We start from the raw sequence: 56,242 nt of genomic DNA, 5'->3' as shown, positions 1-56,242 counted from the left end.
CCGTCGCCCGGGCCGTCGTCCAGCGCGTCCGCCAGCACCTCCGCCAGATGCCGTCCGCGCACGCCCGCCAGCTGCTCCAGCTGCGTGCGGCAGGAGAAGCCGTCCGCGAGGACGACCGTCCCCTCGGCCGCGCCCCGGACCGCGGGCAGCAACTGGTCCTCCGCGCACGCCTTCGACACCTCGAAGTGCCCTTTCTCGAAGCCGAAGTTGCCCGCGAGGCCGCAGCAGCCGCCCGCCAGCTCGCCGGTGAGGCCGGCCGCCTCGCGCAGCCGGCGGTCGGCGGCGTCGCCGAGCACCGCATGCTGGTGGCAGTGGGTCTGGCCGGTGACCGGCCGGTCCAGGGACGGCGGCACCCAGTCCGGCGCGAACCGCTCCAGCGCCTCCGCGAAGGTCAGGACCGAGGCGGCGAGCCGGGCCGCGCGCGGGTCGTCGGCCAGCAGCTCGGGCAGATCGGTACACAGGGCGGCGGCGCAGCTCGGCTCCAGGACGACCAGCGGCATGTGCTCCTCCCCCAGCTCGGGTCGGAGCAGCGGGTCCAGCATGTCGAGCGTGCGGCGCAACACCGCGCGGGCCTGGTCGAGCTGGCCGGTCGACAGATAGGTCAGGCCGCAGCAGACCCGGCCTCGCGGGCCCGGCCGGCGGCCCCGGCTGTACCAGGTGCTGCCGTCCGCCTCCCGCGTCCTGCGCACGATCGGCCGCATCCGCGGGAGCGGCACCGGCCGCAGCCCGGCCGCCTTCAGGACCCGGAGCGCGGCCTTCCCGACCTCCGGCGAGAGATGCTCCGTGAAGGTGTCGGGCCACAGGAAGACGGGCTTGCCGTGCGTCTCCTCCTCGTACTCCGGCCCCACCTCACGGATCATCCGCCGCTCGTGCGCCCGCGCCCGGCGCCCGTACCAACCGGTGAGGGTCTCGGACGCCACCCGCGGGATGCGCCGCTCGGGCGCGATCCCGCCGACGCGCTTGGCCAGTGACGCCAACGGCCCGATGGAGGCTAGGGCGTTGACGACCGGGGCGGTGCGCGTGCGGGCCACCCAGCGCAGCCACACCGGCAGCCGGCCCATGCTGTAGTGCGCGGCCGGGCGGCGCCGGCCCGCGTAGTGGTGATGCAGGAACTCCGCCTTGTACGTGGCCATGTCGACCCCGACCGGGCAGTCGGAGCGGCATCCCTTGCAGGACAGGCACAGATCCAGCGCGTCCCGCACCTCGGTGGAGCGCCAGCCTTCGGTCACCAGCTCGCCGGCGAGCATCTCGTGCAGCAGACGGGCCCGCCCGCGCGTGGAGTGCTCCTCCTCGCCCGTCGCCCGGAAGGAGGGGCACATCACGGAGGAGCCGGGCGCCTCTGTCGTACGGCACTTCGCGACGCCGACGCAGCGCCGCACGGCCGCCGAGAAGTCGCCGCCGTCCGCGGGGTAGCCGAAGGCCACGTCGACCGGCTCGCGGGGCAGCACGGAGAAGCGGAGGTTGCCGTCCAAGGGCGAAGGGCGCACCAGCATCCCGGGGTTGAGGAGGTCGTCCGGGTCCCAGACGGCCTTGGCGCGCTCGAAGACGGCGACCAGCTCGGGGCCGTACATCCTGGGCAGCAGCTCGGCGCGCGCCTGCCCGTCCCCGTGCTCCCCGGACAGCGAACCGCCGTGTGCGACGACCAGCTCGGCCAGCTCCTCGGAGAAGCGGCGGAAGCGGCCGACGCCCGCCTCGGTCAGCAGGTCGAAGTCGATGCGGACATGGATGCAGCCGTCCCCGAAGTGGCCGTACGGAGTGCCGCGCAGCCCGTGGGAGGTCAGCAGCCCGCGGAAGTCCCGCAGATAGGCGCCGAGCCGTGCGGGCGGCACCGCGCAGTCCTCCCAGCCCGGCCATGCCTCGCTTCCGTCCGGCATCCGCGTCGCCGTACCGCTCGCGTCCTCCCTGATCCGCCACAGCGCCCGCTGCCCGGCGGGGTCCGTGACGACCAGCGCGTCCAGCACGTCGGCGGCCCGGACGACCGCCTCCGCACGCGCGCGTGCCTCCGCCGGCGACTCCCCTCCCGTCTCCACGAACAGCCAGGCCCCGCCCCGCGGCAGCGCGGCCGCGGACGGCACCAGGTCGGCCGCCATCCCCTCCACCGTGAGCGGCCCGTGCTCCAGCAGTCCCGCCGCGGCCTCGGCGGCGGCGCTCTCGTCGGCGTACGCCAGCACGGCCAGCGCACGCGCGCGCGGCGCCTCCACGAGCCGTACGACCGCTTCGGTGAGCACGCCCAGCGTGCCCTCGCTGCCGCAGAAGGAACGGGCGACGTCGGCGCCCTTCTCGGGCAGCAGCGCGTCCAGCGCGTACCCGGAGATACGGCGGGGGAGTTCCGGGAAGCCCGTCCGCAGCCGCGCCAACTCGCCGTCCACCAGCGCCCGCAGGCCCTCCGGCGCGCCGGCCCACTCCTGCCCGAGCCGCAGCCGCCGCCCGCGCGCGGTGACCACGTCCAGCTCCCGCACGCTGTCCGCGGTGGTCCCCCAGGCCACCGAGTGCGAGCCGCACGAGTTGTTGCCGATCATGCCGCCGAGCGTGCACCGGCTGTGGGTGGAGGGGTCGGGCCCGAACCGCAGGCCGTGGGGCGCGGCGGCCGCCTGGAGGCGGTCCAGGACGAGCCCCGGCTGCACGACGGCCGTCCGTGCCTGCGGGTCGACCGACAGGAGACGGTTCATATGACGGGTGAAGTCCAGCACCACGCCGGTGCCGGTGGCCTGCCCGGCGATCGAGGTGCCGCCGCCACGCGCCACGACCGGCACCCCGTGCTCCCGGCACACCGCCAGCACGGCCGCCACGTCGTCCGCGTCACGCGGCGCCACCACCCCCAGTGGAACCCGCCGGTAGTTGGACGCGTCCATGGTGACCAGCGCCCGGGAGGTGACGTCGAAGCCGACGTCGCCCCGGACGGCCCTGCGCAGTTCAGCCTGGAGATCCGTCATGCTCCCAGCATGCATCCGGCGACCGACAGTCACGATGCCTCTGTCCACAGGCGCTTCGCCGCGTCCTGCCGGAACCTGTGAAACGGATCCAGAACCTTTCCAATTCGATCACGAACTCCCATATAGTGAGCGTCAGTTGGGTAACGGGTGTCGCTTCGCGCGCAGGAACGACAGCTCGTCCCGAGGACCGACAGCTCTTCCCAGGACCGACCGCACTCCCGCCAGGAACGACAGCGGAACCCGATCGAGCAGGACGACCGAGGCCTACCGAGGACCCGATTCATGACCGCCCCCCACGTGCCCGGCGAACGCCCCACCTTCCGCACCGTCGCACCCGCCCCGCTGCTCACGGCCCTGCTGGCCGCCCTCGCGGTCGCCGGTGCGGTAGCCCGCGTCCCCGAGCGGGACCGCGCCCCGCTCGCCCTCGGCGCCGGCACGGGCGCGCTGCTCCTGTGCGCCGCCGTCGCGCTGGCCGCGTACGCGCTCCAGGCGGCCCGGATCAGCCGGCGCCGGCTGGAGGCGGTCACCCAGGACACGGGCCGGCTGCTGCAGGACCGGGTGCGCCAGAGCGCGCAGTTCGACCAGGAGCGGGTGCGCCTGACCGAGGAGCTGACCCACGAGCGGGCCCGCCACGCGGCGGAGCTCACCCAGGAACGGGTGCGGCTGACCGCGGAGTTCGAGCAGGACCGCGCCCGCCTCACCGCCGAGAACGCCCGGCTGACCGAGCAGGCCCGCCGGGCGGGGCACGAGCGCGCCGCCGCGGTCTCCGCCACCGCCAACGCGGCGGGCCGCATGCAGGCGCTGGCCACCGGCATGCTCGCCGACCTGCGCGCCATGGAGGAGCGGCACGAGGACGAGGACGTCCTCGCCGACCTGCTCCACCTCGACCACCGCACCGCGCAGGCGGGCCGCCTCGCCGACTCCGTCGCGGTCCTCGCGGGCGCCCGCTCCGGCCGCCGCTGGGCCCGCCCCATCGCCATGGAGTCGATCCTGCGCGGCGCGATGGGCCGCATCGGCGGCTACCAGCGCGTGCGCGTGCACTCCGCCAGCGAGGCCGCCGTCGCCGGGCACGCCGCCGAGGGCGTGATGCACGCGCTCGCCGAACTCCTCGACAACGCCGCGAACTTCTCGCCGCCCACCGCCGAGGTGCACGTCTACGTCGAGGAGGTCCCGGCCGGCGTCATCGTGTCCGTGGAGGACAGCGGTCTGGTCATGGGCGACGTGCAGCTGCGCCGCGCCGAGCGGGCGGTCTCGGGCGAGGAGGCGGAGCTGGGCGGTCTCACCGGTACCCGGCTCGGCCTCGCGGTCGTCGGCCGGCTGGCCCGCAAGTACGGCCTCAAGGTCTCCTTCCGGCCGTCCGCGCGCGGCGGCACCGGCGTCCTCCTGCTGGTCCCGCAGGACATCCTCGTACCGGAGCAGTACGCCCCGCGCCCCCAGGACGCGCTCCCCCTCCCGGAACCACGGGCCGTCCGCCCGCAGCCGGCGCCCGCATCCGGGTCCGGGCCCGCGCCCGCCCCTGCCGCTACGGCTGCGCCCGCTCCCGAGCGTCCGGAGCCGGTGGACGAGCACCCGCGGCGGTCGTACGAGACCCAGCACGCCACCCCGCACCAGGGCACCGGCGCCGGCCCCGACGACGTCCGCCCCCGCCACCACGGGGCCGCCGCACCCGATGCCGGCGCGATCGCGTCGGGCCTGCCCAAGCGCCGCCGGGGCCGTGCGCTCGCCGAGGCCGAGCAGGAGCGGGAGCGCGCACGCGCGCGTGCGGCCGACTCCGCCGCGGCCGGGCCCGCTCCCGCGCCCGTCCCGCTGGACGACCCCCTCGCCCGCGCCGCCCGTTTCAGCAGCTTCCGCCGGGCCGTGCGCGGCTCCTTGTCGGACCAGGGCGCACCGGCACCGGACGAGGGCACCTCCGCACCCACCACCCCCGCCGCCGCACCGTCGGCCACCTCCCACCCGCACCCGGACCCGGAAGGCAACTCCACGTCATGACCGGCACGACCACTGCCGACGCGAAGCTCACCTGGCTCATCGAGGGCCTCCTGGAGCGCACGCCGGGCGCGCGGCACGCGCTCGTGCTGTCCCGGGACGGCCTCAAGCTGTGCCGGACACCGGAGCTCACCGTCGACCAGGCCGACCAGCTCGCCGCGATCGCCGCCGGAATCCAGTCGCTGTCGCACGGCGCCTCGGTGGAGTTCGGGGACGGCACCGGAGGCGTGCGCTCGGCGATGACCGAGTTCTACGGAGGGGTGCTGTTCATCGTGGAGGCGGGCGAGGGCGCGCACCTGGCCGTGGTGACCACGCAGGACGCCGACGCCGGGCTGGTCGGTCACAACATGAGCGAGCTGGTGGAACAGCTCGGCGCCCACCTGACCGCGCAGCCCCGGACCTCATGAGCCGCCCCGGCAGGGACGACTCACCCGACCGCCTCTACACCCTCACCGGAGGCCGCGCCCGCTCCGCGCCGGACAGCCCCTTCGACCTGGTGACCCTCGTGGTCGCCGAGTGCGATCCGGCGCCCGGCATGCAGTCGGAGCACGCGGCGATCCTGCGGCTCACCCGACTCCCCACCGCCGTGGTCGAGTTGGCGGCCGAGCTGAAGCTCCCCGTGAGCATCACCAAGATCCTGCTCGCCGACCTCCTCGCGGCCGGCCGCGTCAGTGCCCGCCATCCGCGCAAGGCCGCCGTCCCCGATCCCGACGTCCTGGAACAGGTGCTCGTTGGACTCCGCAACCTCTGACGCGCGCATCCCGCTGCACGTCACGGCCGACAACGGCCTGAAGATCGTGGTCGTCGGCGGCTTCGGTGCCGGCAAGACGACCCTCATCCGCTCGGTCAGCGAGATACGCCCCCTCAACACCGAGGAGACGATGACCCGGGCGGGCGAGCACCTCGACGACATCAGCGAGGTGCGCGACAAGAAGGCCACCACGGTCGCCTTCGACTTCGGCCGCATCACGCTCGACGCCCGCAACGTGCTGTACCTGTTCGGCGCGCCGGGCCAGGAGCGCTTCTGGTTCCTCTGGGACCGGCTGTTCTCCGGCACGCTCGGCGCGGTCGTCCTGGTCGACACCCGCCGTATCGACGACTCCTGGTACGCGATCGACCGGCTGGAGCACCACGGCACGCCGTTCATCGTGGCCTGCAACGACTTCGGCGGCCCGGCCTACGCCCCGCAGCAGATCCGCGAGGCGCTCGACCTCGACCCGCACGTGCCGCTGCTCGACTGCGACGCCCGCTCCCGCGCCTCCGGCAAGCAGGTCCTGATCACGCTGGTGGAACACGTCAGCAACCGGTACGCGGCCCCACCCGACCGATCCTCACAGGAGTTGGCACTGTGACCGCCCCCACCGCCCCCGTACCGCTCGGCGGACCCAGGTTCCAGACCGAACCCGCGCAGCTGTACCGGGAGATGCGGCGTGAGCACGGCGCCGTCACACCGGTCGTGCTCGACGGCGGCGTACCGGCCTGGCTGGTGCTCGGCTACCGCGAACTGCACCAGGTCACCGGCGATCCCGTGCTGTTCAGCCGGGACTCCGACCTGTGGAACCAGTGGGACCGCATCCCCGACGACTGGCCCCTGCTGCCGATGATCGGCCGCAGGCAGCCGTCGATCCTCTACACGGTCGGGGAACGCCACCGCGAGCGCGCCGCGATGATCAGCGGCGCCCTTGAGGCGGTCAGCCCCTTCGAACTGCGCGGCTACGCCGAGCGGTTCGCCGACGAGCTGATCGACTCGTTCGCCGCCCGCGGCGAGGCGGACGTCGTCGCCGACTACGCGATGCTGCTGCCCGTGCGCGTCCTGGCCCGCCTCTTCGGCTTCCCGGACGACGAGGGACCGGGCCTGGTGACCGCGCTCAACGACATGATCGACGGGCGCGAGCGGGCGATCGCCGGACAGACCCATCTGGCCACCTCCATGGCCCAGTTGCTGGCGGAGCGGCGTGCCGCGCCGGCCGACGACGTGGTGTCGCGGATGCTCGCCGACCCCAGCGGCTTCGGCGAGGAGGAGATCGCCCAGGACCTGATGGTGATGATGGCGGCGGGCCACCAGCCCACCGCCGACTGGATCGGCAACTCGCTGCGCCTGATGCTCACCGACGACCGGTTCGCCGCCTCCCTGTTCGGCGGCCGCAACAGCGTCGCCGACGCCATGAACGAGGTCCTGTGGGAGGACACGCCCACACAGAACGTGGCGGGCCGCTGGGCCGCCCGCGACACCCAGCTCGGCGGCCGCCGCATCCGCGCCGGCGACCTGCTGCTGCTCGGCCTCCAGGGCGCCAACTCCGACCCCCAGGTGCGCACCGACGGCTCCGCGCTCACCGGCGGCAACAGCGCGCACTTCTCCTTCGGGCACGGCGAGCACCGGTGCCCGTTCCCCGCGCAGGAGGTCGCCGAGGTCATCGCGCGCACCGCCATCGAGGTCGTACTGGACCGCCTGCCCGACATCGACCTCGCCGTACCGGCCGGGTCCCTGACGCGTCGGCCCTCGCCCTGGCTGCGAGGGCTGACCGAACTGCCCGTGCGGTTCGCCCCGACCCCGGCCCTGGGAGGCACCCCCGTATGACGACGACCGGCATCGAAGAGACCGGCGCACAAGACACCCGCATCGCGCTCGACCCCTTCGTCTCCGACCTGGACGGCGAGAGCGCGAGGCTGCGCGCCGCGGGCCCGCTGGCCGCCGTGGAGCTGCCCGGCGGGGTCCCCGTGTGGGCCGTCACCCACCATGCCGAGGCGCGCCGGCTCCTCACCGATCCGCGCCTGGTGAAGGACATCGAGGTCTGGGGCGCCTGGCGGCGCGGCGAGATACCCCCCGACTGGCCGCTGATCGGGCTGGCCAACCCGGGCCGCTCCATGCTCACCGTGGACGGCGCCGACCACCGCCGGCTGCGCGCGCTGGTCGCGCAGGCGCTCACCCCGCGCCGGGTGGAGGAAATGCGGGAGCGGATCACCGGGTTCACCGAGAGCCTGCTGGACCGGCTGCCCGCGGACGCGGGCGCGGTCGTGGACCTGAAGGCGGCCTTCGCCTACCCGCTGCCCATGTACGTCGTCGCCGACCTGATGGGCATCGACGAGGCGCGGCTGCCCCGGCTGAAGGAGCTGTTCGAGAAGTTCTTCTCCACGCAGACCCCGCCCGCCGAGGTCCTCGCCACGCTCACCGAACTCGCCGGCATCATGGCCGAAACGGTCGCCGCCAAGCGGGCCGAGCCCGGCGACGACCTCACCTCCGCTCTGATCCTCGCCTCCGAGGACGGCGACCACCTCACCGACGAGGAGATCGTCTCCACGCTCCAGCTGATGGTGGCGGCGGGCCACGAGACGACGATCTCCCTCATCGTCAACGCCGTGCTCAACCTCTCACTCCATCCGGACCAGCGAACGCTCGTGCTGTCCGGCGAGGCGGACTGGCCGGCGGTGATCGAGGAGACGCTGCGGCACTCCACCCCCACCTCGCACGTCCTGATCCGCTTCGCCACCGAGGACGTCCCGGTCGGCGACAAGGTGCTGCCCGCGGGCGACGCGCTGATCGTGTCGTACGCCGCGATCGGCCGCGACGAGCAGGCCCACGGCCCGACGGCCGGCGACTTCGACATCACCCGCACCTCGGCCAACCGCCACATCAGCTTCGGCCACGGCCCGCACGTCTGCCCCGGCGCGGCCCTGTCCCGCCTGGAGGCCGGCGTCGCCCTCCCGGCCCTCTACGCCCGCTTCCCCGGCCTGGACCTCGCGGTCCCGGCGGCCGACCTCCGCCACAAGCCGGTGGTGACCCAGAACGACCTGTTCGAACTGCCGGTACGGCTGTCACCTCCGGTCTGATCGCACAGGTCCACGAGCCGGAGGACTCGTCTCATCGGACGGACACGTTTCCGGCGGGTTTCACCGAGGGGATACCCTCCGGCTCGTGGCTGAGATTCAGATTCCCGCTGACATCAAGCCCGCGGACGGACGTTTCGGCGCGGGTCCCTCCAAGGTGCGGACGGAGGCGCTGGACGCCCTCGCCGCGACCGGTACCTCTCTGCTCGGCACGTCCCACCGCCAGGCCCCGGTGAAGAACCTGGTCGGCAAGGTGCGCGAAGGCATCTCCGACCTGTTCCGGCTGCCCGAGGGCTACGAGGTGGTCCTCGGCAACGGCGGCTCCACGGCGTTCTGGGACATCGCCACCCACGGTCTGATCGAGAACAAGTCGCAGCACCTCAACTTCGGTGAGTTCAGCTCCAAGTTCGCCAAGGCCGCCAAGCTGGCGCCGTGGCTGGCCGAGCCCACCGTGATCGCCTCCGACCCCGGCACCCACCCGGAGCCGCAGGCCGAGGCGGGCGTCGACGTCTACGCCTTCACGCACAACGAGACCTCGACCGGTGTCGCCATGCCGATCAAGCGCGTGGCCGGTGCCGACGAGGGCGCCCTGGTCCTGGTCGACGCCACGTCCGGCGCCGGCGGCCTGCCGGTGGACGTGTCGGAGACGGACGTCTACTACTTCGCCCCGCAGAAGTCCTTCGCCTCCGACGGCGGCCTGTGGATCGGCGTCTTCTCCCCGGCCGCGATCGAGCGCGCCGAGCGGGTGCACGCCTCCGGCCGCCACGTCCCGGAGTTCTTCTCGCTCCCGACGGCGATCGACAACTCCCGCAAGAACCAGACGTACAACACCCCGGCCCTCGCCACCCTCTTCCTGCTGAACCAGCAGCTGGAGTGGATCAACGGCCAGGGCGGCCTGGACTGGTCGGTGCGCCGCACGGCCACCTCCTCGCGCACGCTGTACGGCTGGGCCGAGGACGTGAAGTTCGCGACGCCGTTCGTCACCGACCCGGCCAAGCGCTCCCAGGTCATCGGCACCATCGACTTCACCGACGAGGTCGACGCGGCCGCCGTCGCCAAGGTGCTGCGCGCCAACGGCATCGTCGACACCGAGCCCTACCGCAAGCTCGGCCGCAACCAGCTCCGCGTCGCGATGTTCCCGGCGATCGACCCGGCGGACGTCGAGGCCCTGACGAAGTGCGTCGACTACGTGATCGAGAAGCTGTAGCCGTCCGCGTACGACGGTGGAGGGCGCCCGGTGACACTCACCCGGCGCCCTTCTCTCATCCCGCCGTGCAGCTCACGCTCGGCACCGCGCCCCCGCCCGGCGCCGCCCCGAAGCCGAAGTTCGTCGAACCGCCCGCCGCCACAGCGCCGTTGTGGGCGGCGTTCGTCGCGGTCACCGTCGAACCGGTCTGGGTGTACGAGGCGTTCCACATGGAGGCGACCTTCTGGGGGCCGGAGAAGGTCCAGGTGACCTTCCAGGACGTGAGCGGGGTCGTACCGGTGTTGGTGACCTTCACGTCCGCGTTGAAGCCGCTGCCCCAGTCGCTGCTGACGGTGTAGGCGGCGCTGCACGCGGCCGTGCTCCCGCCGCCATCACCGCCGCCGGTGCCCGTACCGGGGAACAGCGGCGCCTTCACGCTCGTCAGGTAGCCGTCCTTCACGGTGTCCACGGTCTGCCAGTCGTCCTTCAGGATGCCGCCCGTGTCACCGGAGTTGGGGTTCCACGACCAGAACGTCCACTGGAAGGAGTCGGCGCCGTACGTCGAGGTCGGCCGCAGGTAACCGACCAGCGCGGACAACCACTTCTGGTCCGTCGCCGATGCCAGCGTGGTGCCGAACTCGCCCACCCAGACGGGTGCGATGTTCTGCTGGAAGATGTAGCCCCAGTACTTGTCCCAGACACCCGGCATGTTGGCCGGGAAGGACGGATCGCCGAACCACGGCTGCTGCGCCACGCTGGTCGCGTAGTCGTGCGCGGAGTACACGACCCGGTTCGCCACGTCGAGCTGCACCGGGTACTGGCCCACGCCCATGAGGTTGCCGCCCCACCAGCCGGAGACGCCGTTGTACGTCTGTACGCCCTCGACGAAGATCAGCAGGCCGGAGTTGACGGACAGCACCGCGTTCCCGGCCCGCTGGGCGGCCAGCCGCCAGTCGGTGGCCGCGTCGCCGCAGCCCCAACAGGCGGGATCGTGGGGTTCGTTGTGCAGGTCGATGCCGATGACGGTGTCCTGGCCGCGGTAACGCGCCGCCAGCGCCTTGAGATCGGCGATCCACGTCGACTCGGGAACGGCGGCGGTGTACCAGAGCGCCGACTGCCCGCCGGAGTCCGGCCGGTGCCGGTCGAGGATGACCTTCAGGCCGTCCTGGCCGGCGTACGCGACGATCTTGTCCATGACCTGGAGGGAGTCGAGGCCCTGCAGGTCCGCGTTCTTGCCGCCGCTGAAGTCGATGCTGTTGGGGACGGTGCCGGGGGTGAAGATGTCGTCGCTGTAGGGGAGCCGGATGGTGTTGTAGCCCAGCGACCTCATCTGGTCGATCATGGACCTGTAGTCGCGGGACCACAGGCCGTGGACCACGTGGTTGCCGGTCTCGAAGCCGAACCAGTTGATCCCGGCGATCCGGACCGGCTGCCCGGTCGCGTCGAGGATCTGCCGGCCGCTGGTGTGCCAGTACCCGGCACCGGGCGCCTCGGCCGCGTCCGCCGTGGTGACACCGGCCCCGGCCAGGGGGAGCACGAGCGCCACGGCAACAGCGCACAGCGCTCTTCGCAGGCTGCGGAACATGTCGCTGCTTCCTCTCGGGAGGCGCGGGCCCGGAACGAGTGGGAGCGCTCCCACAACCCGGCCCCTCCATGGAAGCCGCGACAACATGGACACGTCAAGGAGTGCGACGCCGCCGGTTCGGCCTCCCGAACCGGCCTGCCGCCGGGCTCAGTTGCGCCGCAGCAGGCGGCGGAAGCCGAAGATGACGGCCGCCGCGGCGGCGACAGCCAGCGCGCCGACCTTGAGGTTGCCGGCCGTGGTACCGCCGCCGCTGTCCGAGCTCGCCGAACCGCCGCCCGAGGAGGGCGACTTGGCGTCGCCGCCCTTGGCGCCCGGCGCGTCCTCCACCTGCACCGGGCTGTCGGAGCCCTCGCTGCCGAACAGCAGCCGCCCGCCGTCGGTCGAGTAGGTCACGGACTCGCCCTGCTGCTGGAGCGGCACGTTCAGCCGGCCCTCGCGCTTGATCTTCCCGCCGTTCCAGGTGTAGGTGATGCCGCCGAAGTAGCCCCGCACGACGAGCCGGCGGTCGTCGGGCGAGATCGCCGCGTCGGTGGCCCACAGGTCGACGGCGGCCACCGGCCGGAAGATGTTCGCGCCGGAGGAGGAGAGCTCGGCGGGACCCTCGTAGAGGTGCCCGCCGTCCTCGTTCTTGTCGATGATGTACGTCCGGCCGGTCTTCGGGTCGACCACCAGCGACTCGGCGTTGCGCGGCCCGTCCGCGTACTTCACGACGTACTGCGTGGCACGGATCGTCTGGTCGACCAGCTTCTTCGGCTCGGGCAGCCGGTAGATCCACACGTACGGCCACTTGCCGCCGAGGTTGTCGCCGATGTCGCCGACGTAGATCTCGTTGCCGGGGCCGATGGAGATGGCCTCGACGTCACGGGGGCGGCCGACGCCGCTGAGCGTGACGCGGGCGACCGTCTTCCCGGTCGAGCTGTCCACCGCGTAGAGGTACGGGCCGTCGTCGCTGTCGTTGTGCGTCCAGTAGATCCCGGGGTGCAGCCGGGAGGCGGCGAGACCGCTGGACTCGGTGATGCGCGGGTCCTTGATGGTGAACCCCCCGCCGCCGTCGTCGGCCGCGGCGGGCAGGGCGCAGACGCCCACGAGCAGGGCTCCGGCGAGGAGGGCGAAGGGTCGGCGCATGCCCCAAGCCTGCCATCCCACCGAACGGTTGAGCGCCCGCACCGGGTTCCCGACGCGCTCCACCGTGGCGGGCCTCACACCGCGACCGTCCCATTGATCCCCCGCGCATCGTCCATCATGAGCGGATGCTTAGGTTCATGCCGGTCGGCGACTCGATGACGATCGGGAGCGCGGGCGAACACACCTGGCGGTACCGGATGTGGCGGCACCTGCGGGACACGTACGGCGGCCCGTTCGCCCTCGTCGGCCCGCGCGAGACGCTCCACGACCGGGCGACGGACGCGCCGACGTCGTACGAGTACGCCGATCCCGCCTTCCCCTGCGGCCATCTGGCCGGCTGGGGCGAGGGCTGGCAGCACATGGTCCCGCTGATCGGCGAGGCGGTGCGCTCCTGCCGCGCGGACGTGCTGCTGGTCTCGCTGGGCCTGATCGACCTCGGCTTCTACACGAACGCGGACCAGACCGCCGACAACGTACGGCGGTTCGTGGCCGAGGCGAGGGCGGCCAGGCCGCGCGTGCGGATCGTCGTGCTGCCGGTGATCCCGAACGTCCGCGCCACCGCCGACGAGCCCTTCGCGGCCCAGGTGGCCCGGTTCAACGAGCTGCTGGCGAAGGCGCTCGCCGACCTGGACGAGCCCCGCTCCCCGCTCCTGCTGGCCTCGCCGCCGCCCTCGTACGACATCAACCTCGACACCTACGACGGCACGCACCCGAACGCCAGCGGCGAGCACAAGATCGCGGCGGCCTTCGCGGACGCGATGCACCAGGCGTGGGGGGTGGGCGAGCCCTACGAGGGCTGAGCCGCCTCCCCCTTGCCTAGAGCGCACTCCACGCCGTTGGCTAGGTGGTCATGAAGTACACGCAACTCGGACGCACGGGACTCAAGGTCAGCCGGCTGGTCCTCGGCACGATGAACTTCGGACCGCAGACGGACGAGGCCGACAGCCACGCGATCATGGACGCGGCGCTGGCGGCCGGCATCAACTTCGTCGACACCGCCAACGTGTACGGCTGGGGCGAGAACAAGGGCCGCACCGAGGAGATCATCGGCAACTGGTTCGCCCAGGGCGGCGACCGGCGCGACAAGGTCGTCCTCGCCACCAAGGTCTACGGCAACATGGGCGCCGACGGCGCGGCGTGGCCCAACCACGACAAGCTCTCCGCGGTGAACATCCGGCGCGCGGTCGACGCCAGCCTGAAGCGGCTGCAGACCGACCACATCGACGTCTACCAGTTCCACCACGTCGACCGGAACACTCCCTTCGAGGAGATCTGGCAGGCGATCGACGTCCTGGTGCAGCAGGGCAAGATCCTCTACGTCGGGTCCTCCAACTTCCCCGGCTACAAGATCGCCCAGGCCAACGAGATCGCCGCGCGGCGCGGCGGCACCATCGGCCTCGTCAGCGAGCAGTGCCTCTACAACCTCGCCGAGCGGCGCGCGGAGATGGAGGTCATCCCGGCCGCGCAGGAGTACGGGCTGGGGGTCATCCCCTGGTCGCCGCTGCACGGCGGGCTGCTCGGCGGCGTGATCAAGAAGGAGGTCGAGGGCGGGCGCCGGGCGAGCGGCCGGGCCGCGGACGCCCTCGCCAACACCACCATCCGCGCGCAGATCCAGGCGTACGAGGACCTGCTCGACAAGCACGGGGTGGAGCCCGGTGAGGCCGCACTCGCCTGGCTGCTGACCCGTCCCGGCGTGACCGGACCGATCGTCGGCCCGCGCACCGCCGGGCAGCTCGACTCCGCCGTGCGCGCGGCGGAGCTGGAGCTGAGCGAGGAACTGCTGTCCGGCCTGAACGAGATCTTCCCGGGCCCCGGCCCGTCCCCGGAGGCCTTCGCCTGGTAGCGGACCGGCGGCGGTCGGCTACCTCCCGATCGCCGCCGCGAACGCCACCACGACGAACAACAGCACCAGCGCACCGGCCATGATCCGGTTCCGAGTCTTCGGGTCCACGCCATCGAGCGTAACGGCCTCCCCGAACCGCCCGACGGCCGACCGCCCCCTATCGCGCGCGCTCCCGGTCGGGCACCGTGCGCCGAAGGGTCCGCTAGCGCGCGTGGCCCAGCGCCCACCGCGCCACGGGCTCGTACCGTGGCTGCTCCCCCGGTACTCCCGATGTCGGGAGGTTGCTGCGGACCAGGGCCAGGCTCTGCACCGTCCAGGTGGGGCTCGTGAAGGCGTCGAGGGGGGTGAGGTACGGGCGGACGTCCACCGCGTCGCGGCTGCGGGCCAGGGTCAGGTGTGCCTTGTAGCGGCGGTGGTCCCCCATCGGCACGCCCGCCTTGCGGGCGGCCGCCTCCGCGCGGTCCGCGAGCAGGCGCAGGGCCGCCAGGTCGCCCTGCGCGCCGGCCCACAGCGCCCGCCCGTGCCCGAACTGGCCGCCGCCGCGGACCGCGAGGGCGAAGGGCTCGGTCCGGTGCGCGGCGCGCTCCAGGCGGGCCGACAGCTCCGGTACGAGCTCGTCCTCGACCTCGCCGTAGAACGCGAGCGTGAAGTGCCAGCCGGGCCGCCCGGTCCAGCGCAGCCGCTCCGCACCCGGCAGGGCGCGCAACCCGTCCACCTCCGCGGCCAGTTCACGCACCACGTCCTCGGGCGGCAGCACGGCGGCGAAGAGTCTCATGCGCACCACCCTGCCACCATGAGGGCATGGAGATCACCATCAGAGAAGGCGGACCCGACGACGTCCCCGCGATACTCGCCATGCTCGACAGCTGCGTGGAGTGGCTGACCGCGCAGGGGCGGACCGAGCAGTGGGGGACCAAGCCGCTGTCGCGGCACGAGCGGACCGTCGCGTCGGTCGTCGGGTACATGGACGAGGGCGTCACCTACATCGCCGAGGCCGACGGCACACCGGCCGCCACCCTCACGCTCACCGACGCCCCCGGCGCCTACCTCTCCCACCTCGACCCGCCCGGCGAGCCCGAGCGCTACATCCACTGGTTCGCCTCGGACCGCCGCTACCAGGGCCACGGCCTCGGCAGCGCCCTCCTCGCGCACGCGGCCGAGGAGACCAGGCGCGCCGGCGTCGCCCTGCTCCGCGTGGACTGCTACGCCGGGCAGGACGGCAGGCTCGTCCGCTACTACGAGGACAACGGCTTCACCCGCACCGACACCTACGTCAGCGGCACCAGCTGGCCGGGGCAGGTGCTGGCCCGGAGGCTGTGACCCCCGGGCCGCCGCACCGTCAGGCCGCCGGCGCCAGCTGCTCCCGCACCTCGCGCGGCACGAACCGCACGTGCGGATGCCCGCGGTTCCAGCCGACCGAGAGGCGCAGGTTGCCGACGCGGGCCAGGACCAGGCCGATCGCGATCGCCGCGGCTGCGGCGATCGCGCCGCCGACGGCGAGGCCCGCGCGCACGCCGTACGCGTCCGTGATCCACCCGGCGATCGGGGCGCCGATCGGCGTACCGCCCATGAACACCATCATGTAGAGGGACATCACACGGCCCCGCATGGCCGGGTCGGTGCTCACCTGGACACTGGTGTTGGCGGTGACGTTCACCGTCATGCCGAACATCCCGATCGGGGCCATGATCAGGGCGAACAGCCACAGCGACGGCGCCGCGGCGGCCACCAGCTCCAGCCCGCCGAAGACCACCGCGGCCGCGATCATCACCCGCATCCGGGCCGTGCCGCGCCGGGCCGCGAGCAGCGCGCCCACCAGCGAGCCGACCGCCATCAGCGTGTTGAAGAGGCTGTAGGCACCGGCGCCGGCGTGGAAGACGTCGTCGGCGAAGGCGGACAGGTACACCGGGAAGTTGAACCCGAAGGTGCCGATGAAGCCGACCAGGACGATCGTCCAGATCAGCTCGGGGCGCCCGGCGACATAGCGCAGGCCCTCCCGCAGCTGGCCCTTGCCGCGCGGGCTGCGCTCGACCACGTGCAGCTCACGCGAGCGCATCGCCAGCAGTCCGCCGATGGTGGCGACGAAGGACAGGCCGTTGAACAGGAACGCCCAGCCGGTGCCGACCCCGGTGATCATCAGGCCGGCGACGGCGGGCCCGATCAGCCGCGCAGACTGGAAGTTGGCGGAGTTCAGGCTGACCGCGTTCTGCAGCTGGTCCGGGCCGACCATCTCGGAGACGAAGGACTGCCGGGCCGGGTTGTCGACGACCGTGGCGAGCCCCACCGCGAAGGCGGCGACGTAGACGTGCCAGACCTGGACGTCCCCGGAGAGCGTCAGCACGGAGAGCGCGACGGCGGTGACACCCATCGCGGCCTGCGTGAACAGCAGCGTGCGCCGCTTGGGCAGCCGGTCGACGAGGACGCCGCCGTAGAGACCGAAGAGCAGCATCGGCAGGAACTGCAGCGCCGTCGTGACGCCGACGGCCGTGGCGGAGCCGGTGAGGCTGAGCACCAGCCAGTCCTGGGCGATGCGCTGCATCCAGGTGCCGATGTTGGAGACGACCTGGCCGACGAAGAACAGCCGGTAGTTGCGGACCTTCAGCGAGGCGAACATCGAGGACTTGGCGGCGGGTGGGGGGCTCGGCGGGGGGTTGTGGGTGGTCGGTGCGGGGGCGGAGTCTGCTCCGGATCCCGTACTCAAAAGGGTCGCCTCCTCGTTGCGGCTTACAGATGAGCGAGCTTCTCCAGCACGGGGGCGGCGGCGCGCAGTTTCGCCCACTCGTCCTCGTCCAGTCCCTCGACCAGGTTGGCCAGGAAGGCGTTCCGCTTGGCGCGGCTCTCCTCGAGCATCGCCTCGGCCTGCTCGGTCTGGGTGACGACCTTCTGGCGCCGGTCCTCTGGGTGCGGCTCCAGCCGGACCAGCCCCTTGGCCTCCAGCAGCGCGACGATGCGGGTCATCGACGGCGGCTGCACGTGCTCCTTGCGGGCGAGCTCGCCCGGGGTGGCCGTACCGCAGCGTGCCAGGGTGCCCAGCACCGACATCTCGGTGGGGCTCAGCGACTCGTCGACCCGCTGGTGCTTGAGCCGGCGGGACAGCCGCATCACAGCTGAGCGCAGGGAGTTCACGGCGGCAGCGTCGTCGCCATGGGTGAGGTCCGACATATCTTTAGAGTAACTCATTACCCTCGCTAAACAAGCTGGCGGGCGTACGGAATTCCCGTGACTCCGGCCACGGAGAGGCCGCCGAACAAGGGGGCGCGGGCTTCGCCGGGTAAACACAGCATCACCCGAACGAGTGAGTCAGTCGCAGAAAGTGAACATCTCAGCGAGCCCGCCCGCAACCCTCGTGTTCATGGGGACCAGCGTGCTCAGCCTGCGGATCGACGGGGAGCTGCTCGACCGGCTCCGCGACCACGCCGCCAAACGAGGAATGAGCGTCCAGGACTATGTGGTCCGGACGCTCATTCGGGACGACTTCGACGAGCGGTTCCACACCGCCGTCGAGGAGACGGAGAAGTTCTACGGGGTCACGTGAGCGGGCGGCTCACGTCAGGCCGAGGGCCGGCATCAGGTAGTAGAAGGCGAAGACCGCCGAGACGACGTACATCGCCACCGGGATGTCCTTGGCCCGGCCGGCCGCGAGGCGCAGCACCACGAAGGTGATGAAGCCCATGCCGATGCCGTTGGTGATCGAGTAGGTGAACGGCATCATCACCATCGTCACGAAGGCCGGGACGGCGATGGTGTAGTCGGCCCAGTCGATCTCCTTGACCGAGCCGGCCAGGATCAGGAAGCCCACCGCGAGCAGGGCGGGGGTGGCCGCCTGGGACGGGACCATGGTGGCCACCGGCGTGAGGAACAGCGCCACGGCGAACAGGGCGCCGGTGACGACGTTCGCGAAGCCGGTGCGCGCACCCTCGCCGACACCGGCCGTGGACTCCACGAAGCAGGTGGTGGCCGAGGAGGAGCTGGCGCCGCCCGCCGCGACCGCGATGCCGTCGACGAAGAGGACCTTGTTGATGCCGGGCATCTGGCCCTGGGCGTCGGTCAGCTTGGCCTCGTCGCTGACGCCCATGATCGTGCCCATCGCGTCGAAGAAGCACGACAGCAGCACCGTGAAGACGAACAGGATGCCGGTCAGCACGCCGACGTGGGAGAAGCCGCCGAACAGGCTGACCTTGCCGATCAGGCCGAAGTCCGGGGTGGCGACCGGGTTGCCGGGCCACTTCGGCGTCGTCAGGCCCCAGCTGGGGATCTTCGCGACGGCGTTGATGACCACGGCGACGACCGTCATCGCGACGATCGAGATCAGGATCGCGCCCGGGACCTTGCGGACGATCAGCGCGAGGGTGAGCAGGGCGCCCAGGATGAACACCAGCACCGGCCAGCCGTTGAGGTGGCCGTCGGCGCCGAGCTGGAGCGGCACGGTGGTCTGCGCGGCGTCCGGGATGCGGGAGACGAAGCCGGAGTCGACCAGGCCGATCAGCATGATGAACAGGCCGATACCGATGGCGATCGCCTTGCGCAGGCTGTAGGGGACGGCGCTCATCACGCGCTCGCGCAGCCCGGTGGCGACCAGCAGCATCACCACGAAGCCGGCCAGGACCACCATGCCCATGGCGTCCGGCCAGGACATCCGGGGCGCGAGCTGGAGCGCGACGACCGAGTTCACGCCGAGGCCGGCGGCGAGCGCGATCGGGACGTTGCCGATGACGCCCATGAGGAGCGTGGTGAAGGCGGCGGTCAGCGCGGTCGCCGTGACCAGCTGGCCGTTGTCCAGGTGATGCCCGTACACGTCCTTCGCGCTGCCCAGGATGATCGGGTTCAGCACGACGATGTAGGCCATGGCGAAGAAGGTGGCGAAACCGCCGCGGATCTCACGCGGGATCGTGCTGCCCCGCTCGGAGATCTTGAAGTAGCGGTCGAGTGCGCCGTGGGCGGGCGCCTGCCCCGACTGATCGGGGGCGGGGACCTTGGCGGGAGCCGAGGTGGGCATTGGACGTTCCTACGAGCAGAAGTGGACAGACGCAAACGGTTTCAGTATGAACATATGAAACCCGTCCACGCTATCTCCGCGCGTAGACCTGATCGCCTCGTAAGCTGTCCCCATGGCGAAGTGGACACCGAAGCACGAGGCGCCGGAGCCCCTGGAGGGCCCCGTCGTCGCCACCATCACGGGCGGCACGATCCTCTGGTTCGTCCTCTTCCTGGCGCAGCTCCCCTTCTACGGCTGGTTCGAGGACCACGGGCACACCTGGTGGCTGTGGACCTGCCTGACCGGCGGCGTGCTCGGCCTGTACGGCATCTGGTTCGTCAGGAAGCGGGACGCGGCGATCAAGCGCGCGGCGGCCGAGGCGTCCCCCGCCGAGTGAGCCCTCCGCGGGCGGCTCGTCCCCGCGGGCGGCGTGTACTACCACCGCACGAGGCGGCTCCTCCCCTGGTCGGATCTTCCGGGCACTCGACGGGTGAAGCCGCATACCGGCACGTACCGTCGGAGGCATGCAGCACATCGACGCCGGCGCCGAGCTCGACCCTGTGCACCCCGTACCCGTCCCGGTCGGCACCCACGGCCTGACCGCGGCCGAGGTCGCGGAGCGGGTCGCCCGCGGCCAGGTCAACGACGTCCCGGTGCGCAGCAGCCGCTCGATGGGCGAGATCGTCCGGGCGAACGTCTTCACCCGGTTCAACGCCATCATCGGCGTGCTCTGGGTGATCATGTTCTTCGTCGCGCCCATCCAGGACAGCCTGTTCGGCTTCGTCATCCTCGCCAACACCGGCATCGGCATCGTGCAGGAGTGGCGGGCGAAGAAGACCCTGGACTCCCTCGCCGTGATCGGGGAGGCGCGGCCGACGGTCCGGCGCGACGGCACCGCGGCCGCGGTGAGCACCTCCGAGATCGTGCTGGACGACATCCTGGAGATCGGTCCCGGGGACAAGGCCGTGGTCGACGGGGTGTGCGCCGAGGCCGACGGACTCGAGATCGACGAGTCGCTGCTCACCGGTGAGGCCGACCCCGTGGTCAAGCACCCCGGCGACCCGATCATGTCGGGCAGCTTCGTCGTCGCCGGCGGCGGCGCGTTCAAGGCCACCAAGGTCGGCCGCGAGGCCTACGCCGCCCAACTGGCCGAGGAGGCCTCCCGGTTCACCCTCGTCCACTCCGAACTGCGCACCGGCATCTCCACGATCCTCAAGTACGTGACCTGGATGATGATCCCGACCGCGATCGGCCTGGTCATCAGCCAATTCGTGGTGAAACAGCACGGGTTCAAGGACTCGGTCGCGCGCACGGTGGGCGGGATCGTGCCGATGGTCCCCGAGGGCCTGGTCCTGCTGACCTCGGTGGCCTTCGCGATCGGCGTGATCCGGCTTGGCCGAAAACAGTGCCTGGTCCAGGAGCTGCCCGCCATCGAGGGGCTGGCCCGCGTCGACACCGTCTGCCTCGACAAGACCGGCACCCTCACCGAGGGCGGCATGGACGTCACCGAACTCCGGCCGCTCCAGGGCGCCGAGGAGGCGTACGTACGCAAGGTGCTCGGCGCGCTCGGCGAGTCCGACCCGCGTCCCAACGCCTCGCTCCAGGCGATCATCGACGCCTACCCGGACGTCGAGGACTGGCGGTGCACGGAGTCCCTGCCCTTCTCCTCCGCCCGCAAGTACAGCGGCGCCACCTTCAGCGAGGGCGACGGCGAGTCCAGTACATGGCTGCTGGGGGCGCCCGACGTACTGCTCGCCGACGACGACCCGGCCCTCGCGGAGACCGGCCGGCTCAACGAGCAGGGGCTGCGGGTACTGCTGCTGGCCCGGGCCGGCCGGGAGCTCGACGACCCCGAGCCCGCGCGGGGAGCCCGGCCCACCGCGCTGGTCGTCCTCGAGCAGCGGCTGCGGCCCGACGCCGCCGACACCCTGCGCTACTTCGCCGAGCAGAACGTCCAGGCCAAGGTCATCTCCGGCGACAACGCCGTGTCCGTGGGCGCGGTGGCCGCGAAGCTGGGCCTCGACGGGCAGACGGTCGACGCCCGCCGCCTCCCCTCGGAGCCCGCGGAGATGGCGCGGGCGCTGGACGAGGGCACGGTGTTCGGGCGGGTCACGCCGCAGCAGAAGCGGGAGATGGTGGCGGCGCTGCAGTCCCGCGGGCACACGGTCGCGATGACCGGCGACGGCGTGAACGACGTACTGGCCCTGAAGGACGCCGACATCGGGGTGTCCATGGGCTCGGGCTCGGAGGCCACACGCGCGGTCGCGCAGATCGTGCTGCTCGACAACAGCTTCGCGACGCTGCCGTCGGTGGTGGCGGAGGGCCGGCGGGTCATCGGCAACATCACGCGGGTGGCGACGCTCTTCCTCGTGAAGACCGTCTACTCGGTGCTGCTCGCGCTGCTGGTGGTGTGCTGGCAGGTCGAGTACCCCTTCCTGCCCCGCCACCTGACCCTGCTGTCCACCCTGACGATCGGCGTCCCGGCCTTCTTCCTCGCCCTGGCCCCCAACAAGGAACGCGCCCGGCCGCACTTCGTGCGCCGGGTCATGCGGTACGCGATCCCGGGCGGCGTGGTGGCCGGCGTGGCGACCTTCGTCACCTACCTGATGGCCCGCCACTACTACACGGGCCCGGGCCAGCTGGACGCCGAGACCAGTGCGGCCACGCTGACCCTGTTCCTGATCTCGATGTGGGTCCTGGCGATCATCGCCCGCCCCTACACCTGGTGGCGTGTCGCCCTCGTCGCCGCGATGGGCGTGGCCTTCCTCTTCGTCCTCGTCGTCCCGTGGCTCCAGCACTTCTTCGCACTGAAGCTGGTGGGCGTCACGATGCCGTGGCTCGCGGTCGCGGTGGCAGCGGTGGCGGCGGCCGCCCTGGAACTCCTGTGGAGATGGGTCGACCGCCGCTTCCCCGCCTAGGGCGTGTGTGTCTACTGCACGTCGACGTAGTCACCCGCGGCGCTGACCGCCGGAGTCGTCGTCGTGCCGGCGAAGCTGTAGCGGTAGTAGCCGTCGACCGTCGCCGTGGTCGTCGTCTTGAGCGTGCCGGTGGTGCTGGTCTTGATGGTCTTCAGCGTGGTGTAGGTGCTGGAGCTCTTCTTGCGGAACTGCAGCTTGACCGACTGGGTGCTGTAGCCGTGGTACAGGCTGTCGTCCCAGTTGGCGCGCGACAGCTTGCCCGTGACGGTGACGGTCTTGCCCTTCTTGACCGGCTCCGGCGCGGCGTTGACCGTCAGCTTGGAGTAGCGCTGCAGGTTGAACGCGGCGACCTTGTCGGTCACGGCGACACCGACGTTGTCCAGGTTCGGGTTCGACTGGTCCTCGCCGTTGAAGGCGACCGCGAAGCCGGCCGCCTTCCAGGCACCGGCGTCCTCGTTCAGCAGCTCCACCGGGTCGATCTGGACGGTGGCGGTGCAGGAGGCGACGGTCGCGGAGGAGTCCGTGCAGGTCGCGGCATTGCTGTCGAACCACCACAGCTCGTCGTCGAACGAGGTGCCGCGGTAGAGCTCGATGCCGGAGACGAAGTCGGAGGCGTGGATGTTCACGTCGGTGCCGTGCGTCAGCGTGAACGACACCGGCACCTTCACCACGTTGGTGGTGCCGACGGCGATGTTCTTGCCGTTGTTGACCTTCACGTTCGAGAAGGAGGCGTTCAGGTCGTACGGAGTGCCGGTGGCCTCGGTGCTGAACGCGGTCCGCCCGGAGCCGGAGTGGAGGGCGTCCACGGCGGCTGCGACGTCGGCGGGGGCCTTCGGGGTGTCGGCGGCCTGCGCGGCCGGCACGGCGAGGGCGGAGAGGGCCAGGGCGCCGGAGACGGCGGCCACAGTGGCTCGTATACGCATGCGATCCCCAGGTGGAGAAAGTGATCAGTGAGCCTGGTTGGCTCACTGATCAGATACACGACGCATGCGATTGGTTGTACGACTGGTGAAATATTTGTGTCACCAGATCCAACGGGCTCGGTCGAACCGGATCAGTCGAACCAGCGGTCCCGGGCCAGCTCCTCCGTGCGGGAGGGGTCCTCCAGGAGGGCCGCCACCTCGAAGCGGCGCGGCCACTGGCCGGCCGACCAGGCCAGACCCGCGGCAACGCCTTCCAGGGTGGCCGCGTGCAGGGTGCCGTCCGAGGTCAGGCGCCAGTCCAACTCCACGCCGTCGACGACGAGTTCCTCGTGCTCGAGATAGGTCGCGGGGGTCCGCGCGCCGAGGAGCACGCGGACCGGGTCCGGTACGTCGTGCTCGGCGCCCTCGGAGGTCACCTCACCGGTGACGGACTCGCTCAGGCGCCGCACCTGGAAGAGCTCGGCCAGTTCGGCGGCGCGGGCCGGGCGCACCGGCAGCAGCGGGACGCCCTCGGTGAAGGGCAGCAGGTCGGGCGAGTCCACGACGACGGCCTCGGCGGCGTCCACCACCTCCACCCGGCCGTCGACCACGGCCCGCAGGTCGTCCGGCAGGGTCACCTGCTCGGGGTCCAGGTCGGCCAACGCGCCGTACAGGGCGTGCAGTTGGGCCCCGGTGACCTCCCGGTCGGGGTCGGCCAGCCGGTCCAGGAGCTCGGCGGCGCCGCCCGGCTCCTCCAGCAGCGAGGCCACGGACGTCCGCACGCCGAGCGCCCGCAGCACCTGCTCGTCCTCGAACCCGGTCGCGTCGGCCTCGTCGTAGAGGCCGCGCAGCAGCGGGTCGCCGCCGGAGGCCAGCAGTCCGGCGGGGCGGCGGCCGTCGATCACGGGGTGCCCGCGCAGCCACCAGGCGGTGTACGGGCGGACGACCTCGTGCGTGCCGTCGGGCAGCAGGACGCGCACCGGCTGGATGAGCGCGTCGCGCAGCGGCGGCTGCGCGAGCAGGGCGAGCGCCTGCGGCCACTTGTCGTCGTCCACGAGATCCAGGTCCCGTACGGCGATCAGCTCGGTGGCGACGGGCGGCACCGGCGTGTCCGGGAACCGGTCCAGGACGTCCTCGCTCCACACGTCCACGGCGTCCAGCAGCCCGGCGTCGTCGGGCTCGGCGAAGTCCCCTTCGCGGGGCTCCAGTTCGTCCGGGTCCAGGACGACGTCGGTGGCCCGTACGAGCGCGAAGTCCGCGAGCACGCCGCAGGCGGCCAGCGGCTGCCGCCCCCACCGCTCGGCCAGTTCGGCGTCGACGGTGGCGAGTTCGCCCTCCCGCATGACCTGGTGGAAGGGGCTGCCGGGGAAGACGAGTTCACCGGCGGGCGCCGGCTCCCCGTCCTCGTCGAGCAGGGCGAGCGCGCCCAGCCAGGGCTCGTCGCCGGGGTCCAGCGCGGCGTCGCGCACGAGCGCGAGGACGGTGTCGGCCAGCTCCTCGGCGTCGGGCGCGTCCTGCTCCCAGTCCAGAGCGCCGTCGTCGTCGAGGGAGGCGGCGACCGCCGCACGCACCTGGGGCGTGGTGAGGACGGCGCGGGGCGTGGCGGGCAGCGCGCCGAGCTTCTCCAGCAGGGGGTGCGCCGCGTCCGGGTGGGCGACCTTCAGCCCGAGCCGGGCGAGCACCTCCGGGTCGATGTGCGCGCCGTCGTCCGGCGTCGGCAGCAGCACCTGCCGGGGTCCGATCGTGGTTCGCCCGTCGGCCAGCGGCACGGGCAGCCCCGAGAGCCGGTCCGGGTCGACCCCGGCGAGGCTGTCGTAGAGCCGCCGCCACCAGCCGGGGTCCTTCTCCAGTCCGGCCAGCCGGTCCACGGCGTCGGTCAGCGGGACGCGGGCGACGCCCAGGGTGCGCAGCTCCACCCGCCGTTCCAGCCCGGCGGGCAGCAGGGTCGGCAGCACCTCGGCGAGCACCCGCACGGTGTCCGCGCCCGCGCCCTCCACGATCTCGGCGTCGCGCGGCCGGAGGGTCTCGGGGACGCCCGGGTCCTCGTCGCGGCCGGGGGCCGGCTCGGCGGCGGGCGGCAGGAACGCGGTGCGCGGCAGCCGTTCGAGGATGGCCTGCCGCAGCGCCCCGTCCAGCTCGCCCTTGCCCAGCGGGCCGGGGACGAGGCCGATGATGCCCTCGGCCACCGGGCTCCACCCGGCGAGCAGATCGGCGTACGCGTCCGCCGCGCGCTGCACGAGGAAGTCGGTGAGGGGGCCGGGCGCCGCGTGCCGGCGCGTGGTGTCGAGCGGGAAGGAGGCGATGAGCAGGGCGGGGGCGCCCAGCGGCTCGTCGCTCGGCGTCGGAGCGTGCACGACGGGGCTGGTGCGCGGGCGCTCGGGGCTGCCGTCGGGGCCGGCGGGCACGGCCCAGGTGACGGACCAGTGGGGGCGCAGCCGCTCCTCCACGGGCCGGTCGGCGAGCAGGTCGGGGGTGAGCGGCCCGTGCGCGGCGGACGTACGCCAGCGCGTGGTGCCGTGCCGGGTGTCCTCGACGACGGTGAAGGGCCCGTCGGTGGTGCGGCGCAGCGTGCGCGGGGCGTCGTCGTCGACCTCGATCACGACGTCCGCCAGGCCGGGAAGGGCCAGCAGGAGGGCGTCGTCCACGCCGTCGAGGAGGCGTTCGGCGAGGTCGGCGGCGGCCGTGTCGCGCAGCGGGAGGATGACGGCGGTGTCGTACGGGGCGGGCGGGGTGCCCTCGGCGGCGAACGGCAGTCTCAGGAGCGGGACGTGCCCGTCCCGGCGCCGGATCTCGTCCGCCAGCTCCGCGTTGTGACGGGCGGTCTCGCCGGCCAGCTCCCGCGCCTCGGCGAGGGACCAGCGCACGCCGCCGTGGCGGCCGACCACCGCGGGCTCGTCGGTGACGGCGAGCACGGCGGCGAAGCCGACGCCGAAGCGGCCGATCGCGCTCTCCCGGGCGTCGCGCTTCGCGGAGGCGCGCAGGGTGGCCAGCGACTCGACGCCGGCCGCGTCCAGCGGGGCGCCGGTGTTGGCGGCGACCAGGACGCCGTCGCGCAGGGTGAGGCGGAGGCGGCCGGGGACGCCGGCCCGGGCCGCGGCGTCCGCGGCGTTCTGGGCGAGCTCCACGACGAGCCGGTCGCGGTAGCCGCCGAGGACGAGGTCCTCCTCGGCGTTGGCGTCCTCCCGGAACCGGGCGGGGCTGGTGGCCCAGGCGTCGAGCACACCCCGCCTCAGGCGGGCGGTCCCGAAAGCGTCCGCACCCTCGGCTGCGGGCCGCACGAACTTGCTCACGTTTGCTTCTCCTCATCGGCCCTCGACGTGAGCACGAAGGTACCGCGAGCGGGCGGGGGGCTCCGCCCCTGGAGTCGTCCGGCGCCGTACGGCCCCTACGGCGTCCTAGGAGTGACCCAGCTCCGCCGCGGACTCGTCGGAGACGACCGGGACGGAACCCGAGTCCGCCGCGGGCCGCAGCGGGAACGGATCCACCCGCGTCTCGTCGATCACGGGCGCGGCCGGCTGCGGCGGCTTCGGCATGACCGCCGCCTCGGAGTGCCCGCCGCAGCCGTAGGCGAGGGAGACGATCCGCCCGTCGGCGGGCGAGAACTCGTTGGCGCAGACGCCGAAGGCCTGGCCCAGCGAGCCGCCGATCGGCTGGAGGAAGCCGCAGCTGACGCACGACGCGGGCGCGGCCTGCGCCATCGGCGTCTTGGCGCCGTAGGCCTCCTCCCAGCGGTCGGCGGCGACGTGCAGGCCGTAGCGGGACAGGACCCGGGAGCGGCGCATGCCGAGTTCCTCGGCGACGGCCGCGATGGAGCCGCGGGACGGGACGATCGGCAGGCTCGAGGGCACGCCCGAGGTGACTTCCGCGTCCTCCGCCTCCGCCAGCTCCGCCATCTCCTCGGAGACGGGCGAGTCGGGCGCCGGCTCGTCGTCGCCGGAGTACCCCGGCTCCAGCCGGAGGTCCTCGGCGTCGGTCGGCAGCAGATCGCCCGGCCCCATGTCGCCGGGTCGCAGCCGCTCGCTCCACGGCACCCACTCCGGCGCGAGCAGGGCGTCCGGGCCGGGCAGCAGGACGACCTCGTCCAGCGTGACGAACTTGGCCCGGGAGGCGCGCGCGACCGTCACGGCCCAGCGCCAGCCCCGGTAGCCGAGCTCCTTGCACTCGAAGAAGTGCGTGACGACGCGGTCGCCCTCCGACTCCAGGCCCGCGTGCTCGCCCACCACCCCGGGTGCGGCAGCCTCCTCGGCTGCGGCGCGGGCGAGGTCGACAGCCTCGGCGCACAGGCGGTCGGGGGTGCGGCTTCGCGTGGTCGCTGCGCTCACAGGTATCGCTTCTCTCCTACGCCGTCACTCGGGTGCGCCGGCCTGAAGGCGGTGGGTGCGGACGGAGCGGACCGAGGGACCGCGTCGACGTCCACGCCCGATCGCACTCGGGCGCACCTCATGCATCCATTCTGCTGGATGTCCGTAAGGCGCGCGGCCGAGAACGTTCGCCACGACGCGCTACGCACGCTACCTTCTCGCGACCGCTCGGCCTACACCGACGGGACGTTTCCCGTGCCGGAAACCGCCCGCGGAGCGATCAACTCGCCAAGTACGCGCCCATACGCGCGGTAACCGCACTACACACAGGTTTCTCGGGGCACTATGACGGAGTGGCAGCCGCAAGGACTCCTCCTGGGGCCACCGGAGTCGGTGGGATCAAGGGCAGCGGTCGTGGTGGCGGTTCGGGCCGGTTCGGCGGGTCCGTCCGCGCGGTCGGCCGTGCCCTGCACTTCCCGGTGACCGGAACCGCCCGCGGCATCAGAAAGGCCACCCACGCCCACGGCGCCGGGGAATCCGGCCTCGGCAAGCTGATCGAACTGCACGCGGTGAACGGCGCCGGCGACCTCATGGTCACCATCGCCCTCGCCTCGACCGTCTTCTTCTCCGTGCCGACCGACGAGGCCCGCGGACGCGTCGCGCTGTATCTCGCGATCACCATGGCGCCGTTCACGGTCCTGGCCCCGGTGATCGGACCGCTCCTGGACCGTCTGCCGCACGGCCGCCGGGCCGCGATGGCGGGCTCGATGCTGGCCCGCGCGCTGCTCGCGCTGATCATCTCCGGCGCCGTCGCCAGCGGCAGCCTGGAGCTGTATCCGGCCGCGCTCGGCGTGCTCGTGGCGTCCAAGGCGTACGGCGTGGTGCGCAGCGCCGTGGTGCCCCGGCTGCTGCCACCGAGGTTCTCGCTGGTGAAGGCCAACTCCCGGGTCACGCTCGGCGGGCTCCTCGCCACCGGTGTCGCGGCCCCGATCGGGGCCGGCCTGCACGCGATAGGACCGCGCTGGCCGCTCTACGGCGCCTTCGTGATCTACATCTGGGGCATGTTCCTGTCCTTCTCGCTGGCGCCGAAGGTCGACTCGGCCAAGGGCGAGGACGTCGCGCTGCTCGCCTCCGACGAGGAGCATCTGCACGGACCGCACCGCAAGCCGCTCAAGCGGCCGGGACTGCGAACCGTGGGCAGCGCGGTCACCCACGCGCTCGGCGCCAACGCCACCCTGCGCTGGCTGTCCGGATTCCTCACCTTCTTCCTCGCCTTCCTGCTGCGCGAGCATCCGCTGACCGGCTCCAGCGCGGCCGTGTCGCTGGGCATGGTGGCCGTCGCGGCGGGCGCGGGCAACGCGCTCGGCACGGCCGTCGGATCGTGGCTGAAGCAGCGGGCGCCGGAGATCATCATCGTGACCGTGGTGGCGATCGTGCTGGGTGCGGCGATCGTCGCGGCGATCTTCTTCGGCGCGTTCCTGGTGGCCTGTCTGGCCGCGGTCGCCGGGTTCTCGCAGGCGCTGGCGAAGCTGTCCCTGGACGCGCTGATCCAGCGGGACGTGCCGGAGCTGGTACGCACGTCGGCGTTCGCGCGCTCGGAGACCATGCTCCAGATGGCGTGGGTGCTGGGCGGCGCCATCGGCATCGTGATGCCGCTCAACGGCACGGCGGGCCTGTGCCTGGCCGCCGCGGTGATCGCCCTGGGCCTGTTCACCACGGTCCGCGGTCTGCTCAGCTCTGCCCGGCACGGCGGCGCGGCCAAGCCACGCGTGGCGTAACACCGGGGCACGCCGCACCCCGCGTAAAGGAGTGGCCGAAGGCGCCAGATAGCCTTCCGCCATGACCTCTGTGCAATCCGCTGTGCGACGCCGCCGCGCCGTCGCCGCCGCAGGCGCCGTATCCGCCGGACTGCTCGTGCTGTCGGCGTGCGACAAGCCGACGCCGCTCTCGACGATCACCGTCGGCCGCTCCTCCGTCAGCTCGGAGGCCTCCTGCGGCGGCGAGGGCAAGACCCTGCAGACCGCCGACCTGACCAAGTGCCTGCAGGACAAGGACATCAAGTCCATCACCGTCGACCCCGACGAGACCGTCCGCTTCGGCGTCGACCCGAAGATCGCGGACAAGCGCTGGACGATCCTGATGAACGGTCAGCCGCTGACCGAGGACAGCGACAAGACCTACCGCACCATCCCGGGCAGCGTCTTCTTCAACGCGCAGTACGGCGCCCAGGGCAACTCCACCGTGGTCTCCATCAAGGCGGGCGACGGCAAGAAGAGCGGCACCGCGGTCACCGGCCTGTGGAACTTCAAGTTCAAGAAGGACGACTGACCACGTCCGCCATGGCCTGCCTCCGTGTCCTCGTGGCCACCGCCGTCCCCGTCGAACGGGATGCGGTGGCCCGGGCCTTCGCGGGGGAGGGCCGCACCGTGATCGCGGCCGGGGTGGGCCCGGCCCTCGCCGCCGCGTCCACGGCCACCGCCCTCACCACCGCCGCCCTGGAGGGCGCCCCCTACGGCCTGGTGGTCTCCGCCGGGATCGCCGGCGGCTTCCCGCCCGAGGCGCCGATCGGCTCCCTCGTCGTCGCCGACGAGATCACCGCGGCCGATCTGGGCGCCGAGACGGCGGACGGATTCGTGCCGGTCACCGAGCTCGGCTTCGGGACCGTCACCCACCGTCCGCCCGATGCACTCGTACGAGACCTCGCGGCCGCGACCGGCGGGCGCACCGGGGCCGTACTGACCGTCTCCACCGTGACGGGGACCGCCGAGCGCGCCGCCGTCCTGCGGGCCCGCCACCCGCGCGCGCTCGCCGAGGCCATGGAGGGCTTCGGGGTGGCCGAGGCGGCCGCCGCGCACGGGGTGCCCGTGCTGGAGATCCGTGCGGTGTCCAATCCCGTCGGCCCGCGCGACCGCGCCGCCTGGCGCATCGGTGACGCCCTCACCGCGCTGAGCGAGGCGTTCGGGAAGCTGGCGCCCGTCCTGGAGAGTTGGAACCCGTATGACCAGTGAGCAGCCCCTGCAGATCGCCTACTCGCCCTGCCCGAACGACACCTTCGTCTTCGACGCCCTCGCCCACGGCCGGGTGCCGGGGGCGCCCGCGCTGGACGTGACGTTCGCGGACATCGACATCACCAACGGCATGGCCGAGCGCGGCGAGCTCGACGTACTGAAGGTGTCGTACGCCGTCCTGCCGTACGTCCTCGGCGAGTACGCGCTGCTGCCCTGCGGGGGTGCGCTGGGCCGGGGCTGCGGGCCGCTGGTCCTCACCCGGGAGGCGGGGACGGACCTGGCCGGCCGCACCGTCGCGGTGCCGAGCGAGAGGTCGACCGCCTATCTGCTCTTCCGTCTCTGGGCGGCGGACACGGTCGCGGGCGGGGTCGGCGAGATCGTCGTCATGCCGTTCCACGAGATCATGCCGGCCGTGCGGGACGGGAAGGTCGACGCGGGCCTGGTCATCCACGAGGCGCGCTTCACGTACCAGAACTACGGGCTGCACAAGCTCGCGGACATGGGCGAGCACTGGGAGGACACGACCGGGCTGCCGATCCCGCTGGGCGCGATCATCGCGAAGCGGTCGCTGGGTGAGCGGACGCTGACGCGCCTGGCGGACGCGATCCGCACCTCCGTGCGCGCCGCGTGGGACGACCCCGAGGCCTCCCGCCCCTACGTCATGGAGCACGCCCAGGAGATGGACCCGTCCGTCGCCGACCAGCACATCGGCCTGTACGTCAACGAGTTCACCGCGGACCTCGGCGACAACGGCTACGCAGCCATCCGCGGCCTCCTGACGCGCGCGGCGGCGGAGGAACTGGTACCCCCCCTCGCCCCGGAAGCCCTGTCGTTCCCCTGACGGCAGGCGACGTCACGCCCCGGACACGGCAGAAAGTGGTGCCGCGGCGATCCGCGGCCTCCTCAACCGCGCGCCGGCCCGAGGGGCTTGTGCCGCCCCTCGGGCCGGATGCGCTGGAATTCCCGTAAACGGGCGTTTATACGTCGAGTTGGTCGGCGACTGCGCGCAGCAGACCCGCGATCTTCTTGCCCGAGGTCTTGTCGGGGTAGCGACCCTTCTCCAGCATCGGCGTGATGTTCTCGAGGAGGGTCGTCAAATCCTGCACGATGGACGCGAGTTCGTCGGGCTTCTTACGGGTCGCGGCCGCGACCGAGGGGGTCGGATCCAGAACGGTGACCGAAAGCGCCTGGTCACCGCGCTGCCCGGCGACTACACCGAACTCCACACGCTGACCCGGCTTGAGCGCATCCATTCCGGCGGGCAGGACCGAGGAATGGACGAAGACGTCACCGCCGTCGTCACGGGAGAGAAAGCCGAAGCCCTTCTCGCTGTTGAACCACTTGACCTTGCCGGTAGGCACGTCTGTCCTCGTCCTCGTACTCGTCGGAAAACTGCTTCGGAAACTGCTCTTGATAGCAGTGGGGCGGGCCGTCGCGGACCCGCCGGTACCAAGGCTAATGCTCTTCAGGCCGGTGACAAGACGTCGCCGGGTTGTTCCTTCGGGCAGGGAACTACCCTGGTCCGGTGCGTGACAAAACCCAAACGAATTCCGCCGAGCCCGGTGACCGACTGATCCGTGCCGGTGTCATCGTGTTCTTCCTAGGTGCGGTGGCCACACTCGTCACAGTGGCTCCGCTGTTCCTCCATGCGAAGCCATTTCCGAGCTACATGTTCGGCCTGTGCATGCTCATGGGCGTCGGCTTCCTCATCGCGGGCGCCGGGCTGCTCAGGTCGATCGCGGCCGGCCGCCGTCAGGCGCGCGCCGGGCGGTAGCCCGCGAGCCACGCCGGGAACTGCGTGAGGTCGTCGAGCACGACGTCCGCACCCGCCGCCCTCAACTCCTCGGCGCTGCAAGGCCCCGTCGCCACGGCGAGGGACAGCGCCTCGGCCTTGCGCGCCCCGCGCACGTCGCCGAGGTGGTCGCCGACGTACACGCTCGCGCCGTGCTCGCGCAGCGCCTGCGCCTTCTGCTCGGCCCACAGGTTGCCGACCACCTCGTCGGGGTGGATGCCCAGATGCTCCAGGTGCAGCTTGGCGTTCGGCTCGAACTTGGCGGTGACGACGATCGCGCGTCCGCCGGCCGCCTTCACGGCGTCCACGGCCTCCCGGGCACCGGCCATCGCGGGCGTCGCGGCGATGGCGATCGAGGGGTACATCGCGCGGTACAGGTCCGCGATCTCCGCCAGCCGGTCCTCGGGGAACCAGTTGATCAGCTCCTCGGCGAGCGGCGGCCCGAGCCGGGTGACCGCGAGGTCGGCGTCGATGTAGGTCCCCGTCCGCTCCGACAGCGCCTGGTAGCAGGCGCGGATGCCGGGGCGGGAGTCGATGAGGGTCATGTCGAGGTCGAAGCCGACGGTCGGGGCGGGGGCAGTCGTGGAGGCCATATCGGCCATTGTGCCCAGGCGGCATGACGAAAAGACGTCCGGCAGGTGTGACCTACATCTTTCCCGCGGACCGCGCCCGCTCGCCCGCCTTCGCGCCCGCTAGAGCCTGCGCTGCGAGCGCCACACCACGTACAGCGCCGACAGCACCGCCGCGCCGCGCACCACCCAGGGCCAGGTCCCGGCGATCGCGTCGTTCATGTGGCCCTGGGCGATGGGGGTGCCCCAGCGGCCGTCGTTCCTGCCCCACAGCCACACGAGTCCGGCCGCGACCGCGAGGCCCGGCATGCCGACGACCGCCCACTTCGACTCGTTCGGGGTGAGCCGGCGGGAGGCGTAGGCGATGAGCCAACCGAGCAGCAGGGCGAACCAGTTGCCGAGGATCGCGCCGACGACGAGCAGTCCGGCGGCGATCAGCAGCAGCGGGTTGCTCCAGCCGCCGGCCGGCAGCGGGATACGGCGGCGCCTGGCCACGGGAGCCTCGACGACCACGTCCTCCTCGGCCTCCACGGCCTTCTCGCCCTGCCCGGTGGCCGGCGTCTCCCCCTCGGGCTTCTCCGGCTCCTGCGGCCGTGGCGGCCTGAGCAGCTCCGGGATCTCCACGCCGCCGGTGAACCCGGGCACGCTCTCGCCGAACGGGGTCGTCTCGACCCGCCACCAGTCGGGCCGGCTCGCGCTGCCGCCGAGCTCCGCGGCGCTCGCCAGGTGCGGCGGCGCGGGACCGTCGGCGGCGGTGGGTGGCTCGGGCTGCGCGGGGCGCGGGCGCGGCACCGCCCGGCGCAGGCTCTTCGGCAGCCGCTTGCCGCCGTCGGCCGGCTCGTCGTCCCGCTGGACCGGCACATGGGCGGGGGCCGGCGCGGGCGCGGACGTACCGCCCCCGGCGGCGGCGACCACCTCGTCGGGGGTGCCGAGCCGGGAGAGGATGCGGCGCACCGCGGCGGGGCTGTCGACGGTCGTCTTCGCACGGCGCCGGTCGATCTCGTTGCGCAGCTCGGACACGAGCCGCATCCGTGCGGCCGACGGCAGCTGCCGCTGCTGCGCCACGTCACCGACGCGGCTCAGATACTCGTAGACGACCTTGTCGCTCTCGATCCCCACGAAGTCCCCTCCGGGGCGGATGTCCTGGATAACCCCCAGTGCACGAAGGTAGCGCAGGGTGGAGACGGCCGGCCCTCACCGGGACGCCCGCTGCGGCACAGGCCAGCCGCTAACGTGGGGCAGATGAGCACCCCGGCCCCGCGTTCCCTCGCAGAGGCACTCCGGCTCAGGGACGACAACTCCCTGGCGGAGCTGCTGCGCAGCCGTCCCGACCTCATCACGCCCGTGCCCACCGACCTCACCCAGCTGGCGACGCGGGCCGGGACGCGCGCCTCGGTCGTGCGGGCCCTGGAGCGGCTGGACCGGTTCGCGCTCCAGACGGCCCAGGCCCTCGCGGTGGCCGCGGACCCGGCCGGGTACGGCGAGCTGCTCGCGCTGATGGGCGGCGACCAGGGCGAGGCGGCGGTCGAGGCGGCGCTCCCCCGCGCCCTGGGCACCCTGCGCGAGCAGGCGTTGGTGTGGGGCGGCGACGACCGGCTGCGGCTGGTGCGCACGGCCCGGGAGCTGCTCGCCCCCTCGCCGCAGCACCCCTCGCCCACCGGGCTCGGGCCGACGGTGCAGGAGGCGGCGGCGGGCATGTCGCCGGGGCGGATCCAGGAGATCGTGGCCACGGCCGGGCTGCCCTCGACGCACGACTCGGTCTCCGCGGTCGCCGCGCTCACCGGCCTGTTCGGCGACCGCAAGCGAATGACGGCACTGCTGGACGGGGCCTCCACGGAGTCGCGGGAGGTGCTGGAGCGGCTGGTGTGGGGGCCGCCGTACGGGCAGGTCACCGCCGATCCGGCGCCCCGGCTGCGCTGGCTGCTCGACCGCGGCCTGCTGCTGCCGACGGCGCCCGGCACGGTCGTACTGCCGCGCGAGGTGGCCCTGCATCTGCGCGGCGGCCGGGCGCATCGCACCACCGAGCCGCTGCCGCCCGGTCTGGTGGTGACCGGCACGCACCGTCCACAGGTTGTGGACGCGACCGCGGCCGGGCAGGCGTACACGGCGCTGGCGACGGTGGAGGAGCTGCTCAAGGACTGGGACGAGGGCGGGCCCGCGGTGCTGCGGGCCGGCGGCCTGAGCGTGCGCGACCTCAAGCGCACCGCCGTCGCGCTCGACGTCACCGAGCCCGTCGCCGCGTTCTGGGTCGAACTCGCCTACGCCGCAGGGCTGCTGGCCTCCGACGGGGAGGCCGACGAGCGGTACGCGGCCACCCCCTTCTACGACGAGTGGCTTCAGCTGCCGCCCGCCGAGCGCTGGGCGCAGCTCGTCGAGGCGTGGCTGACGGCGACCCGGACGGCGGGCGTGGTCGGCGGCCGGGACGCGAAGGACCGTACGTTGTCGGCGCTCGGGCCGGGGCTCGACCGCAGCGCCGCGCCGGAGGTGCGCCACCGGGTGCTGACCCTGCTGGCCGGGCTGCCCGAGGGGGCGTCGCCGTCCGCCGAGTCCCTGCTGGCCCGGCTGCGCTGGGAGCGGCCGCTGCGCGGCGCCCAGCAGGACGACGACCTGCGCGGACGGCTCGCCGGCTGGACGCTGTCGGAGGCGGAGACGCTCGGTGTGACCGGACGCGGCGCGCTGTCGGAGCACGGGCGCGCCCTGCTCGGGGCGCCCGCGCGGGAGCCCGCCGCGAAGCCGTCCGGCGGCCCCGCCGCGTCGGGCCCCGGCGACAAGCTGCCCGTCCACCACGTGCAGGTCACGCTGGAGCCCCTCTCCCCCGCCGAGCAGGCCACCGCCTCCGCCGCGGCCGCCCGGCTGCTCGCCCCGCTGCTGCCCGAGCCCCTCGACCACGTCCTGCTCCAGGCCGACCTGACGGCGGTGGCGCCCGGCCCGCTGCGGCGCCCGCTGGCCGACATGCTGGGCGTGCTCGCGGACGTGGAGTCGAAGGGTGGCGCGACGGTCTACCGGTTCACGCCGGGGTCCGTGCGCCGGGCCCTGGACGCCGGGCGTGCCGCCTCCGACCTGCACGCCTTCCTGGCCGCGCACTCACGCACGCCCGTCCCGCAGCCGCTGACGTACCTGATCGACGACGTGGCCCGCAGGCACGGACATCTGCGGGTCGGGGCGGCCTCGGCGTACGTGCGCTGCGACGACGACACGATGCTCAACGAGATCCTCGCCGACAAGCGCGCCGCGGCCCTGCGCCTGCGCCGTCTCGCGCCCACCGTCCTCGCCACCCAGGCCGACCCGGCGACCCTCCTCGACGGGCTGCGCGCGATGGGCTACGCACCGGCCGCCGAGTCGGCCGAGGGCGACGTCCTGATCACCCGCGCCGACGCCCACCGCACCCCGCCGCGCACCCCGCCGCAGCCGGTCCCGGACGGCCCGCCGATCCCCGACGCCACGCTCCTCGCGGCCGCGATCCGTGCGATCCGGGCCGGCGACCGGGCCTCCACGACCCCGCGCAAGCAGCCCCCGTCGGCGGGCGGCGACCTGCCGCGCACCAGCTCCGCCGAGACCCTCGCCACCATGCAGGCCGCCGCCCTGACCGGCGTCGCCGTCTGGATCGGCTACGTCAACGCCGAGGGCACCGCCAGTCAGCGCGTCATCGCCCCGATCCGCGTCGAGGGCGGTTTCGTGACGGCGTACGACCACACGGCGGACGAGGTGCGGACGTATCCGCTGCACCGGGTGACGGGCGTCGCGGAGCTCGCGGAGGACTGATTCCGGACCGGTCACGGCCCCCGGTGATCGGCGGGCCATAGGGCACACTGGACGTTTGGCCTCACCTTTGGCCGGAAGAAAGGGTGCCCCCGCGTGAATGGTCCACTCATCGTCCAGTCCGACAAGACGCTGCTGCTCGAGGTCGACCACGAGCAGGCCGGCGAGTGCCGCCGTGCCATCGCGGTCTTCGCGGAGCTGGAGCGGGCGCCCGAGCACATCCACACCTACCGGGTGACGCCGCTCGGCCTGTGGAACGCGCGCGCGGCCGGGCACGACGCCGAGCAGGTCGTGGACGCGCTGGTGACCTACAGCCGCTACCCCGTGCCGCACGCCCTGCTGGTCGACATCGCCGACACGATGGACCGCTACGGCCGCCTCACGCTCTCCAAGCACCCCACGCACGGCCTGGTCCTCACCACCACCGACCGCCCGGTGCTGGAGGAGATCCTGCGCTCGAAGCGGATCGCCCCGCTGGTCGGCGCCCGCATCGACCCCGACACGGTCGCCGTGCACCCCTCCGAGCGCGGTCAGATCAAGCAGACGCTGCTGAAGCTGGGCTGGCCCGCCGAGGACCTCGCGGGCTACGTCGACGGCGAGGCCCACCCGATCGAGCTCAACGAGGACGGGTGGGCGCTGCGCCCGTACCAGAAGCAGGCCGTGGAGAACTTCTGGCACGGCGGGTCCGGGGTCGTCGTGCTGCCCTGCGGCGCCGGCAAGACGCTGGTCGGCGCCGGCTCGATGGCGCAGGCCAAGTCGACCACCCTGATCCTGGTCACCAACACCGTCTCCGCCCGGCAGTGGAAGCACGAGCTGGTGAAGCGGACCTCGCTGACCGAGGAGGAGATCGGCGAGTACAGCGGGACGCGCAAGGAGATCCGCCCGGTCACCATCGCCACGTACCAGGTGCTGACCACGCGGCGGAAGGGCGTCTACCCGCACCTGGAGCTCTTCGACTCCCGCGACTGGGGCCTGATCGTCTACGACGAGGTGCACCTGCTGCCCGCGCCGGTCTTCAAGTTCACCGCGGACCTCCAGGCCCGGCGCCGGCTCGGGCTGACGGCGACGCTGGTGCGTGAGGACGGCCGTGAGTCGGACGTCTTCTCCCTCATCGGCCCCAAGCGGTTCGACGCGCCGTGGAAGGAGATCGAGGCGCAGGGGTACATCGCGCCCGCCGACTGCGTGGAGGTGCGGGTCAACCTCACCGACTCCGAACGGCTCGCCTACGCCACCGCCGAGACCGAGGAGAAGTACCGCTACTGCGCGACGACGGAGACCAAGCGCAGGGTGACGGAGGCGATCGTGCGCAAGTTCGCCGGGCAGCAGATCCTCGTCATCGGCCAGTACATCGACCAACTCGACGAGCTGGGCGAGCACTTGAACGCGCCGGTCATCAAGGGCGAGACGTCCAACGCGCAGCGCGAGAAGCTCTTCGGCGCCTTCCGGGAGGGCGAGATCAGCGTGCTGGTGGTGTCCAAGGTCGCGAACTTCTCGATCGACCTGCCGGAGGCGACGGTCGCCGTCCAGGTGTCGGGCACCTTCGGCTCACGTCAGGAGGAGGCCCAGCGGCTGGGCCGGGTGCTGCGTCCGAAGGCCGACGGGCATCAGGCCCACTTCTACTCGGTGGTCGCCCGCGACACCATCGACCAGGACTTCGCCGCCCACCGCCAGCGCTTCCTGGCGGAACAGGGGTATGCGTACCGGATCGTGGACGCGGACGAGATCCTGTCGGGCGACGGCGAGGGCTGAACGGCAAGAGGGAGCAGGAAGGTCGAGGGGCAAGAGGGTCGAGGGGGCAAGAGGGTCAGGGGGGCCGCCGTCACTTACGGCGTACGCCCGCCTCCTCGCCGTACTCGCCGAGGATGACGACGTCGAACGCGGCGCCCGCGAACACCTTCACCGCACGCAGCACGTCGCCGAAGCGGTGACGGTGGCTGCCGAGGACGGGTGTCGCACCGGGCGGACGACCGGGGGCCGGGGTGATGGTTGCTGCACTCATGTCTCCATGGTCCGTCTTGGCACATAAGGAGAACATCGGCCTCCGGTGCGAACCTGCCGCGCCGCCACGTACGACTCCGGGCCGGGCCCTCCCTCCGGGGTACGACAGGGGCGTCCCCTAGGGGGTGGAAAACCGTTGGCCGCGGGCTGGGCCGCCCGTCTAGAATCTCCGCTCTTGCCCGCCTCCCCCGTGGAGCGCCGCCGCCCGGACGGAAACCGGCCGGCTCTCACAGCCACCTGCTCGTAGGCCCCGGAGGCATCCCTTTGTCCACGCCCGTCGACGACCCGCTCGAACCGCTCTCCCGAGAGCGCTCCCACCTCGCCTCCTCACGCGCCGCCCTGCGGGCCATGCGCGAGGACGTCGAATCGCTCGACATCAGCGACGTCACCGCGAACTGGGTCAACGCCGAGGTGCTGGCCCGCCAGATCGACGAGCGCATCAAGGCGCTGGCCGACCTCAGCGACACCCCGCTGTTCTTCGGCCGCCTCGACTACCTGCACGCCCCCGGCGCCGACCAGGCCGAGGGCGCGGACGGCGAGCGCTTCTACATCGGCCGCCGGCACGTGCACGACCACGACGGCGACCCGATGGTGATCGACTGGCGGGCACCGGTCTCGCAGCCGTTCTACCGGGCCTCCAAGAAGGACCCGATGGACGTCTCACTGCGCCGCCGCTTCGGCTACACCCGCGGCGAGATCACGGCCTACGAGGACGAGCACCTCTCCGACCCGGGCGAGGCCGCCCGCACCAGCAAGCTGCTCCAGCAGGAGATCGAACGCCCGCGCGTGGGCCCCATGCGCGACATCGTCGCCACGATCCAGCCCGAGCAGGACGAGATCGTCCGCAGCGGGCTCGGCGGCACCGTGTGCGTGCAGGGAGGCCCCGGCACCGGGAAGACGGCGGTCGGCCTGCACCGGGTCGCCTACCTCCTCTACGCCCACCGGGAGCGGCTCGCCCGCACCGGCACCCTCGTCATCGGGCCGAACCGCTCCTTCCTGCACTACATCGAGCAAGTGCTGCCCGCGCTGGGCGAGTTGACCGTGCAGCAGGCCACCGTGGACGACCTGGTGGCGGGCAGCGTGGAGGTGCGGGGCAGCGACGACGCCTCCGCCGCGATCATCAAGGGCGACGCGCGGATGGCGCAGGTGCTGCACCGGGCCGTCCAGTCCCACGTGACGCTGCCGACCGAACCGGTCGTCGTCGTGCGCGGCTCGCGCCGCTGGCGCGTGCCCGCCTACGAACTGGAGGACATCGTCCGCGAGTTGCTCGACCGCGGCATCCGCTACGGCGCCGCCCGCGAGGCCCTTCCGCAGCGCATCGCGCACGCCGTGCTGGTGCAGATGGAGCGCTCGGGCGAGGCGCCCGACGACCGGGTGCAGGACGCGGTGGCCCGCAACGCCGCGGTGAAGGCGGCCGTCAAGCAGATCTGGCCGCCGGTCGACCCGGCCAAGCTCGTGCTGCGCCTGCTCACCGACGCGGACTTCCTCGCCGCGCACGCGGACGGCGTGCTCACCGCGGACGAGCAGAAGACGATCCTGTGGGCGAAGCCGGCGCGGTCGGTGAAGTCGGCCAGGTTCTCCTCCGCGGACGCGGTGCTGATCGACGAGGCGACGGACCTCGTGCAGCGCACGCACTCGCTCGGCCATGTGGTGCTGGACGAGGCGCAGGACCTCTCGCCCATGCAGTACCGCGCGGTCGGCCGCCGCTGCACCACCGGTTCGGCGACCGTCCTGGGCGACCTGGCGCAGGGCACCACGCCCTGGGCGACGCGGAGTTGGGACGAGGCGCTGGCCCACCTCGGCAAGGCGGAGGGCGTCGTCGAGGAGCTGACGGCCGGCTTCCGCGTCCCGACGGACGTCATCGCCTACGCCTCCCGACTGCTCCCGCACATCGCCCCCGGCCTGGCCCCGGTCGCCTCGGTCCGGGAGAACCCGGGCTTCTTCGACCTCCGCCCGTCCGCCGGCACGGCCGAAGTGGTCGGCGCCTGCGAGGAGTTGCTCCGCAACGAGGGCTCGACGGGCCTGATCGCGGCGGACGCCCGCGTGCCGGCTCTCGCCGAGGCACTCGCGGCGGCCGGCATCCCGTACCTGGCCCCGGGTGAGGAGACGACCGCCGAGACCCGGCTGACGCTGGTCCCGGCGTCGCTGGCCAAGGGCCTGGAGTACGACTACGTGGTCCTCGACGAACCGCAGGCCGTGGTCGACGGCGAGCCGGACGAACGCACGGGCCTGCGGCGCCTGTACGTTGCACTGACTCGAGCGGTGTCGGGGCTGATCGTGACGCATTCGGCGCCGCTGCCGGCCCAACTCGGCAGCTGAGACGGCCAATGGGGTGCCCCTCGACGCCGGGCGCCGGGCGCGGGTGGTTGCGGGCTGATCGCGCGGTTCCCCGCGCCCCAGGGAGCTGCAGTCCGCCCAGCCTGCGGGCATTCGTGCCGCCTGGGGTGGCACGGGCGGGCGCAGGCGGCACCCCGTGGCGCCGGGTCGCGCACCCCGCCCTGGCCCGCACCCCCGCCGGTCAGTGCCCGTCCAACGCCACCCGCCACTCCGCGACCGCCTCGGCAGACACCGGACCCTCCCAGCCGCCGGGCCGCGCCGCACCGCCGATGTGGAACGCCTCGACGCCCGCCGCCTTCAGCCGGGGCACGTGCTCCAGGCGGAGCCCGCCGCCGACCATGATCTGCGGCTCGTAGCCCGGCTCCCCGCGCCGCGCCGCCTCGGCGAGGAGCACGGGGAGGCCGTCGTCCACACCGGCGGCCGAGCCGGCGGTGAGGTACGCGTCGAGGCCCGGCAGCCCGTCGAGCTGCTTGCGCAGGGCGTCCCGGTCGGCGGCGCGGTCGATGGCCCGGTGGAAGGTCCACGGGCAGCCGTCCAGCGCCGCCACGAGGCGCTCCACGGCGACGAGGTCGACGGCGCCGCCCGCGTCGAGGAACCCGAGCACGAACTCCTCCGCGCCGGCGGCCCGCATCCGCCCGGCGGCCTCCAGCAGCCGTTCGGCGTCCCCGGCCGCGAACCCGTCCGCCAACCGCAGCATCACCCGCAGCGAGATGTCGACGGCGGCGCGGATCCGGGCGAAGGTCTCGACCGACGGGGTCAGCCCGTCGGCCGCCATGTCGGTGACCAGCTCGAGGCGGTCCGCGCCTCCGGCCTGGGCGGCGACCGCGTCCTCGACTCCGAGGGCGATCACCTCCAGGACTGCACGCTTGCTCATGGGGCCCCATTCGTCGACTCGGCGGGCGGTACAGGTCTAGTCCAATTCACAGCCTAGCCCGTGCCCCCGCCGGCCCACGACGCCCCGGCGTCACCCGAAGAGGTTCAGCTCGCCCGCGTCCACGCCCACCAGCTCGAAACCGGCCGTCTCCACCGGCCGCCCCGAGTACAGCCGTACGAGGTCGGCGGCGCCGCCGATGAACCGGGCCGGGGGCCGCGCGGCGGCCAGGTCGCCGAGGCGCTGCGGCTCGTCCACGTCGTCGAGGTCGGCGTGCAGCGGCAGATGCTCCTTCTCCCGCGTGATCCGCACGAGCAGGGTGAGCGCGTCCTGCAGCCCGGGCCCCGCGTACGCCCCCGGCTCCCCGAAGGTCTCGCGCACGTCACCGCCGTGCACCCACTCCCCGAGCGCGACCATGTCCAGCACCCCGCCCGCCTCGGCGATCACCGGTCCCGCCTCGGTCATCCCGCGCTCCAGCTCGTCGACGACCTGCGCGTTGGTCCACCCGGCGCGCTCGGCGATGTCGCGGTCGTTGCACGCGGGCGAGAACACCCCCTTCTCGTAGCGGCTCTCCACCACCCGCATCAGCGCGGACGAGCAGTGCGCGAGCACATCCCGCACCGACCACCCGGGACACCCGGCGGTCGGCAGCGCGAAGTCGTCGTCCGGCCGCGCCCGCAGCAGCGGCACCAGCGTGTCCCGCTCGGTGATCAGCAGCCGCCCGGGCAGTTCGGGGTCACGTACCTCGGCAGTAGTCATGCGCTCCACGCTAGGGGGTGCCGCCGGACGCGCGGCCCGGGCCCGTGGGGATCGGCGGGAGAATGGGCGCATGGCCGACCTCGACGCCCTGCGTTTCCGCTGGACCCGTGCGCTGGAAGGAGCCCGCGCCACCGCCGCCGGGCCCGATCCGGCGCCGTACGCCGACAACCTCCTGGCCCGCTGGCAGGAACCGCAGCGGCACTACCACACGCTCACGCACCTGACGGCGGTGCTGGAGCGCGTCGACGTGCTGGAGGCGTACGCGGCCGACCCGGACGTGGTGCGCCTGGCGGCCTGGTTCCACGACGCGGTCTACCTGCCCGACCGCTCCGAGAACGAGGAGCGCTCCGCGCGCCTCGCCGAGCGCGCCCTGCCCGAGGCCGGGGTGCCGGAGCACAAGACCGCCGAGGTGGCCCGCCTGGTCCGTCTCACCGTCACCCACGACCCGGCCGACGACGACCCGGACGGCCAGGTCCTGTGCGACGCCGACCTCGCGATCCTCGCCGCGCCCCCGTCGGCGTACGCCGCCTACACTGCCGCCGTCCGCGAGGAGTACCACTTCGTGCCCAACGACGCCTTCCGGACGGGCCGCGCCGCGGTCCTGCGCCAGCTCCTGGATCTTCCGCGACTGTTCAGGACACCGTACGGACAGGCCGAGTGGGAGGCGACAGCGCGCTACAACCTCGGCGCGGAGCTGGAAATCCTGTCGCTTCCCGACGACCCGGCGTCCTAGTCTGCGGCCTATGCGTGCATGGGGCGGGAACAGGGTGCAGGAGGCCGTCGAGGGCTGCGTCGCGGTGCTGCGGACGGCCGTGGACAGGGACTGGACGGCGGTGCGGGCCGGCCGGCTGGAGTGGAACTGCCACGAGACGGCGTTCCACATCGCCGAGGACCTCATCGCGTACGCCGCCAACCTCGCGGGACGCGCCCAGGACGCCTACGTCCCCTTCGACATCACGCTCGACGAGGGCACCGACAACACGGGCCTGCTCCAGGTGATCGAGACGACGGGCGCGCTCTTCGCCGCCACCATCCGCACGACGCCGCGCGAGGTCCGCGCCTTCCACCCCTACCCGTTCCGCAGCGCCAACCGCGAGGGTTTCGCCGCGATGGGCATCGCCGAGGTCCTCGCCCACACGCACGACATCGCCCAGGGCCTGGGCCTGGCCTACGAACCGCCCGCCGTACTGCCCGAGTTCGTCCTCACGCACATCTTCCCGCACGTCCAGCCGGGCCCCGACCACTGGCGCACCTTCCTGTGGGCCACCGGCCGCGGCGACCTGCCCGGCCGTGCCCCGGTCACCGAGTGGCGCTGGCACAACAACCTCGTCATCCCGGCCGGGCGCCTCACCCTCCAGGGCATCACGCCGGCGTCCGCGCGCGACCTGGTCATGGGCGGCGACGGCGGGTTCGACTGGATCGAGGGCGGCCCGTTCGACGGCACCCGGGAGGCCTCCGGCTTCATGCTGAAGGCGTACGAAGGGGGCCTGCACCGGCCGGAGTTCGGCGTCTTCGCGCTGGTGCGCCGCGAGGACGGGCGCGCGGTCGGCGGCATGGGCTTCCACGGCCGCCCCGACGAGGAGGGCCGGGCCGAGATCGGCTACGACCTCGCCGAGACCGCCCGCGGCAACGGCTACGCGACCGAGGCCCTGCGCGCCCTGTCCGACTGGGCCTTCGCCCGCGACGACGTCCACACCCTCTTCGCGACGATCGACCGCGCCAACCACCCTTCCCAGGCGGTCGTCACCCGCGCGGGCTTCCGCCAGGTCAGCGAGGACGAGGAAGGCCTCGCCTTCGAACTGCGGCGCTAGGGCGTGCCTAGGGACGCCCCTTGGGCCGGCGCAGGCCCGACCCCGTCAGCAGCCGTACCACCTCGCGGCTGCTGACCTCCACCGCACCCGCGCGCACCGCGTCCGCGTACCGGTGCGAGGGGATGTCGTAGTGGTCGCGCTCGAAGGCGCGCCGGGGCACGCCCAGTTGCTCGGCGAAGACGTGCAGTTCGTCGTAGGACAGGTCGCTGACCAGGTGCGACCACATCCGGCCGTGGCCCGGCCAGGTGGGCGGGTCGATGTAGACCGTCACGAGGACGACGCTCCGCCGACGGCCCGCGCGAGCGACCCCAGCGCCGCGACCTTCACGCCCGCCTTGTGGCAGACCCAGTGCGGATCGGGCCCCAGCTCCGGTTCGACCTCCAGGGCGTGCGGGTCGCCCCCGCCGCAGACCGGGCACAGCGGCCAGCGGCCGTACGCCTCCAGCAGCGCGTCCTGGACGTCCTGCGCGACCAGCCCCGCCACGTAGTCCGCGCCCTCCGGCCACTGCTCGACCCACCAGCGCCGCTGCACGACGGACTCCTCGACCATCGAGACCACGTCCGAGGCGGTGACGTCACCGGCGGACAGGTCGGCGAGGACGAGGGCGCGTGCGGCGTGCAGGGTCTGTTCCAGGGGACTGATGGGGTGCATGTCCCCATTGTGCGCACTCTTGACCGCGAGACCGAGCCGAAAATATCTTTCATACGTGACCCAGGACGTGAAGGAAATTTTCGCCACCGAGGGAGCGGGCACGCCGGGCGCGGCGTCCCCGGCACCCCCCGCACCGGCCGCGCTCGCCGCGAAGGTGCGCACCCTCGGGCCCTCCATGACCCGCTCCATGCAGCGGGTCGCCGAGGCCGTCGCCGGCGATCCGGCCGGCTGCGCGGCCCTCACGGTCACCGGCCTCGCCGAGCTCACCGGCACCAGCGAGGCGACGGTCGTGCGGACGGCCAGACTGCTCGGCTACCCCGGATACCGCGACCTGCGGCTCGCCCTCGCCGGCCTGGCCGCCCAGCAGCAGTCCGGGCGGGCGCCCGCCATCACCACCGACATAGCGGTCGACGACCCGATAGCCGACGTGGTGGCGAAACTCGCCTACGACGAGCAGCAGACCCTCGCGGACACGGCGGCCGGACTCGACACCGTGCAGCTCGCGGCCGCGGTGAGCGCGGCGGCGGCCGCACGTCGCATCGACGTCTACGGCGTCGGGGCCTCCGGCCTCGTCGCCCAGGACCTGGTGCAGAAGCTGCTGCGCATCGGGCTGCTGGCCCACGCGCACAGCGACCCGCACCTGGCCGTGACCAACGCCGTGCAGCTGCGCGGGGGCGACGTCGCCATCGCCATCACGCACTCGGGCTCGACCGGGGACGTCATCGAGCCGCTGCGGGTGGCCTTCGAGCACGGGGCGACCACCGTCGCGATCACGGGGCGGCCGGACGGGGCGGTCGCCCAGTACGCCGACCACGTGCTGACGACGTCCACCGCGCGGGAGAGCGAGCTGCGTCCCGCGGCGATGTCCTCCCGGACGAGTCAGCTCCTCGTCGTGGACTGCCTGTTCGTGGGGGTGGCGCAGCGGACGTACGACGCGGCGGGACCCGCACTGGCCGCGTCCTACGAAGCGCTGGCGCACCGGCACAGGCGGTAGACCCAACCCTCACCGGACCGTACTGCGAAAGAGCCGCGCCCTTATGACCTCCACCTCCAACCCCCGTGAACTCCGCGCCGCGTTGGAAACCCTGACCACCGAGGCCTTCCGGCCCGACCTCGCCGAGATCGACCGGCTGCCCACGCTCGAGATCGCGCGGCTGATGAACGGCGAGGACACCTCCGTGCCCCGTGCCGTCGCCGAGCGGCTGCCCGAGATCGCCGCCGCCATCGACGCCGTCGCGGAGCGGATGGCACGCGGGGGGCGGCTCATCTACGCCGGGGCCGGCACCGCCGGGCGCCTCGGCGTGCTGGACGCCTCCGAGTGCCCGCCCACCTTCAACACCGACCCGGACCAGGTCGTGGGCCTGATCGCGGGCGGGCCCGAGGCGATGGTGACCTCCGTCGAGGGCGCCGAGGACTCCGCGCAGCTCGCCCGGGACGACCTCGACGCACTCGGTCTCCTCGCCGCCGACACGGTGGTCGGCGTCTCCGCGTCCGGCCGCACCCCGTACGCGATCGCCGCGGTGGAACACGCCCGCGTGCTGGGCGCGTTGACCGTCGGCCTGTCCTGCAACGCGGGCAGCGCGCTCGCCGAGGCCGCCGAGCACGGACTGGAGATCGTCGTCGGGCCCGAGCTGCTCACCGGCTCCACCCGCCTGAAGGCGGGCACGGCCCAGAAGCTCGTGCTCAACATGCTCTCGACGATCACGATGATCCGGCTCGGCAAGACGTACGGAAACCTCATGGTCGACGTACGCGCCTCGAACGAGAAGCTGCGCGCCCGCTCCCGCCGGATCGTCTCGCTCGCCACGGGGGCGTCGGACGACGAGATCGAGCGGGCCCTCGCCGCCACCGACGGCGAGGTGAAGAACGCGATCCTGGCCCTCCTGGCCGGCGTCGACGGCCCGACGGCGGCCCGCCTGCTGGCGGACTCCGACGGCCACCTACGAGCGGCACTGGCGGCGGCGGCCGGCTGACGGCTCACGCCTCCGGCGCGCCCGCCAGTCCGGGTTCCAGGTCCAGGGCCGTGCGGGAGATCGCGGCCTGCACCTCGGTGTACGCCAGCAGGTAGACGATCCTCACCCGTGATCCAGGATGCGAACGGAAGTAGTCGACGGCCGCAGCCACGAGGGTCTCCGCGGTCTTCCGCACGTCGCTGTTCCCGCCCCCGGTTCCCAGCAGCGGCAGCACGACCGAGCGGAGGCCTTCGCCGTCCTCGTTCAGGCGGTCCACCGCGGCCAGGATGTTGCGGACACACCGTCCCAGGTCGACCACCGGACGGAATCCGGATGTCGGCTCCCCCTCGACGGCACCCACGTGCACGATCCGCTTGACCTGGTGGCTCTCCCGCAGCTCTCCCGGTCCCGTCACCAGCACCTGACCTGCCGTCACATACGCTCGGCCCGCCATCTGTTCCGCGAGTTCCAGGGCGACGGTGTCGTAGATCAGTTGACCGCCCTCGTCACGGCGACCTCCGTAGTAGCGGATCGTCGCGGAAATGGTCGCTTCACTGGAACGCGACATCTCCATGCGGGTGTTCTCGGTGTTCACCCAGACATCGACCCCGAGGACGTTGGCCAGGTCGCCGGTGATCATGCCGAGACGGTGGCGGTGGTCGCCTGCCAGCGGGACCTCGTAGCGGATGCTCGCGGTCAGCGGCCGTGAGGGCCCTTCCGGGCCCCGCTCACCGAGCAATTGGCGGCGCAGGGCCTTGTTCTCCCGACTCAGCTTCTTGACGTCGGCGGCCAGTTCGTCCCTGCGGCGGGTCTTCGACAGCCAGGAGAACGACGCCACCATGAAGAAGGCCACGAAGCCCGCGGATCCTCCGAGACTGAAGCCGAGCGCTCTGCCCTCGGAGAGCGAGTCCGGGAACGCCGAGAACACGAACAGGGCTCCTGCCAGGGAATACAGCAGGATCACAGGGAGTTGCAGCGCGTACTGCCGGCCTGCCCTGTCCGCGCCCGAGGACCAGATCTGCAAGGCCACACCCCCCAGGATGAGAACGGCCGTGACGGTCAGCACCAGCGCGCTCATTCGTGTCGTCGTCTCCCTGTCTCCCTGCTGTGGCCTCGGCCCACCACGTCCGCCGCGACTTCGTACCGATGACGCTATGTCAAACCCGGTGCGCGAACCTACCGTTGGGCTGGGCGCATATGACGGCAAGATACTGCCTTTCGTCCGCTGTAGATGGTTTCATCGGTTGTATGGACCCCATTGACTTCGGCGACATCTCCGACCTCAGAATCCGTTTGGGAGTGCTCGCCGACGAAGCCGACCGTCGTCTCGTCACCGTCTTCGGATCGGGCATCAGCAACGCCGTGCTTCCCGGGGTCCCGGAACTCACCCAGCTCTTCCGTGAGCACATGCCGAAGCGTGGCCAGGCCAAGTTCGACGAGACGATCGACCCCATCAGCGACCCTGGCCTCAAGTACCAGAATGCGGCAGCCCTATTGACCCGCCAGGCAGGCGAGTCGGTGGTAATGAGGGCGATCCGGACCGCGGTCCTCCGTGCCTGCCGTGACGTACGGGCGGAGGACGTGGCCAAAGTCGCGCGCGACGAGGAGCAGTGCCGTGCCTATGTGAAGACGGGATCCTGGAACATCCCGCTCGGATACGAGAGGTTCGCCCGCTTCTTCGCGTCCTTGGACGGGAAGGTCCGGGGCCCCATCATCACCACGAACTTCGACCCGCTCATAGAGGTCGCGCTGCGCGAGGCGGGCGTCGACACGCACTCCGTGCCGGTCCCCACGGACTCCACGCCCACGCCGGAACAGCTGCGGGAGGTCACCAGCCAGCCGGTGCTGCACATCCACGGTCACTGGACCGGTCCCGCGACGAGCAACGTCCCTTCACGGATCACATCCGATCGGCCCAAACTCCAGCGGGTGCTGCAGGAACTGCTCAGGAACTCCGTCGTCCTGGTCGTCGGTTACAGCGGCTGGCTGGACGGCTTCATGAAGAGTCTGCGCGAACGAGTTCTCGACGACGCCGACCTGCTGCAGGCCGAAGTTCTATGGGCGGCCTACGAACGCGACGCGAACGCCGTCATCGGCCAGGGCGTGCTGAAGGAACTCGTGAACGCGCCCGGCTTCACCCTCTATCTGGGCATCGACGGCCACGAGTTGTTTCACGACGTACTCGACGAGAATGTGGACACGGCCGAGGAGACATCGTCGCCCTTCGGCTATTCGCGAGTGCCGCGCCAGATCTCGGCGAAAGGGTACGACCCCGCTCACTTCGCGGACGGCCGTCAGCCCGATTGGACCGATGCCGAACCCGGTCGCTGGCCGACGCTCAGTTCCGCGCTTCAACTGGAGGAGGAACTGCTCCAAGGGTTGGAGCGCGGAGGCGGGGGCGGTGTCGTCGCCATCGGTCCACTCGGCGAAGGCAAGTCACTGGCCATCCGCCAACTCGCTGTCAAAACGGCCGTTTCTCGCCCTGATTGGAACGTGCTCTGGCGCGAGCCGGGAGCACCGCCCATCACCGGGGCCTGGTTGCGTGAAATACGCGCCACCGCCGACCGCACTCTGATCTGCATCGACGAAGCGGACCTCGTCCAGGACGAACTCGTTGCCACCAAGGACCTCTGGGGAGCCGAGGACTCGGGCTTCGCCTTCCTACTGGCCAGCCACGACCGGTTGTGGTGGCAAGGGTCCGGCGCGTCCTCCCTGCGATCGCATGTCCACGACGTCCTCTTCCACGGCATCAGGCCCGCCGATGCCACGAACATCGCCGCCGCGTGGCAGTCCATGGGGCTTTTGCCGAAGCACCTGGGCACCACCGAAACCGCGGCCGGCCGCCTCGTGTCGTCGGCCGGTGTCATGGCCGCTCAGACGAACACGCTCTTCGGCGCGGTACTCGATGTCCGGTACGGAACGGAGCTCGGCAGCCGCATCGAGGATCTTCTTCGCAAGTTCCGGGAGATCCGCCTGGCGGAGTCGGTCACTCTCGCAGACGTGTTCGGCGGCATCTGCGTGATGCAGCACGTCCTCGACAAGGACGGAAACATGGGACGGGGCGCAAGCCGTCCCGTGATCGCAGCCATGGTCGGGCTCGACGAGGTTTTCGCAGACGGCAAGATACTCGCCACCCTCGGCCGGGAAGCGGCTGTCACCTTCGCCGGAAACCGCGTCTACTGTCGGCATCCTGCCATCGCATCGACCGTCGTCGACCTTATTCACCAGGACGGTACTGCGGAGAAGGCCTACACCCTGGTGGGCATGGCCGGAGGACGCCTGCGGGAGGCAGGGGCGGGTGAGGCGGACGGGTATCGCGACGCCTACCTGCTGTCCCGCGATCTGAAGGCGCCCGAAGCCGTATGGGCCGCCAAGGGCGCCGTCGAGGGCACAGGGCACCTGCTCGAATCACGTGTGACACTCCTGCGCGCTCTACGACAGGAACGCCAGAGTCGCTGCATCGAGTACGCGCGCAGACTTGCTCCACGCGTGCACGAGTACCGGGACTTCCGCAGTGCCGTCCGGGCATTCCTGGTGGAGTTCTCCATCTCCATGCGGGACGAGGGTCATGCGCAGACCTCCGCGGGCCTCGCCGCCCTCGCGCTGGACGACCGGATCGGCTTCACCCTCGACGGCAGCCGCGCCGGTTACGCGCTGGTGAGTCTCGCCAAATCGGCCCTCCGACTGAATGCCCAGACGGGCGGGACGACGACGGCCGAGGTCCCCGAAATGTGCTACGTCCTGCTGGAGTTGATACGGAGCAAGGAGGAGGCCCAGAGGTTCCTGGGCCCCGTCCGCACCCAGCTGCGGATCCTGGAGGAATACCGGAGTCTGAGTCCGATCAAACTGAGCGGCAAACTCGCCGCCGCCATGGACACGGCTGCCAAGGCGGCAGCGCAGGAGACGGGCATCCGGCTGGAACTCAACGGCGTCCTGTCGTTCGACAGCCTGCGGCGCCTGGCCGAGACCAAGCGCCACTGACGCGGCGCGCGGCGGCAGCGCTCACGATGGGTGCCGCAGTCGACTGTCCTCATTCGCCTTGCGCACCATCGCTCGGAGCGTGTCGTTGGACGACGCATATGTGACGTCCTCCGGCGGGCAGTCCCACTCGCGCCCGCCGGCGACGGGGCGCAACTGCACCCGGCCGCCGACGTGTCCCCTCACCTCGCCCAGCCGCCCGTTGCGCGCGTCCACGACATGCGCGCGACCGGCGGCTGCTCCCCGCGCAGCACGGACGCCAGGCGCTCGGCGGTGCGGATGTTGCAGCGGCCGAGGTCGACCAGGGCGAACGGCTCGTCGCTCGCGCCGGTGACGGGGTCGACGGCGAGGGAGGGCAGGACGACGCCGACGCCCACGAGGGCGCTGCGCAGGGTTTCGACGACTTCTTCGGTCGGTCGCACGGTGTTCGTACCTCCACGCTGAGTTGATGATTCGCCACCCAGCGTGTCCGTCGCGGTCCTAGCCTGGCCATACGTACCGTCCAACAACCATGTCTGTCGGACAGGGGAGTTGCCCATGCCGGGACCCAAGGACCTCGATCCGTCGTCGTCACCGCGAGCGCTGCTGGGCGCGGAGCTGCGCCACGCGCGCGAGAAGGCCGGGCTGAGCCAGGAGGAGCTGGGGATACGGCTGTTCGTGAGCGGGTCGTTCGTAGGGCAGCTGGAGGCGGGAACGCGACGGATGCAGCCGGAGTACGCACGACTGCTGGACGCGGCGCTGAGCACGGACGGGTTCTTTCAGCGCAACTGCGGTGCGGTGGCGAAGTCCAAGTACCCGGAGCACTTCGCCGAGGCGGCAGAGGCCGAGGCCCAGGCCGTGGCTATCCGGGAGTACGCGCCACTCCTGATTCCGGGGCTGCTGCAGACGCCCGAGTACGCACGGGCCGTGAGTCGCGCGTACGACCCGACCGTGCCGGAAGACACCATCGAACAGTGGGTGGAAGGGCGGACGGAACGAACCCGCCTGCTTGCTCATCCAACAAAGCCGTTGTTGTGGATGGTGCTCGACGAGGCGGCGTTGCGCCGGCAGACCGGTGGTCGAGCCGTGATGGCGCAGGCCTTGCGCCACATCGCCGCCCTCGCCCGCCGAAGGCGGGTCATCTTGCAGGTGATGCCGTACAGCGCCGGGGCGCACACGGCGATGGAAGGCGCCCTGAAGTTGATGGAGTTCGAGGACGCTCCTCCCCTGGTGTACTTCGAGGGGGTACGCATCGGACGGCTGGAGGATGATCCGGCCACGGTCGCCGACCTGAAGTTCACCTTCGAACTCCTGGCGGCCTCCGCACTCTCGCAGGAGAAGTCCCTGGCCCTGATCGAGGCGTTGGCGCAGGATTACCCCCATGAGGATCCCTGACCTGAGCAAGGCCACCTGGCGCAAGTCCAGCTACAGCGGAGGCGGAGGCGGCAACTGCCTGGAAGTCGCCGACGGACATCCCACCCACATCCCCGTCCGGGACTCCAAGACCCCCCAAGGCCCGGTGCTCACCTTCCGCCCGCAGACCTGGACCGCGTTCGTCGAAGACCTCAAACACCCCGCACACTGATACCCATGAACCACGCCCAGCTGACCGCCCTGGGCCGCGCCCTCCGTCTGCTCGGGGAGCACGGCGAAGCCCTCACCGCCGACACGCCGGACGGCAAGCTGCACGAGGTCAAGGCGGACCTCCGCCGCGCTCTGGAGCTGCTCGACGACAGCGTCACCGGCGCCGCGCCCGCGACCCGCTGCCCCGAGCATCCGAGCGGGCCCGTGGACGAGAACGCGCACGACCTGTGTCTGCTCTGCGAGACGCGGCGCAGGGCGGCCCGCAGGGCCGAGTACAACGGCGGCCCCCTCCCCACGCACCCCGGCAGGACCGCGCCGTCGCGCTACGGCGTCAGCGCCGACCGTCCGCAGCCCCAGCAGCGCTGGCTGCCGGAGCAGTGGAACGGGCAGACGTGGCAGCTGTGCGGCACGCCCAGGCGGGACCGGCGCGAGGCGGAGCTCTACATCACCGCTCAGCGCCGCGGCCCGCGCCCGGCGATGGCGTACCGGCTGGTGCACGAGTTCACCGACTACGAGGTGCTGCGGGTGTGGGGCACGCCGGTGAAGGTCGACATCGAGCCGCTGGGGAACCTGTAGCGCCGGGGCGTCACTTCAGCAGCGGCAGCGGTGTGAACTCGTGGTCCTCCCACAGGCGCCGCGCCGTCTCCTCCGGGTAGGGGACGACCTCGGGGACCGCGTCGAGGACCTGGACCAGGCGTTTGTCGTCGTCGTAGGCGGGCCAGCCCGGGTCGCCGGTGCGGGCGAACGCGGTCCACGACCTGCGGAAGCGCGCCGACAGCTCCTCCGCCTCGGCCGGTACCCCGCTCCCCGCGAACAGCAGGTTCCCGAGGTCCGCCTCGAACGTGCCGAAGAGCAGCGGGATGTCCAGGCCGTGGCACGCGCCGAGGCCGCCGCCGGCGCCCGGGGCCGGCCAGGTCAGCTCGTAGACGTGGGCCGGGCCGCCGCCCGCGTGCTGCGCCTCGGCCAGGCGCAGGGACGGCATGCTGAACAGCCAGTCGGTCTGGACGCGTTCGAACAGCTCGCCCGGCGTGGCCCCGGGGAAGGCGGCGCGGTACGCGCGCTCCCCGTCCGGCCCCGGCCCGAACGTCCGCAGCGCCCAGGACGCCTGCTCCTCGCCGAGGGTGCCCAGCAGCCCGCCGATGGCGAGGAACAGCCGGAACTCGTCCCGGTTGTGCCCGACGAGGAGGTCGACGTCCCGCCCCGCGCCCGTGGCCAGCGCCTGCCACGGGGTGCACGGCAGCACCTCGCCGTCGACGACCGGGGAGAACGGCGTGGAGGTCGGGGCCACCCGGCCCCACCGGTCCGTGTACGCCGTCATCCTGGCGCTCAGCGCCTCGCTCGCCGAGGTCAGCTGCCGGGGGTCGACGGTGGCGAGGTCGGCCGCCGTCGGACGCAGTCCCGCCTCCTGCGCGATGGCGGAGGCGATGTCGCGGGCCAGCTCGTCTGAGAAGAAGGTCCCGGGCACGCTCTGCGCGACCGCCCGCCGGAAGAGCCCGCGCGCTGCGGGCATGGCCAGCAGCGACGCCACCGACCCGGCACCGGCCGACTCGCCGAACACGGTGACCTGTCCGGGGTCGCCGCCGAACGCCTCGACGTTGTCCCGCACCCACTCCAGGGCGGCCACCTGGTCGAGCAGGCCGCGGTTGGCGGGTGCCCCGTCGATCCGGGCGAACCCTTCCACCCCGACGCGGTAGTTGAGCGTCACGACGACCAGGTCGCCGTCGCGCGCGAGGTGTTGCGCGTCGTAGCCGGGGCTGCCCGCGTGGCCGATCTTGTACGCACCGCCGTAGATCCACACCATCACCGAACGCCGTGCGGCCGGATCCGCCTCCGGGGTCCAGACGTTGACGGTCAGCCAGTCGTCGCCCCGGAGCATCTCCTCGACCGCCTTGCGGCCCTGGATGCCGGCCTCCTGCGGGGGCGGGGGCCCGAAGGCGTACGCCTCCCGGGTCCCCTCCCACGCCCGCACGGGCCGCGGCGCGGCGAACCGGGCCTCGCCGACCGGGGGTTGGGCGAACGGTATCCCGCGGAACACCGTCAGCCCGCCCTCCCGCCGGCCGCGCACCGCACCGGCGGCGGTGCGCACGACAGTCGTCGTCATCCTCAACTCCTCGTCGGCGGGCCGCCGTCGGCCCGGTCAGGTCAGCCGAGCCGCCGGAGCAGGTCCCGGGTCTGCTGCTCGTCGATCTCGTACACCGTCTCGTGGGCCCGGGGGTCGCGCGCATGGAAGGTGTGGAACATCGGCCCCGCCAGGCCGTCGCCCAGCTCCACCAGCGAGGCCGACGCCCCGCGCACCGCGCGCTCGGTGCCGGGCCGCGTCGTCAGGTCGATGCGGTTGACCACGCCCGGGGTGACCCACACCGGGGTCGTCTCCAGCAGGCCGTGGAGCTGCAGGTGGAAGTGCCCGGTGAGGACCACCCGGACGTCGGTGCCGCGGATCGCCTCCGCCAGGGCGGCCGGATTGCGCAGGCCGAAGACGCGCTGCGTCTCGACGTCCAGGGCGATCGGCGGGTGATGCAGGGCGAGGACGGTCCCCTTGGCCGCGGGGGTGGCCAGCACGCCGCGCAGCCATGCCAGTTGCTCCGCGCCGAGCCACCCGTGCACCTTGCCGGGCACCAGCGAGTCCAGCGTGACGAAGCGCCAGCCGTCCACGGCGCTCACCGCGGCCCGCTCCCCGTCCGCGGACGTGAGGACCGTCTCGGCCCGCTCGGCCCCGTCCGCGGCCAGATGCCCGCTGCCCAGCACCTTCCCGAAGGCCCCGCGCTCATCGTGGTTGCCGGTCGTGAAGAACACCGGCGCCTCCAGCGGCGCCGCGAAGCCGGTCAGCAGCTCCCGTACGGTCGTGTAGGCCTCCACGGCCCCGTCGTTGGCGATGTCACCGGTGACCACGACGGCGTCCACGCCCCGCTGGTGGCGCAGCTCGTGGAGCATGAGGCGCAGGGACGCGGTCGCCTCGACGCCGTGCCGGTTGGGGGCGTCCGTCCGTTCGACATGGGTGTCGGACAGATGCAGGATCCTCATGGTCCAGCACGCTAGCCGGAGTTGACGTCCGCAACCAGAGTGTCGGGCGACGGGCCGCACCCCCCCCCGCCGCCCGACCCGCGAACGCGGAGCGTCAGCTCAGCGACTTGAGCGCCGCCGCGTCGTACGGCTTCAGCTCCGAGACGCGGCCTTCGAGGACCTTCGCCGCCCACTCCGGGTCCTGGAGCAGCGCGCGCCCGACGGCGACGAGGTCGTACTCCTCGCGCTCCAGCCGGTCCAGCAGGTCGTCGATGCCGCGCAGCTCGGAGCCCTCGCCGGCGAAGGCGCGGATGAAGTCGCCGTCGAGACCGACCGAGCCGACCGTGATGGCGGTCTTGCCGGTCAGCTTCTTGGTCCAGCCGGCCAGGTTGAGGTCGGAGCCCTCGAACTCGGGCAGCCAGTAGCGGCGCGTGGAGGCGTGGAAGGCGTCGACGCCGGCGGCGGCCAGCGGCGCGAGGATGGCCTCCAGCTCCTCCGGGGTCTCGGCGAGCCGGGCGTCGTAGGCCTCCTGCTTCCACTGCGAGTAGCGGAAGAGGATCGGGAACTCGGGCGAGACCGCCTCGCGCACCGCCGCGACGATCTCCGCCGCGAACG

51 protein-coding genes and 1 pseudogene (2 of these 52 cut by a window edge) are annotated in these 56,242 nt (G+C 72.4%); 29 read left to right on the top strand and 23 right to left on the bottom strand.

What is annotated here, in order from left to right; translation table 11 throughout:
• On the bottom strand, window positions 1–2,933 hold the 5' portion of the coding sequence (locus ACFU97_RS06320) for an FAD-binding and (Fe-S)-binding domain-containing protein (protein WP_384251637.1). It extends 22 nt beyond the left edge of the window; 2,933 of the gene's 2,955 nt are visible here — the first part of the coding sequence; its start codon is at window positions 2,931–2,933; its stop codon lies off the left edge, out of view.
• Between the two features lie 282 nt (window positions 2,934–3,215).
• Between ACFU97_RS06320 and ACFU97_RS06315 the strand changes: the two genes are divergently transcribed.
• The 7 genes from ACFU97_RS06315 (at window position 3,216) to serC (ending at window position 9,951) form a co-directional block, all read left to right on the top strand.
• Window positions 3,216–4,922, top strand: coding sequence for a sensor histidine kinase (locus ACFU97_RS06315; RefSeq protein ID WP_384251633.1), 1,707 nt, complete (start codon window positions 3,216–3,218; stop codon window positions 4,920–4,922).
• Window positions 4,919–5,326 carry a roadblock/LC7 domain-containing protein gene (locus tag ACFU97_RS06310; RefSeq protein WP_384251630.1) on the top strand — a complete coding sequence of 136 codons (408 nt, stop codon included), beginning with the start codon at window positions 4,919–4,921 and terminating at the stop codon, window positions 5,324–5,326. The genes ACFU97_RS06315 and ACFU97_RS06310 overlap by 4 nt, the downstream gene beginning before the upstream one ends.
• Complete coding sequence (locus tag ACFU97_RS06305) at window positions 5,323–5,670, top strand: DUF742 domain-containing protein (protein WP_384251627.1); 348 nt, start codon at window positions 5,323–5,325, stop codon at window positions 5,668–5,670. The genes ACFU97_RS06310 and ACFU97_RS06305 overlap by 4 nt, the downstream gene beginning before the upstream one ends.
• The gene (locus tag ACFU97_RS06300; protein ID WP_384251624.1) at window positions 5,651–6,271 is read left to right on the top strand and encodes an ATP/GTP-binding protein; all 621 of its coding nucleotides are present in this window, start codon (window positions 5,651–5,653) and stop codon (window positions 6,269–6,271) included. Before ACFU97_RS06305 ends, ACFU97_RS06300 begins: the two co-directional genes overlap by 20 nt.
• A complete protein-coding gene (locus ACFU97_RS06295; protein ID WP_384251621.1) occupies window positions 6,268–7,497 on the top strand; it encodes a cytochrome P450 in 1,230 nt (409 codons plus the stop codon). Before ACFU97_RS06300 ends, ACFU97_RS06295 begins: the two co-directional genes overlap by 4 nt.
• Complete coding sequence (locus ACFU97_RS06290) at window positions 7,494–8,747, top strand: cytochrome P450 (RefSeq protein ID WP_384251618.1); 1,254 nt, start codon at window positions 7,494–7,496, stop codon at window positions 8,745–8,747. Before ACFU97_RS06295 ends, ACFU97_RS06290 begins: the two co-directional genes overlap by 4 nt.
• Window positions 8,748–8,832: 85 nt before the next feature.
• Window positions 8,833–9,951, top strand: a complete 1,119-nt coding sequence (gene serC, locus ACFU97_RS06285) for a phosphoserine transaminase (RefSeq protein WP_384251615.1) — start codon at window positions 8,833–8,835, stop codon at window positions 9,949–9,951.
• A gap of 55 nt (window positions 9,952–10,006) precedes the next feature.
• On the opposite strand, the gene ACFU97_RS06280 is transcribed toward serC, so the two are convergent.
• Window positions 10,007–11,515, bottom strand: coding sequence for a cellulase family glycosylhydrolase (locus ACFU97_RS06280; protein WP_384251612.1), 1,509 nt, complete (start codon window positions 11,513–11,515; stop codon window positions 10,007–10,009).
• Window positions 11,516–11,662: 147 nt separating this feature from the next.
• On the bottom strand, window positions 11,663–12,640 hold the full coding sequence (locus ACFU97_RS06275) for a WD40 repeat domain-containing protein (protein ID WP_384251609.1): 978 nt from the start codon (window positions 12,638–12,640) through the stop codon (window positions 11,663–11,665).
• Window positions 12,641–12,765: 125 nt separating this feature from the next.
• Between ACFU97_RS06275 and ACFU97_RS06270 the strand changes: the two genes are divergently transcribed.
• Window positions 12,766–13,440: an SGNH/GDSL hydrolase family protein gene (locus ACFU97_RS06270; RefSeq protein WP_384251606.1), complete on the top strand. Its 675-nt coding sequence runs from the start codon at window positions 12,766–12,768 to the stop codon at window positions 13,438–13,440.
• 50 nt (window positions 13,441–13,490) lie between these two features.
• Window positions 13,491–14,483 (top strand): aldo/keto reductase, encoded by a 993-nt coding sequence (locus ACFU97_RS06265; RefSeq protein WP_384251603.1) that lies wholly within the window; start codon window positions 13,491–13,493, stop codon window positions 14,481–14,483.
• Between the two features lie 202 nt (window positions 14,484–14,685).
• Here the strand turns inward: ACFU97_RS06265 and thpR are convergent, their stop codons facing one another.
• Window positions 14,686–15,258 carry an RNA 2',3'-cyclic phosphodiesterase gene (gene thpR / locus ACFU97_RS06260; RefSeq protein WP_384251600.1) on the bottom strand — a complete coding sequence of 191 codons (573 nt, stop codon included), beginning with the start codon at window positions 15,256–15,258 and terminating at the stop codon, window positions 14,686–14,688.
• Between the two features lie 26 nt (window positions 15,259–15,284).
• Here thpR and ACFU97_RS06255 point away from each other — a divergent pair, with 26 nt between their 5' ends.
• The gene (locus tag ACFU97_RS06255) at window positions 15,285–15,803 is read left to right on the top strand and encodes a GNAT family N-acetyltransferase (protein ID WP_384251597.1); all 519 of its coding nucleotides are present in this window, start codon (window positions 15,285–15,287) and stop codon (window positions 15,801–15,803) included.
• 19 nt (window positions 15,804–15,822) lie between these two features.
• On the opposite strand, the gene ACFU97_RS06250 is transcribed toward ACFU97_RS06255, so the two are convergent.
• Window positions 15,823–17,184 (bottom strand): MFS transporter, encoded by a 1,362-nt coding sequence (locus tag ACFU97_RS06250; protein ID WP_384251594.1) that lies wholly within the window; start codon window positions 17,182–17,184, stop codon window positions 15,823–15,825.
• Between the two features lie 23 nt (window positions 17,185–17,207).
• The gene (locus tag ACFU97_RS06245) at window positions 17,208–17,645 is read right to left on the bottom strand and encodes a MarR family winged helix-turn-helix transcriptional regulator (RefSeq protein ID WP_384251591.1); all 438 of its coding nucleotides are present in this window, start codon (window positions 17,643–17,645) and stop codon (window positions 17,208–17,210) included.
• 184 nt (window positions 17,646–17,829) lie between these two features.
• Here ACFU97_RS06245 and ACFU97_RS06240 point away from each other — a divergent pair, with 184 nt between their 5' ends.
• Entirely contained in the window at window positions 17,830–18,018 is a 189-nt protein-coding gene (locus ACFU97_RS06240) for a ribbon-helix-helix protein, CopG family (RefSeq protein WP_384251994.1), read from the top strand.
• Window positions 18,019–18,027: 9 nt separating this feature from the next.
• Here ACFU97_RS06240 and ACFU97_RS06235 read toward each other — a convergent pair whose 3' ends face one another.
• Entirely contained in the window at window positions 18,028–19,479 is a 1,452-nt protein-coding gene (locus ACFU97_RS06235) for an NCS2 family permease (RefSeq protein ID WP_384251588.1), read from the bottom strand.
• A 112-nt stretch (window positions 19,480–19,591) separates the two neighbouring features.
• Between ACFU97_RS06235 and ACFU97_RS06230 the strand changes: the two genes are divergently transcribed.
• Together ACFU97_RS06230 and ACFU97_RS06225 are read left to right on the top strand one after the other, a co-directional pair.
• Window positions 19,592–19,855 (top strand): DUF2530 domain-containing protein, encoded by a 264-nt coding sequence (locus tag ACFU97_RS06230; protein ID WP_384251585.1) that lies wholly within the window; start codon window positions 19,592–19,594, stop codon window positions 19,853–19,855.
• 127 nt (window positions 19,856–19,982) lie between these two features.
• A complete protein-coding gene (locus ACFU97_RS06225) occupies window positions 19,983–22,376 on the top strand; it encodes an HAD-IC family P-type ATPase (protein WP_384251582.1) in 2,394 nt (797 codons plus the stop codon).
• An 11-nt stretch (window positions 22,377–22,387) separates the two neighbouring features.
• Here ACFU97_RS06225 and ACFU97_RS06220 read toward each other — a convergent pair whose 3' ends face one another.
• The 3 genes from ACFU97_RS06220 to ACFU97_RS06210 all read right to left on the bottom strand — a co-directional run bounded on the left by ACFU97_RS06220 (window position 22,388) and on the right by ACFU97_RS06210 (window position 27,600).
• Window positions 22,388–23,299, bottom strand: a complete 912-nt coding sequence (locus tag ACFU97_RS06220) for a hypothetical protein (RefSeq protein ID WP_384251579.1) — start codon at window positions 23,297–23,299, stop codon at window positions 22,388–22,390.
• Window positions 23,300–23,430: 131 nt separating this feature from the next.
• The gene (locus ACFU97_RS06215) at window positions 23,431–26,568 is read right to left on the bottom strand and encodes a sacsin N-terminal ATP-binding-like domain-containing protein (protein ID WP_384251576.1); all 3,138 of its coding nucleotides are present in this window, start codon (window positions 26,566–26,568) and stop codon (window positions 23,431–23,433) included.
• 105 nt (window positions 26,569–26,673) lie between these two features.
• Window positions 26,674–27,600 (bottom strand): DUF3027 domain-containing protein, encoded by a 927-nt coding sequence (locus ACFU97_RS06210; protein ID WP_384251573.1) that lies wholly within the window; start codon window positions 27,598–27,600, stop codon window positions 26,674–26,676.
• A 332-nt stretch (window positions 27,601–27,932) separates the two neighbouring features.
• Between ACFU97_RS06210 and ACFU97_RS06205 the strand changes: the two genes are divergently transcribed.
• From ACFU97_RS06205 to ACFU97_RS06190, 4 genes are all read left to right on the top strand, one after another.
• Window positions 27,933–29,357, top strand: a complete 1,425-nt coding sequence (locus ACFU97_RS06205) for an MFS transporter (protein ID WP_384251570.1) — start codon at window positions 27,933–27,935, stop codon at window positions 29,355–29,357.
• A 61-nt stretch (window positions 29,358–29,418) separates the two neighbouring features.
• The gene (locus tag ACFU97_RS06200; protein WP_384251567.1) at window positions 29,419–29,907 is read left to right on the top strand and encodes a DUF2771 domain-containing protein; all 489 of its coding nucleotides are present in this window, start codon (window positions 29,419–29,421) and stop codon (window positions 29,905–29,907) included.
• An 11-nt stretch (window positions 29,908–29,918) separates the two neighbouring features.
• Window positions 29,919–30,587, top strand: coding sequence for a futalosine hydrolase (locus ACFU97_RS06195; RefSeq protein ID WP_384251564.1), 669 nt, complete (start codon window positions 29,919–29,921; stop codon window positions 30,585–30,587).
• Entirely contained in the window at window positions 30,577–31,428 is an 852-nt protein-coding gene (locus tag ACFU97_RS06190) for a 1,4-dihydroxy-6-naphthoate synthase (RefSeq protein WP_384251561.1), read from the top strand. Before ACFU97_RS06195 ends, ACFU97_RS06190 begins: the two co-directional genes overlap by 11 nt.
• 136 nt (window positions 31,429–31,564) lie before the next feature.
• Here ACFU97_RS06190 and ACFU97_RS06185 read toward each other — a convergent pair whose 3' ends face one another.
• Window positions 31,565–31,948 carry a cold-shock protein gene (locus tag ACFU97_RS06185; RefSeq protein ID WP_384251558.1) on the bottom strand — a complete coding sequence of 128 codons (384 nt, stop codon included), beginning with the start codon at window positions 31,946–31,948 and terminating at the stop codon, window positions 31,565–31,567.
• Between the two features lie 164 nt (window positions 31,949–32,112).
• On the opposite strand from ACFU97_RS06185, the gene ACFU97_RS06180 reads away from it, so the two are divergent.
• Window positions 32,113–32,361 carry a hypothetical protein gene (locus tag ACFU97_RS06180; RefSeq protein WP_384251555.1) on the top strand — a complete coding sequence of 83 codons (249 nt, stop codon included), beginning with the start codon at window positions 32,113–32,115 and terminating at the stop codon, window positions 32,359–32,361.
• Here ACFU97_RS06180 and ACFU97_RS06175 read toward each other — a convergent pair.
• Window positions 32,340–32,981: an HAD family hydrolase gene (locus tag ACFU97_RS06175; protein ID WP_384251552.1), complete on the bottom strand. Its 642-nt coding sequence runs from the start codon at window positions 32,979–32,981 to the stop codon at window positions 32,340–32,342. The genes ACFU97_RS06180 and ACFU97_RS06175 overlap by 22 nt on opposite strands.
• A gap of 90 nt (window positions 32,982–33,071) precedes the next feature.
• Window positions 33,072–34,067, bottom strand: a complete 996-nt coding sequence (locus ACFU97_RS06170; RefSeq protein WP_384251549.1) for a hypothetical protein — start codon at window positions 34,065–34,067, stop codon at window positions 33,072–33,074.
• Between the two features lie 123 nt (window positions 34,068–34,190).
• Between ACFU97_RS06170 and ACFU97_RS06165 the strand changes: the two genes are divergently transcribed.
• Together ACFU97_RS06165 and ACFU97_RS06160 are read left to right on the top strand one after the other, a co-directional pair.
• Window positions 34,191–36,710, top strand: coding sequence for a helicase-associated domain-containing protein (locus ACFU97_RS06165; RefSeq protein ID WP_384251546.1), 2,520 nt, complete (start codon window positions 34,191–34,193; stop codon window positions 36,708–36,710).
• Between the two features lie 93 nt (window positions 36,711–36,803).
• A complete protein-coding gene (locus ACFU97_RS06160) occupies window positions 36,804–38,456 on the top strand; it encodes a DNA repair helicase XPB (protein ID WP_384251543.1) in 1,653 nt (550 codons plus the stop codon).
• A 70-nt stretch (window positions 38,457–38,526) separates the two neighbouring features.
• Here ACFU97_RS06160 and ACFU97_RS06155 read toward each other — a convergent pair whose 3' ends face one another.
• On the bottom strand, window positions 38,527–38,706 hold the full coding sequence (locus ACFU97_RS06155) for a hypothetical protein (RefSeq protein WP_016436677.1): 180 nt from the start codon (window positions 38,704–38,706) through the stop codon (window positions 38,527–38,529).
• Window positions 38,707–38,969: 263 nt separating this feature from the next.
• On the opposite strand from ACFU97_RS06155, the gene ACFU97_RS06150 reads away from it, so the two are divergent.
• The gene (locus ACFU97_RS06150) at window positions 38,970–41,024 is read left to right on the top strand and encodes a HelD family protein (protein ID WP_384251541.1); all 2,055 of its coding nucleotides are present in this window, start codon (window positions 38,970–38,972) and stop codon (window positions 41,022–41,024) included.
• A 199-nt stretch (window positions 41,025–41,223) separates the two neighbouring features.
• Here the strand turns inward: ACFU97_RS06150 and ACFU97_RS06145 are convergent, their stop codons facing one another.
• Both ACFU97_RS06145 and ACFU97_RS06140 read right to left on the bottom strand, forming a co-directional pair.
• The gene (locus ACFU97_RS06145; protein ID WP_384251539.1) at window positions 41,224–41,916 is read right to left on the bottom strand and encodes a copper homeostasis protein CutC; all 693 of its coding nucleotides are present in this window, start codon (window positions 41,914–41,916) and stop codon (window positions 41,224–41,226) included.
• Window positions 41,917–42,006: 90 nt separating this feature from the next.
• Window positions 42,007–42,672: a maleylpyruvate isomerase family mycothiol-dependent enzyme gene (locus ACFU97_RS06140; protein WP_384251536.1), complete on the bottom strand. Its 666-nt coding sequence runs from the start codon at window positions 42,670–42,672 to the stop codon at window positions 42,007–42,009.
• A gap of 70 nt (window positions 42,673–42,742) precedes the next feature.
• Here ACFU97_RS06140 and ACFU97_RS06135 point away from each other — a divergent pair, with 70 nt between their 5' ends.
• Window positions 42,743–43,405, top strand: a complete 663-nt coding sequence (locus ACFU97_RS06135; RefSeq protein WP_384251534.1) for a hypothetical protein — start codon at window positions 42,743–42,745, stop codon at window positions 43,403–43,405.
• A 10-nt stretch (window positions 43,406–43,415) separates the two neighbouring features.
• Window positions 43,416–44,483: a GNAT family N-acetyltransferase gene (locus ACFU97_RS06130; protein WP_384251531.1), complete on the top strand. Its 1,068-nt coding sequence runs from the start codon at window positions 43,416–43,418 to the stop codon at window positions 44,481–44,483.
• Between the two features lie 7 nt (window positions 44,484–44,490).
• On the opposite strand, the gene ACFU97_RS06125 is transcribed toward ACFU97_RS06130, so the two are convergent.
• Window positions 44,491–44,754 carry a DUF4031 domain-containing protein gene (locus ACFU97_RS06125; RefSeq protein WP_384251529.1) on the bottom strand — a complete coding sequence of 88 codons (264 nt, stop codon included), beginning with the start codon at window positions 44,752–44,754 and terminating at the stop codon, window positions 44,491–44,493.
• Window positions 44,751–45,134 (bottom strand): hypothetical protein, encoded by a 384-nt coding sequence (locus ACFU97_RS06120; protein WP_384251527.1) that lies wholly within the window; start codon window positions 45,132–45,134, stop codon window positions 44,751–44,753. Before ACFU97_RS06120 ends, ACFU97_RS06125 begins: the two co-directional genes overlap by 4 nt.
• A 55-nt stretch (window positions 45,135–45,189) precedes the next feature.
• On the opposite strand from ACFU97_RS06120, the gene ACFU97_RS06115 reads away from it, so the two are divergent.
• Both ACFU97_RS06115 and murQ read left to right on the top strand, forming a co-directional pair.
• Window positions 45,190–46,128 (top strand): MurR/RpiR family transcriptional regulator, encoded by a 939-nt coding sequence (locus ACFU97_RS06115; RefSeq protein ID WP_384251525.1) that lies wholly within the window; start codon window positions 45,190–45,192, stop codon window positions 46,126–46,128.
• Window positions 46,129–46,171: 43 nt separating this feature from the next.
• On the top strand, window positions 46,172–47,107 hold the full coding sequence (murQ, locus tag ACFU97_RS06110) for an N-acetylmuramic acid 6-phosphate etherase (RefSeq protein WP_384251523.1): 936 nt from the start codon (window positions 46,172–46,174) through the stop codon (window positions 47,105–47,107).
• 4 nt (window positions 47,108–47,111) lie between these two features.
• Here murQ and ACFU97_RS06105 read toward each other — a convergent pair whose 3' ends face one another.
• Window positions 47,112–48,164: a macro domain-containing protein gene (locus ACFU97_RS06105; protein WP_384251521.1), complete on the bottom strand. Its 1,053-nt coding sequence runs from the start codon at window positions 48,162–48,164 to the stop codon at window positions 47,112–47,114.
• A gap of 170 nt (window positions 48,165–48,334) precedes the next feature.
• Between ACFU97_RS06105 and ACFU97_RS06100 the strand changes: the two genes are divergently transcribed.
• Window positions 48,335–51,067 (top strand): SIR2 family protein, encoded by a 2,733-nt coding sequence (locus ACFU97_RS06100; protein WP_384251519.1) that lies wholly within the window; start codon window positions 48,335–48,337, stop codon window positions 51,065–51,067.
• 21 nt (window positions 51,068–51,088) lie between these two features.
• Here ACFU97_RS06100 and ACFU97_RS06095 read toward each other — a convergent pair.
• Window positions 51,089–51,486: pseudogene (locus ACFU97_RS06095) on the bottom strand (hypothetical protein).
• A 115-nt stretch (window positions 51,487–51,601) separates the two neighbouring features.
• On the opposite strand from ACFU97_RS06095, the gene ACFU97_RS06090 reads away from it, so the two are divergent.
• The 3 genes from ACFU97_RS06090 to ACFU97_RS06080 are packed head-to-tail and all read left to right on the top strand — an operon-like array spanning window position 51,602 to window position 53,203.
• On the top strand, window positions 51,602–52,438 hold the full coding sequence (locus tag ACFU97_RS06090) for a Scr1 family TA system antitoxin-like transcriptional regulator (RefSeq protein WP_384251517.1): 837 nt from the start codon (window positions 51,602–51,604) through the stop codon (window positions 52,436–52,438).
• Window positions 52,425–52,628, top strand: a complete 204-nt coding sequence (locus tag ACFU97_RS06085) for a DUF397 domain-containing protein (RefSeq protein ID WP_384251515.1) — start codon at window positions 52,425–52,427, stop codon at window positions 52,626–52,628. Before ACFU97_RS06090 ends, ACFU97_RS06085 begins: the two co-directional genes overlap by 14 nt.
• A 5-nt stretch (window positions 52,629–52,633) precedes the next feature.
• Window positions 52,634–53,203, top strand: coding sequence for a hypothetical protein (locus tag ACFU97_RS06080; protein ID WP_384251512.1), 570 nt, complete (start codon window positions 52,634–52,636; stop codon window positions 53,201–53,203).
• A 10-nt stretch (window positions 53,204–53,213) separates the two neighbouring features.
• Here ACFU97_RS06080 and ACFU97_RS06075 read toward each other — a convergent pair whose 3' ends face one another.
• From ACFU97_RS06075 to ACFU97_RS06065, 3 genes are all read right to left on the bottom strand, one after another.
• Complete coding sequence (locus tag ACFU97_RS06075; RefSeq protein ID WP_384251510.1) at window positions 53,214–54,728, bottom strand: carboxylesterase/lipase family protein; 1,515 nt, start codon at window positions 54,726–54,728, stop codon at window positions 53,214–53,216.
• 41 nt (window positions 54,729–54,769) lie between these two features.
• The gene (locus tag ACFU97_RS06070) at window positions 54,770–55,648 is read right to left on the bottom strand and encodes a metallophosphoesterase (protein ID WP_384251507.1); all 879 of its coding nucleotides are present in this window, start codon (window positions 55,646–55,648) and stop codon (window positions 54,770–54,772) included.
• Window positions 55,649–55,742: 94 nt separating this feature from the next.
• Window positions 55,743–56,242, bottom strand: the final stretch of a protein-coding gene (locus tag ACFU97_RS06065; protein ID WP_384251505.1) for an NADH:flavin oxidoreductase. 619 nt of this gene lie beyond the right edge of the window; only the last 500 of its 1,119 coding nucleotides appear in the window; its start codon lies off the right edge, out of view; the stop codon is at window positions 55,743–55,745.

This window comes from Streptomyces sp. NPDC057616 (genome assembly GCF_042800575.1).
Taxonomy (GTDB): domain Bacteria; phylum Actinomycetota; class Actinomycetes; order Streptomycetales; family Streptomycetaceae; genus Streptomyces.
The sequence above is the reverse complement of the archived record's forward strand: the minus strand, read 5'-3'. Positions and strand labels throughout refer to the sequence as shown.

Excerpts from the sequence above, each read along its gene's own strand:
- ACFU97_RS06315 (WP_384251633.1), top strand. The coding sequence starts at position 3,216 with ATGACCGCCCCCCACGTGCCCGGCGAACGCCCCACCTTCCGCACCGTC.
- ACFU97_RS06310 (WP_384251630.1), top strand. The coding sequence starts at position 4,919 with ATGACCGGCACGACCACTGCCGACGCGAAGCTCACCTGGCTCATCGAG.
- ACFU97_RS06305 (WP_384251627.1), top strand. The coding sequence starts at position 5,323 with ATGAGCCGCCCCGGCAGGGACGACTCACCCGACCGCCTCTACACCCTC.
- ACFU97_RS06290 (WP_384251618.1), top strand. The coding sequence starts at position 7,494 with ATGACGACGACCGGCATCGAAGAGACCGGCGCACAAGACACCCGCATC.
- ACFU97_RS06280 (WP_384251612.1), bottom strand. The coding sequence starts at position 11,515 with ATGTTCCGCAGCCTGCGAAGAGCGCTGTGCGCTGTTGCCGTGGCGCTC.
- ACFU97_RS06275 (WP_384251609.1), bottom strand. The coding sequence starts at position 12,640 with ATGCGCCGACCCTTCGCCCTCCTCGCCGGAGCCCTGCTCGTGGGCGTC.
- ACFU97_RS06270 (WP_384251606.1), top strand. The coding sequence starts at position 12,766 with ATGCTTAGGTTCATGCCGGTCGGCGACTCGATGACGATCGGGAGCGCG.
- ACFU97_RS06265 (WP_384251603.1), top strand. The coding sequence starts at position 13,491 with ATGAAGTACACGCAACTCGGACGCACGGGACTCAAGGTCAGCCGGCTG.
- thpR (WP_384251600.1), bottom strand. The coding sequence starts at position 15,258 with ATGAGACTCTTCGCCGCCGTGCTGCCGCCCGAGGACGTGGTGCGTGAA.
- ACFU97_RS06255 (WP_384251597.1), top strand. The coding sequence starts at position 15,285 with ATGGAGATCACCATCAGAGAAGGCGGACCCGACGACGTCCCCGCGATA.
- ACFU97_RS06245 (WP_384251591.1), bottom strand. The coding sequence starts at position 17,645 with ATGTCGGACCTCACCCATGGCGACGACGCTGCCGCCGTGAACTCCCTG.
- ACFU97_RS06235 (WP_384251588.1), bottom strand. The coding sequence starts at position 19,479 with ATGCCCACCTCGGCTCCCGCCAAGGTCCCCGCCCCCGATCAGTCGGGG.
- ACFU97_RS06230 (WP_384251585.1), top strand. The coding sequence starts at position 19,592 with ATGGCGAAGTGGACACCGAAGCACGAGGCGCCGGAGCCCCTGGAGGGC.
- ACFU97_RS06225 (WP_384251582.1), top strand. The coding sequence starts at position 19,983 with ATGCAGCACATCGACGCCGGCGCCGAGCTCGACCCTGTGCACCCCGTA.
- ACFU97_RS06220 (WP_384251579.1), bottom strand. The coding sequence starts at position 23,299 with ATGCGTATACGAGCCACTGTGGCCGCCGTCTCCGGCGCCCTGGCCCTC.
- ACFU97_RS06200 (WP_384251567.1), top strand. The coding sequence starts at position 29,419 with ATGACCTCTGTGCAATCCGCTGTGCGACGCCGCCGCGCCGTCGCCGCC.
- ACFU97_RS06195 (WP_384251564.1), top strand. The coding sequence starts at position 29,919 with ATGGCCTGCCTCCGTGTCCTCGTGGCCACCGCCGTCCCCGTCGAACGG.
- ACFU97_RS06190 (WP_384251561.1), top strand. The coding sequence starts at position 30,577 with ATGACCAGTGAGCAGCCCCTGCAGATCGCCTACTCGCCCTGCCCGAAC.
- ACFU97_RS06175 (WP_384251552.1), bottom strand. The coding sequence starts at position 32,981 with ATGGCCGATATGGCCTCCACGACTGCCCCCGCCCCGACCGTCGGCTTC.
- ACFU97_RS06165 (WP_384251546.1), top strand. The coding sequence starts at position 34,191 with ATGAGCACCCCGGCCCCGCGTTCCCTCGCAGAGGCACTCCGGCTCAGG.
- ACFU97_RS06155 (WP_016436677.1), bottom strand. The coding sequence starts at position 38,706 with ATGAGTGCAGCAACCATCACCCCGGCCCCCGGTCGTCCGCCCGGTGCG.
- ACFU97_RS06145 (WP_384251539.1), bottom strand. The coding sequence starts at position 41,916 with ATGAGCAAGCGTGCAGTCCTGGAGGTGATCGCCCTCGGAGTCGAGGAC.
- ACFU97_RS06140 (WP_384251536.1), bottom strand. The coding sequence starts at position 42,672 with ATGACTACTGCCGAGGTACGTGACCCCGAACTGCCCGGGCGGCTGCTG.
- ACFU97_RS06135 (WP_384251534.1), top strand. The coding sequence starts at position 42,743 with ATGGCCGACCTCGACGCCCTGCGTTTCCGCTGGACCCGTGCGCTGGAA.
- ACFU97_RS06130 (WP_384251531.1), top strand. The coding sequence starts at position 43,416 with ATGCGTGCATGGGGCGGGAACAGGGTGCAGGAGGCCGTCGAGGGCTGC.
- ACFU97_RS06120 (WP_384251527.1), bottom strand. The coding sequence starts at position 45,134 with ATGCACCCCATCAGTCCCCTGGAACAGACCCTGCACGCCGCACGCGCC.
- murQ (WP_384251523.1), top strand. The coding sequence starts at position 46,172 with ATGACCTCCACCTCCAACCCCCGTGAACTCCGCGCCGCGTTGGAAACC.
- ACFU97_RS06105 (WP_384251521.1), bottom strand. The coding sequence starts at position 48,164 with ATGAGCGCGCTGGTGCTGACCGTCACGGCCGTTCTCATCCTGGGGGGT.
- ACFU97_RS06100 (WP_384251519.1), top strand. The coding sequence starts at position 48,335 with ATGGACCCCATTGACTTCGGCGACATCTCCGACCTCAGAATCCGTTTG.
- ACFU97_RS06090 (WP_384251517.1), top strand. The coding sequence starts at position 51,602 with ATGCCGGGACCCAAGGACCTCGATCCGTCGTCGTCACCGCGAGCGCTG.
- ACFU97_RS06085 (WP_384251515.1), top strand. The coding sequence starts at position 52,425 with ATGAGGATCCCTGACCTGAGCAAGGCCACCTGGCGCAAGTCCAGCTAC.
- ACFU97_RS06080 (WP_384251512.1), top strand. The coding sequence starts at position 52,634 with ATGAACCACGCCCAGCTGACCGCCCTGGGCCGCGCCCTCCGTCTGCTC.
- ACFU97_RS06075 (WP_384251510.1), bottom strand. The coding sequence starts at position 54,728 with ATGACGACGACTGTCGTGCGCACCGCCGCCGGTGCGGTGCGCGGCCGG.
- ACFU97_RS06070 (WP_384251507.1), bottom strand. The coding sequence starts at position 55,648 with ATGAGGATCCTGCATCTGTCCGACACCCATGTCGAACGGACGGACGCC.